Below are 57,671 nucleotides of genomic sequence, written 5' to 3'. Positions count from 1 at the left end.
GTCGTCCACGGCTGCGGGATCCACCCCGCTGCGCGACATCAGCCCGGAGATTACGCGGGCGCCCAGATCCGCGGGATGCACCCCGGCGAGGGCGCCGCGGCGTCGGGTCACCGGCGTCCGAACCGCCTCGACGATGTAGGCCTCCGCCATGCTGCCTCTCCTCCGGTCCGTGGCCGTACGGTGGGGTGGGTGTCTCACCCCGGCCCCGCCAGGGTGAGCTTACCAAGCGCTTGGTTGGTTGCGGGTGGGCGGGCGGTGATGTACCTCACCACTGACCCGGAGGCGGGGCGGGGGACTCGCCGACTGTCGACGCGGCCCATCGTGGTGCCCGCTTCTCGGCGAAGGCCGCCATCCCCTCGGCCGCGTCGGGGCCGGCGAGCAGGGCGACGGTCGCGGCCCGGTTCCGGGCCCGCAGGTGGGCCGGGTCCGCCGAGAGGGACCGGTACATCAGCTCCTTGGTGGTGCGGACGGCGGCCGGCGAGTGGGCGGCGATCCGCCCGGCCAGGGCCAGCGCCGCCGACCGCACTTCGGCCGCCGGGACCACCCGGTTGAGCAGACCCAACTCGTACGCCCGTGCCGCGCTGAGCGGCTCGCAGCCCAATCCGATCTCCAGCGCCACGGCCAACGGGATGCGCTGGGGAAGCTCCGTCCCGCCCTCGGTGGCGGCGATGCCGAGCGAGACCTCCGGCAGGGCGAAGTACGCGTGCTCGGCGGCGACCCGGAGGTCACAGGCGAGTGCCAGTTCGAAGCCACCGCCGACCGCCGCCCCGTTGACCGCGGCGATCACCGGGAGCGGGTACCCGTCGCGGAGCAGGTGCAGCGGGCTGGTCGTGGGATCGGGCATCCCGGCCGCGGCCACCGCCTTCAGATCCAGACCGGCGCTGAACGCACGCTCGCCGGTGGCGGTCAGTACGACGGCCCGTACCTGCGGGTCGGTGGCCGCCTCGGTCAGTCCGGCGGTCAACGCTGACAGGGTGGCGTGGTCGAGGCAGTTCCGCACCCCCGGCCGGTCGATGGTGAGGACCGTGACATCGTCGTGCCGGTCACGCCGAACGCTCATGCGACCGCCTTCCCGTCCCGGTCGACGCCGGTCCACTCCGCCTCCGGGAACAGGTCCCGGAAGGCCGTCAACTGCTCGACGCAGTGCTCGGCGTCGCGGTGGCGCAGGACGATGTTCATCATCGTGGCGCCGCCCGCCGCCACCGCCTCGACCTGGCGGCGGGCCTCGTGCGGGTCGCCGAGCGGGTCCAACGGCGGGGGCGACACGACCACCTCGAAGCCCGCGGGCGGAGCCGCCGCCGCGATCATCGCGCCGATCTGCTCCGGCGTCAGCCCGAACGGAACCCACCCGTCGCCGAGTTCCACCGCCCGTCGCAGCGAGCGCCGGGTGTACCCGCCGATCCACAGGGGCACGGTACGGCGGGGCGAGTGCGGGTCGATGACGAAGTCCTGGAAGCGGTAGTGCGTTCCCTCGTACGCGGGTACCGGCTCTCCCCAGGCCGCGCGCAGCGCCCGGATCGCATCGTCGGCGGCCGCACCGCGCCCCTCGAAGTCCGCACCGAGCAGCGCGAACTCCTCCTTCAGGCTGCCCACGCCGAGCCCGAGGATGACCCGTCCGCCGCTGAGCCGATCGAGAGTGCCGTAGCTCTTCGCGATGTCGAGCGGGTGATGGTAGCCGAGGACCAGGACGTGGGTGGCCAGGCCGATCCGCGTCGTCTGCGCGGCCAGGAAGCTGAGGGTGGCGAGTGGGTCCCAGTAGGTGCCGCCGCCCCGGGCGGCGATGCGGGTCGGTACGCCGACGTGCTCGCTGCAGGTGAGGTGGTGATAGCCGAGGCGGTCCGCCGCCCGCGCGACGGTGACCAGCTCCTCGGTACCGGCCCCGATCTCCCAGGGGCTGAACTGCCCCGGTGGCCGGAACACCACGGGACTGAGAATGCCGAATCGCATGCCGAAGGGTACCAAGCGCTTGCTCGGTAGGCGAGTGGGGTCAGGGCGGCCCGGCACTCGTCCGTCGCCGCCCTGCGCCGGGTGGCCTGCCAGCCGGTGGGGCTCGGTCCGGCAACAAGCCGGGGAGCTGCGTGCCGTAGGGAGGTCGGACGCGCTCAGCTGACCGGCGTCGGCGGTAAGTACTGTCCGTGCTCACCCCTTAGGTTAACTCCCGTTGGCCTCAATCCCTTGACACGTTCCGTCGCGGACCCAAAAGCCAGATCCGCGATACTCCATGTATGAGCTGCTCACAGGGGCAGTAAATCACTCTGTGCGCAGCAGGGCATGCCTTGCTCGAGCAACATCGAACTCGCTCACGTGCGCACCAGCAATCGAGAGCGGATCTTTGAGGAATTCTGGAGTCCGGGGCGGGGGGCCGCGAGGTCTTCAGATCCTGGCTGAGCACCTCGCTGCGGCCTGGCCTGTCAGATATTGCAATGCTTCGTCATGTAATGAGTAGTCCGGAGTCCTGCTCACTCCGACCACCGGCTAATTCTCCACAGTGCCCACTGGCTGCTATAGGATTACGGCATGAGCACCCATGCTGCGCATGGGTGCCGCGAACATGTGTACGAATCCCCCCTCGGACACAGATCTTCCGCATTGGTGCGCTGTTTCACGTGTTCGTGTTCAAGCATCCTTGAACACCTCATCTACCCTCTACCGTCACTGCGGGTGAACGCCAGGCGGGGGTGGTCCTCGTGACTGCCTCGTTCGTACCGGCGGTGATCCCTAAGTTGACACCTGGCGGTGTCAGCGCCGGCCTGGTGGGTCGGGGCCGACTTCCGCTTCCCGTACCGGCATTGGATGCCGGATCCTCACGCGTGGCGGACACCGTCTACGCGTTGAGCGCGGTGGACAAGAGTGGCCGGGTTGCCGATCGCAGTATCCTCCGGGTGCTGGGCTGGGTCCCGGGCACACGGCTGGACATCCGCGAGCACGCGGGAATCATCGTGGCCAGCGCGACTACCATGGTGTCCACTGCATCGGTGATCGTGGTCATCTGCATCTGCCGTTGGCGGTGCGTCGGTGGTGCCGCCTGGCGGCCGGGGACCGCGTCTTGCTCGCCGCCGACCGTGGCAGTGGTCCTGGTGGCGCATCCCCTTGCAGTGCTCGACCGGCTGCTTGCTGGTGTACACGTTGCCATGGCGGGCGGTGAGGCACCGTGAGCCAGAACGCCGCTGGTCGGCCGGAGTTGGAGGCGGCCCGGCTGTTGCTGGAGCGGACGTGACCTCGCTACGCGATCGGCTTCGCCGACCCTTGACCCTGCCCACCCGATCGCAGAACCCGGGCACCTGTCGGGTCGGAAGGACGAGTCCGTGCGTCCATCCACAAGCCGGGAATACCAACAAACTACCAACATTCGCACCCTTGCCGCTGAGGGCCGAAGCAGGTAAGCCCTCCGCCTGGACAACCGCAATCCGGACCGAGCCCTACAAATCCTAAAGATCACCTGAAACGATCATATCCCGACCATGCAAAAGCCCTGGTGTCAGGGGCTCGATCTGCCGTTTCGGCAGGTTTGCCATGGCTTTGCGAGATACGTCGTTGATTTTGCTGCCGAGAAGGTGAACTCGCGGGTGCGCTGATACGTCGACGGGGATGACGACAGCTCACGCTGCAGGCATGACGGGTGCACGCCTCGCTGGTGTCGGGCTGGCCAGGGGTGGGCGGACCTCGTCGGCCTGGTGCGAGCGATGGTGGGGAGCGAGATGACTGACCTGTCGAGAGTTGGCTCATTCACCTATCACGGAACCTGGAATATCCGTGTGGTGCAGAAGATCTCGGATTGGCCTCAGCGAATCATCATCGAGGGTGCCGTGAATCTGGTGATCGACGCAGTGCTGGGCGTCTCCCGGAAGATCTCCGGTGACACCTGGCGGCTTCGTATCGAGCACAATGCCGGGGGGCTGTGGCGGCCGAACACGTTGTTCGTGCCTGGCCCTCTCGTCACCCGGCGCGGGGTGAAGAAGCAGACAATATTCAGTAAGGACCGTTACTGGCCGGGTGACGCCACCCCGAATGATCTCGTGGTCGAACTGCGACCCGCTGGTACCGGCATGACAGTCTTCCGGTGGCGAGCGGTGAAAAAGGACCTTACGCCGTGCAAGGACGGACTCCGCGGGCCGGAACCCCGCTATCTCGCGGTGGATCTCCGGAACACCGGACACCGACCCTTTGATTACGACACCCTACTCAACATCACTACGGCAGGGCGAAACGCGCTCGCTGACCACGGTGTCCACATTCTCGACACATGGTCCGACCAGGACCGGCGGCGCGTTCGGCAAGAGGTGCATGGCGGAGCGGTCAGCGTGCCGCCAATCCCGACCGGGGAACACGCCACCGCCCACTTCCTCATCGACGCGAGCAGCTCACGCGCTGGCCAGCCCGAGGTCGAGTTCGAACTTCTGAACGCCGAGGACCTTTCCGACTACGGGCCTTCCGGGCATCGAGCCTCCCTACCCGTTGAGGTTGGCGACGCGGCACCGACCATTGCCAGCATCTCCGAACGGCACGGCCTGGGTGTCAGTACCGGTCGCCTCACCGCTGCCCCAGCCGATCCGACGTGGGTCAGCCCTGAAGTCATCTCCCCGTCTGGCCAGGCGCGTATCGGTCGATTGTCCTGACCGGCGCAAGCGCCTTCCCCGAACCCCCACTCAACTGGCAGCGGATCTCCGACCGGCTGACGGCCTCCATCTATCTGCCCCGGCCCCAAGCGGTAGCCATGTTGGTCACGGAGACCGCACCCGGGTAGCCGGGCAACAGCTCCGCTACCTCGGACCAAGACCATTGGCCCGGTAACCGAGGCCCGGACCTGACTTGCCGTCCCGGCTCAGTCGTGCCGGTCATGTGCCGGGCCACTTGACCATCAGCCGTGCCAAAGCCCGGCGGTTGACAAACCCAAGGAGGAAGAGTGGAACTCTGCAGCGGAATGTTCGCACCCGCATCGGCGAGCCGTGCCGCATCGCCGATCCCCAACCGCGTCGCGCGGATCGTCGCGGCGGTAGTGGCCGCGGCGGCCGTCGCGGTAGCCGCAGACCCGGCCGCCGCCACTGGGCCGCGTACGGCACAGCTCTCCGCGACCCACTGCTCGACACACGTTGTCCCGGTTCGGACCGCCGATCCCGGGCCGTACGACCAACTCGTCTGGGGCGAGCTGTGCTACCGCGGCGAGGACCCGCCGGAGACCGTCCAGTTGCTCGTCCACGGTGCGTCCTACAGCCATCTGTACTGGGACTCGCCGGTGCAGAACAACCAGTACTCGTACGTTCGCGCAGCGACGCTCGCCGGCTATGCAACCTTCAACGTCGATGCGCTCGGAGTTGGCAACAGCTCTGTGCCGCCGTCGAGCGTACTGACGATAACGGCCGAAGCCGTCGCGCTGCACGATGTGATTACCGCGCTCCGGTCTGGTAAGGCCGGGCCGGCGTTCCGTCACGTCATCTGGGTAGGACACTCGCTGGGTTCGATGGACGGCATAGCCGTAGCGGCCCGTTACCGCGATATCGACGCATTGGTCGTGACGGGTCTGCTTCATGGTCAAAGCGCCGAACAATCGGCGGCATTGGCGGCTCAGGTATATCCGGCGACCGACGACCCCAAGTTCGCCGCGTCCGGGTTGGACTCCGGATACCAGACGTTCCGCCCTGGCGGCCGGGCGCAGCTGTTCTACGATCCGAGCACGGCAGATCCGGAGATACTGCAGATGGACGAGCAGACCAAGGACGTCATGGCGTTCACCACGAAGCTGGCAGAGGCCGCCGCCCTGCTGTTCCCGATCCGTCCGGAGGACGGCCTGACTCATGAGGTCAACGTGCCGGTGCTCGTCGTGGCGGGCCAGCGCGATGCGATGTTCTGCGGGGCAGATTGGATCGACTGCAACTCGGCGACCGCGGTACGCAACTACGAAGCCGAGTACTACGGACCGGATGCCCACCTTCAGGCCGTGGTCATTCCCGCTACCGGACACTGCCTGACATTGTCGACCACTGCGCCGCTCACCTACGCCGCGATGTTGGCTTGGACATACTCGGCGGTCCGGCCGTGACTCCCATCATCGCCTGCGAGCATGCCTTGTCCCCGTAGCGGACGGGTTGGCCGCCCCGCAGACGAAGGCGTCAGGATTGTTCCCTCGTACCATTCAGCGCACAGGGGCTTCCAACAACGACGCGAAGAGGTTGCCGCCGTACGCGATGCCGACCAGCCACGAACTGGATGCGCAACTCCGCGCAGACCTTGATGGCAGTGCGTACGGACGCGGCCTGCCCGCCCAGCGTGCGAGGCGTAGCCGGCCGGAAGAACCCGCCGTCACTCAGCGCCGAAAGCTGTCGTCCGCCAACTCACGGTCAGCTTCGGTTCCCGCAGAGTGCGTTCGGAGTTGCGGGACCAGAGCACGTGCGGCCGCCGGCCAAGCCTTGCCGTGATCGTCGCTGGTGCTCCGCTGTTCGGCGCTGCGCTCACCTGGGCTCAGGACACTCCGCATTTCCACACTCCGATCCAGCTCTTCTCACGGCAACGCAGCGGCGGCTCGGCGTGCGCGTCGAGCGGTCAGGCTGGCGCCGCCGGACGGGAGGTTGTTTGGCGAAACTGCCGGTCGGCGGGCTGACCGCGCGCACCCGCGGACGGTCGTTCTGAAGTGGGTCGAGTGCGGCCTGGTGCCGGCCGGGCCGGCGTGTGGACGGGCCGACCGGCAGCCACCTGATGCAGTCGGCAGGACACCGGCGTGATCAGGGCGCCAGTCCCTGGTCACGTACCGGCCCGCGCGGGCGCCACCGTTTGCCGTCGAGCCGTAGGTGTAGACCTTGTAGCCCGGATCATCGTTGGGAGTGGCGTTGAAGCGCCCCATTTCCCACGTGGACTCCGAGGTGTTCCACTTGCCGTTCACGATGATCTGGTAGGTGCCGAAAGGAATGTCCGTCTTCAGGCAGGTTCCCGGGGCGACAAGTCCGGTTGTCGCGCCGTTGCCCGCGAAGCTCAGGAAGGACCAGTAGTTCCCCTGCGAGCAGAGCTGCACTCGCCCGTTGCCCATCGCCGCAGCTGCCGGCCTGGTCGTCGCGGCCAGGCTCGCCGCGATGGTCGTCGCCACCATGGCGGCACCGATGGCCGTCTTGTTGAGGATGGTCTTGATACGCATGGATTTCTTTCCCGCCGGAACCACCTCTTGGCCGTTCAGGGCTCTCGCTGGTGGGGTACGTCGCGCGGCCAGTTCCTCAGATCGGACTCCATGGCGTCCGACGCAGAAGGGACGGTGTGTGGCCCGGCGACTACACCTGACGACGTGCGGGGAGGTCCGCTGGTTCACCTCGTGCCGGGTCGATCCGTCAGATGGGGTCGGCAATCGCCGGCATGTAGGTGGGCGACCGGACCCGTCGGCCCACGCTGCCGCGCTTCCCAGCGATGCACTCGGCCGGGGACGCTGATCAGAGCCGAGTTCCTGTGCGGAGGTCGCCTGATCACGCCTGCTGGTCTCCACCGTTGGTGGAGAATTCTGTCTGGGCGCCGGTTGCTCGGACCGCAGGACAACTGCTCGCCTCGGTCGCCTGGGCGGCCCGCGGACGAGAGCGGGAGATGGCCGCTGGTGAGATCGCGGTGCGGGTCGGCGACCGAGGTCACTGCGTAGCATCGGCGTGTTGTCGCGTGTCCCTCGGTCGCCGAGCGCTTACGCATCCGCTCTTCAAGCCGGCTCGACGGTTGCCTTCGACGTCGTGGCGGATGCGATCGGCTGGCTGTGGCGACAACAGCCAGCTCTGCCTTGGACGAGCGCGGGAACGGCTAATTCATGCAGGTCAGCGGCGATGCACACGTGGGCGTGCAGCGGGTCTGGTCCGGGCTTGGCCGCGTACCGCATGCCAGCTGAAGACGCCGACCGGGTGGCCCCGCCGAGATCGGGCCGGCCTGCATCCGGCTGATCGGCGAGCTGCCGGACGTCAACGCCCTGTTCCGGCTGCGCGGCGCGCAGGGCGTGCTAGGCCTGGCCGACAAGCACGGCCCCGGCCGGCTCGAGGCCGCCTGCGCCAGGGCGACCGCCGTCGCTGATTACAGCTACCGCACCGTCAAGGGCATCCTCGCAGTCGGCTTCAGTCACCCCGGGCGGGGCAGGGCAGTTGGTTGGTGGTGAAATCGAGGGTGAAGTCGGTTCTGGTGTGGCGGCCGGTGGTGTTGCGCACCCGCCATCCCGTGGAGTAGATGGTGACCCTCGTCGCCACGGTCGTGGACCATGGTCGAGGCCAGGTAGGCCCGGTCGATGTGTAGTTCGGTCGGGGCCAAGCTGGACGGCCAGGTCAGCGGCGATGTCGTTGGTGACTGTCCACGGATCGCGGCTAGGACAACAAGAGCGGCAACCTGTCCAGCCGGTGTATGAACGGCGCCTGACTCCAGGTTAGTTCGGCGGCGGGAACCGCGAGCCGCAGATCCGGGAAGCGCTTGAGCAGGGCCCCGATAGCCAGCTCGCCTTCCAGCCGAGCCAGCGGAGCTCCCAGGCAGTAGTGGGTCCCATGGCCGAAGGCAAGATGCCGGCCTTTCCTTCGGGCCGGGTCGAATCGGGAGGGGTCCGCGAACTGGGAATCGTCCCGGTTGGCTGCCTGGAGACTGATGGCGACGAGGTCGCCTGCCGAGATGTGCGTCCCGCCAATGTCAAACGAGCCGACTGCGGCCCGGAAGTTGGCCACCGGAACCGGGCTTTCCAGGCGCAAGAACTCCTCGATCGCTGCCGGGAGCAGGCTGGGGTCCTCGCGCAGCCGCGCGGCCCGATCTGGCTTCTTCATGAGCAGGTGTACGCCGTTACCGATCAAGCTCAGGGTTGTGTCGTGTCCAGCGACGATCATCAGAAAGATCGTCGCGGTGAGCTCGTTCGCGCTGAGGGCGTCGCTTTCGTCCCTGGCCCGTATCAGGGCGGAGATCAGGGCCACGTCGGGATCGTCGCGCCGCTGCGCGATCAGGCCGCGCAGGTACTCCACAAACGCCGTGGCATCCTGCACCGCGAAGTCGGGCGAGCCGAAGCCGGAGATGATCGTCCGGGACCAGGCTCGGACCCGCGGCCGGTCGGCTTCGGGGATGCCCAGCAGTTCGCTGATGACCAGGATCGGCAACGGCGCGGCGAACTCGGCCATCAGATCGACCTGGTCGTGCTGCGCGAAGCCGTCGATCAGCTCGTCAATCATTTGGCTGATCCACGGTCGCATAGCTTCGACGCGACGGGCGGTGAAGGCCTTGGACACCAGGCGACGGAGGCGCGTGTGGTCCGGCGGATCGGAATTGGTCAGACTCTTCAGCAGCGCGTCCCGCATGTCCGGGTTGAGCTTCCCGCCGTCGAGGCCCCCGCTCGCCAACATGGCAGCCGCCGAGAGCCTGTCGTCGTTCAGGGCGGCGATGGCTTCGTCGTAGCCAACCACCAACCAGACCGGCACTCCGTTGGGCAGTGTCGCCCGGTGGACCGGACCTTGCTTCTGAAGGTCGGTCGCTGTGTCCGGGCTTGTGAGCACGTCGTTCAATGCGATGAAATCACCGTTTTGATGCACAGTAGATCCTCCGAGGCGGATTGGCGCTGGACGCTGACGGCCGGCCGGCGATCCGTGTTGATGGGTGTGGCGGTGCCGGGGCACGTGTCCCGGGGCCAGTGCCCCGGAACACGACGCGGTCGCTTGCTCAGGCGGATGCCTGGATGGCCTTCTTGATCAGGTCGGCCACGGCGGCCGGCTGGGAGACGTACACCGCGTGGCTGCCGGGGGTTTCGACGGTGGTCGCCCCGGCCCGCTCGGCCATGGCGCGCTGCGCGGGCGGGGGGATCATGCGGTCGTCCGTGGCGACCAGGTACCAGCTCGGCTTGGCGCGCCACGCGGGCTTGGAGACGGCCCCGGCCAGCGCGTCCACGCCCCACGGCACCTGGGAGTCGGCCATGAACGCCGCCTGCGGCGCCGGCAGGTCACCGGCGAACGACGCGGCGAACTTCTCCCGGTCCAGCAGCAGGAAGCCGTCGCGCGGCGGCAGGATCGGCGGCACCGGCGCCCCGGGCGGCGGGTCGGCGATGAGGGTGTTGACCGACTCGCCCTCGTCAGGGGCGAAGGCGGCGATGTACACCAGCGCCGCCACCTGGTCGTGGTTGCCGGCTTCGGAGATGACGGCGCCGCCGTACGAGTGGCCGACGAGCACCACCGGACCGTCCTGAGCGTCGAGGACCTGCCGTGTGGCTTCGACGTCGCCGGCGAGGGAGAACGTCGGGTTTTGCACGATGCTGACCTGGTGCCCGTCCTGGGTGAGCAGGTCGTAGACCTGATGCCAGCCGGAACCGTCGACGAAACCGCCGTGCACGAGCACGACGTTGTTCGCATTCTGGTTCAAAAGAACCTCCCTCGGTGTGCGCGGATGTGGATGTCACGGACGCTAGGGCGATGCCGTGTGCAAGTAGTGCACATCGAGTGGCCGGCCCGAGCCGGGCGATGCACAACTCGCCACGCGGCGGGGAATCCTGCGGGCCGCGACACCGCTACAACGGGGCGGCGACCACATCTCCGACTCCTGCAAGATGTAGTGGTGACCAGTACTCCATCGCCGCAGCCGACGCTGCGGTTCGGCCTGTTCGGCGGCGTCCGGGTGTGGCGCGGCGACGTAGAGCTGGCGCTGGGGCCGCCGAAGCAGCGCGCTACGCTTGGTCTGCTGCTCGCCGCAGGTGGACAGCCGGTGACCATCGGGCAGCTCCTGAGCGTGCTGTGGGAGGACGAGCCGGCCGCGACGGCCCTCAATCAGATTCACCGCTACATCGGCGTGCTACGGCGGATCTTCGAGCCGGACATCGAGCGCCGGGCTGTCGGGCGGTGGTTGCTGCCGACCGGGTCCGGCTACCGGTTGGCCGTCGATGAGGCGTCCTGTGACCTGCTTCAGTTTCGCAGCCTCGTCGCGGCCGCGGGCTCGGCGCAGCGGACCGGCTCGGCTGATGAGGCGACCAGACTGCTCGTGCAGGCGATGGGCGTCGCCGCCGCGCCGCCCGCCGACGAGCTGTTTCGCGACTTGCCCATGGTCGTGGCGATCGAGGACGAGCGGGTCCGGGTCGCGGTGACCGCCGCGGAACAGGCGCTGCTGTGCGGCATGGCGGCCGACGTCCTGCCGGGCCTGCGCGGCATCGCCGCAGAGCATGCCCTGGACGAGACCGTACAGGCGTCGGTCATGCGATGCCTGAATGCCGTCGGACGGCCGTGGGAGGCCCTGGCGACGTACGACCGCATTCGTGAGCGATTGCGCCAGGAGTTGGGTGCGGACCCGGGGCGCGCGCTCGTCGATGCCCAACGGGCGATCCTCGCCCAGCAACCGGCTCCCGACATCGCAATGACTCCCAGCAGTACCCGGCCGGCGCCACTGCCCAGCTTGGGCGGCCTGGCGGCTCATGACGGTGGGATGAGCGGCGAGGGTTCGTTCGCGGTGGCGCTTCGGGTGGCGCGCCATGGCACTGGGCTCACGCTGGAGGAGTTGGCTGAGGCATCTGGTGTGAGCGTGCGGGCGCTGAGCAACATGGAACGCGGACGGGCGCTTGGACCACAACGGCGGACGGTGGCGCTGATCGCCGACGCGCTCAAGCTTGTAGGCGTTCACCGGGACGAGTTCGTCGCGCTCGCCAAGGCCGGGCGTACGCGGCCCACGTACACGGCCGCCGCGCCGGGCCTGTGCGAGTTGCCGGGATCCATTGGAGACTTCACTGGCCGGGCGGCCGAGCTGGCATGGATCTTCCGGTTGGTGGATGCGGTGGACGAGCCGGCCGACCGGTCCAATGCGGCGGTGATCTCCGGTGGTGCCGGGCTGGGTAAGACGACCCTGGTGGTACGGGCTGCGCACCGCCTGCGCGACCGGTTCCCGGGCGGGGTGCACTTCCTCGACGCGCTGGGGATGAGTGCGCGCCCGGTCGGCAGTGACGAGATCCTGGCACGTGCGCTGCGGGCGCTGGGCGTACGGGACCACAAAATTCCGGAGGACGCTGCCGAGCGTGCTGGGCATTACCGGCAGTTGCTACGGGAAAAGCGTGTGCTCGTGATTGTGGACGATGTGGCGTCAGAGGCACAGGTACGCCCGCTGATTCCCGGGGGTGGGCACAGCCAGCTACTGGTAACCAGCCGGCGCCTGCTGGCCGGGCTGGAAGGCGTACAGCGGCTTCACCTGGATCCGATGCCGGTGGCCGACACGTCCGACCTGCTCAGGCGGATCCTCGCCGAGCGGGCGGACGTGCCGGATGACCGCGACTTGCAGAGCTTGGTGGATTTGCTGGGCGGGCTGCCCTTGGCGGTACGCATCGTGGGAAACCGGCTCGTTTCGCGGCCGATCTGGAGCGCTGCCGATCTGACCGCGCGGTTGTCGGTCGCCGGGCGCCGGCTGGATCAGCTCAGCGCGGGCGATCTGAAGGTCGCGGCGGCCTTCGGGATGTCGTACGAGCAGCTGCCCGATCTGACCCGGCAGGTGTTCCGGCGGACGGCGCTGGCACCGGGCCCGGACTTCAGCGCCTCGCTGGCGGCCGTGACCGGTGAGGTGACGGTGCCGGACGCTGAAGATCACCTCGACGACCTTGTGGATCTCGGGCTCGTGGAGACGGCTCAGGGAGGCCGGTACCGGTTGCATGACCTGGTCCGGCTCTACGCGCAGCAGCGCCTCGAGCAGGACGACGAGGCCGCCACCGTTACGGCCAGCCGCCGCCGGATGGTCGCTTGGCTGCTGGCAACACTTACCGACGCCGGCCGGTGGTTCGAACCGAAATCTCCCGGTACGGCCGGCTCCGCTTTCGGCTCCGTCGAAGAGGCGGATGCCTGGATCCGGGCCGAGGCCGAGCACTGGTTTCCCGCGCTCGGCGACGCTGCGACCGCCGGCGACCACCACGCCGTCGTCAACGCCGTCAGCCCGTTGCACTGGTTTGCTGACCGCTGGGTGCATTGGCCCCGCTGGACCGATCTGTTCATGCTCGCCGTCGACTCGGCGGTCGCGCTCGGCGACGCCACACGGCAGGCCGAATTCCTCACCGCCGTCGCGTGGACCTACACGTATCCGGGGCGAGACTTTCGGCCGGCACTGTCGTATGCCGAGCGTGCGCTGGCCGCGGCTCGAGCCGCCGGCGACGTCCTGCAGGAGGGGCGGGCATGGCTGGTCACCGCTCGTGCCCGGAAAATGCTCGGCGATCCGCACGGTGCCCTGGAGGCGGTGCGCGCGGCGTCCGAGCGGTCCGAGCAGGCCGGAGACGCCGACAATTTCTGCCTGACCCTGACCGGGCGCGGCGACATCGCGCTTGCCCTCGGAGAGGTGGACGAGGCGCTGGCCAGCCTCCAGCGCGCCGTGGAGATGGCGGATGATCCGGCTTCCGGCATGACACCGTCGGTCGCGGCGGGGACGCTGCCGTTTGTGTTGGGCCACGCCGCTCGGGCCTTCGGCCGGGCGGGGCGCGCTGCCGAAGGCATACCCCTGGCACTGCGGGCGGTGGATCTGTCGGCAGAGATGCAGAACATCGTTGCTCAGGCGGCGATCCTGCTCATCCTCGCAGAGGACCTGTATGGCGACGACCAGGTTGCCGAGGCGCAAGAGTGCCTGCTGCGAGCCGCAGAGATATACGAGTCGGCCGGACTCCTCGATGATGCGTCCAGCTGCCGGGAAAAGGCTGCCGCGAAAGGCAATGGTGTGGGCATCTCCTAATTAGTTCTGCATACTGTTCTGCCTGGGCCGGCGCGGGTGCGGCGGCTTGCATGGAATGCGAAGCGGCGGGCGATCCGCCCGCCGCCTGGAACTCCAGGAGCATTCCATGAGCACACCAACAACCCGCAACGTCGTGCTGGTCCATGGCGGCTTCGTCGACGGATCAGGCTGGCAGGCCGTGCACCGCCTGCTGACCCGCGACGGCTTCACGGTGACTGTCGTACAGAACCCGACGCTGTCGCTGGAGGGCGACGTCGCCGCGACACGCTTCATCCTTGACGGGCTCGACGGCCCGGCCATCCTGGTCGGCCACTCCTACGGCGGCGCGGTCATCAGCGAAGCCGGCACCCACGACCGGGTCGCCGCGTTGGTGTACATCGCGGCGTTCGCCCCGGACAAGGGCGAGTCGGTCAACACCCTGATCGCCGACCCGCCGCCTGGCGCGCCCGTCCCGCCGATCCTGCCGCCCCGCGACGGGTTCCTGTTTCTCGACCGGGCCAAGTTCCACGCGTCGTTCGCCGCCGATCTGCCCGCAGACGAGGCGGCCTTCCTGGCCGACTCCCAGGTGCCGTGGGGCGTCGGGGCACTGGCCGGTGCGGTCACCGAGCCGGCGTGGCGGCACAAGCCCAGCTGGTATTTGGTCGCCACCGAGGACCGCATGATCCCGCCGGCCGCGCAGCGGGCGATGGCCACCCGCGCCGGCGCCGTTGTCGCCGAAGCGATCGGCAGCCACGCCATCTACGCCTCCCAGGCGGGCGCGGTCGCCGACCTCATCCGTGAAGCCGCCGCGTCGGCCACCCACTGACAATCACCACCACTTCAGGAGCTTTCATGCCTGCCAACGTCTCCCGGCGCACATTCGTCGCCGGCGTCAGCGCCGCAGTAGCCACCTCCGCGATGGCTATGGCGGCCAGTCCGGCCACGGCCGGCCGCACCCGTCCGGCAAAACCGACCGTCGTGCTCGTCCACGGCGGTTTCGCCGACGCCACCGCCAGCTGGAGCGGCGTCGTGGCACGGCTGCAAGAGCGTGACTATCCGGTGATCGCACCAGCGACGCCGCTGCGCAGCCTGCCCTCCGACGCCGCCTACATCGCCAGCCTGCTGCGCAGCATCAACGGTCCGGTCATCCTGGTCGGCCACTCCTACGGTGGCGCGGTCATCACCAACGCCGCCGCCAACGCCCCCAACGTCAGAGCCCTCGTCTACATTGCCGCGTTCGTCCCCGACACCGGCGAGGCCCTCGGCCAGCTCATCACCACGTACCCGGGCAGCGAGATCCAGGCCGCCCTCAACCCGGTCCCGTACCCGAACCCGGACGGCACCACCGGCACCGACCTGTACCTCCAGGCCGACAAGCTTCGCCAGGTCTTCGCCGCCGACCTGCCGGCATCGACCACGAAGATCATGGCGGCGACGCAGCGGCCGTTCAGCGCCGCCTGCTTCACCGACCTGACCCAGGCCGCCGCCTGGCACACCATCCCCTCGTGGGGCTTGATCGCCACCGACGACAAAGCCATCCCGCCCGCACTGCAGCGCTACGAATACCAGCGCGCCGACGCGCAGACCGTCGAGGTCGCCGCCTCCCACGTGGCCATGGTCAGCCACCCGGATGTCGTGACGCAGCTCATCGTCGACGCCGACCGAGGCACCCGCTGACATCCGTACAGAACCAGCCATGAGATGCGGGGCCCTGACCTCCTCAGGGCCCCGCACCGCAACGTCAACCGAGCGGTGCCAGCAGTGCTACCGCCGGGCGCCGAGCCGCTGCCGTCACTCGTCCGTCGCGCGTACCGTCTGGATCAGTCGTCCGCCACGTCGGGTGCACAACAGCGCTCGACCGGGAGGAAGGTGCCGCGGTTTGACGTTGCCGAGCATCGGCCCTTCGGTCGGCGGGCAGGACAGCACCACGTCCGGCGCGTTGGTCTCGGCCAGCCGCCGAATAAGCGGGTCCATCGACATGCGCATGACGTTGGCGGCGCCGCGGGTGAGCACCAGGTGCAGACCGATGTCAGCACCCTGGGCCAGGTACGGCACGAGCGGCGTCAGCGGACTGTCATGGCCGGCCAACATGTCGAAGTCGTCGACCAGCACGAAAAGTCGTGGCCCCTGCCACCAGTCGCCGCGCCGTAGTTGCTCGGCGCTCACGGAGCTGTCCGGCTCCCGCTGCCGCAGGCCGGCCACCGCGTCGGCCACCGCGGCGCGGGCTGTTTCGCCGGTGACGGCGTAGCCGAGGCGGTAGGGCTCCGGGACATCGTCCATGAGCGCGCGACGGTAATCGACAGCCAATATGCGAGCCTGCTCCGGCTGGAACCGGCCGATGATCCACTGGGCGACGTAGCGGAGGAGGTTGGTCTTGCCGCTGCCGCTGTCACCTACGACGGTCAGGTGCGCCAGCTGCCTGAAGTCGTGCCAGACCGGCTCCAGTCGTTCCTCGTCAATGCCGAGACCGAGCACCAGCTCGCCGTCGCCGGGTGGCAGTGCGCTGGCCGGCAGCTCCGCCGGCAACGTCCGCACCGGCGGTGCCGGGTCGCCCGGCCAGAACTCCCGGATCGTAGCGGCGAGCGTCCGGGCCGCCTCGGTTGCCGACTCACCGTCGGGCACACCGTCGATGCGCGGCAGCGCGCCGAGGAAATGCAGCTTGTCGGCGTTCAGGCCGCGGCCGGGTTGCTGCGGGACGGTCGCGGCGAGCCGCAGATCGACGGCGGAGTCGACCGGGTCTCCGAGGCGCAGCTCCAATCGCGTCCCGATCTGGTCCCGCATCGCATGGTGAACTTCGGACCATCGCGAGGTGGTCAGCACCAGATGAATTCCGAAGTTGAGGCCGCGGGCGACGATCTGCCGGATCACCGCCTCGCTCGCCTCGAAGTCCTGCCGCAGAGTGAACCAGCCGTCGACGACGAGGAACACGTCGCCGAACGGATCCTCTTGATGGTGACCTGCGGCCCGGCGGTCCCGGTACGCCTCGATGCTGTCGACACCCAACGCGGCGAAGGTCCGCTCCCGCTCGGTGAGCAGGTTGCTGATCTCGGCGATCGTCCGCGTGACCCGTTCGGCGTCGAGCCGACCGGCGATGCCACCGACGTGCGGCAACGCGGCGAGCGCGGCCAATCCGCCCCCGCCGAAGTCGATGAGGTACAGCTGCACCTCGCGTGGACTGTGGGTGAGCGCGAGGCTGCACAGCAGGGTGCGCAACAGCGTCGTCTTGCCGCTCCGTGGGCCGCCGGCGATGCCGACGTGCCCGCCGGTGCCCGCCAGGTCCGCCGTGAGCAGGTCACGCGCCTGGTCGAACGGCCGGTCGACGAAGCCGATCGGTACGGCGAGACGCCCCGCGCCCGGCCAGTCCATGGCCCGCAGACCGTGCTCGGGATCAGGTACCAACGGTGGTAGCAACTGGTCGAGGGTGGGCGGCTCGCCCAGCGGCGGGAGCCACACCTGGTGCGCGGGCGGGCCCTGGTCGACCATCTGGTCGACCATCAGCCGCATGATCGTGAGGTTGCGGCCCGGCTCGTCGACCGGTTCGTCCTCGTCGACTGTCGGGTTCGTCGGCTCGACCACCGCGACCGGCGCCAGAGAGTACGGCACGACCTGGCGGCGGACGGCCTCCTGGTGGACATGTTTGGCGTCGCCCCGGTGTACGCCGGAGACGTAGGCAGCCCGAAAGCGCACCAGGGTGGACACGTCGGTGCGCAGGTAGCCGTTGCCAGGAGCCGGCGGAAGGCTGTAGGCGTCCGGTACGCCGATCACCGACCGGGATTCGATGGCGGAGAAGGTCCGAAGCCCGATTCGGTAGGACAAGTGGGATTCGAGCTGGCCGATACGACCGTCGTCTAGGCGTTGGCTGGCCAACAGCAGGTGTACCGCCAGCGACCGGCCGAGGCGTCCGATCATGACGAACAGCTCGATGAAGTCGCGGTGGGCGTTCAGCAGCTCGCTGAACTCGTCAACCACGACGAAGAGGGTCGGCAGAGGATCCAACGGCGCACCCTGCGCTCGGGCTCGCTCGTATTCCACGGCAGAGGAGTAGCCACCGGCCTGTCGCAGCAACTCCTGGCGCCGGACAAGTTCGCCGTGCAGCGCGTCCCGCATTCGCGTGACGAGCGCAACCTCGTCCGCAAGGTTGGTGATCACTGCAGAGGTGTGTGGCAGATGGTCGAGGCCCAGGAACGTCGCGCCACCCTTGAAGTCCACGAGTACGAAGTTCAGGGTCTCGGATGAATGAGTGGCAGCCAGTGCGACCACCAACGTTCGCAAGAGTTCACTCTTGCCCGAGCCGGTGGCGCCGATGAGCATGCCGTGCGGGCCAGCCCCGCCCATCGCCGACTCTTTGATGTCGAGTTCGACCGGAGAACCGTCGGTATCCACCCCGATCGCCACGCGCAGCCGCTCGGACGGGTTTCGCGGAGCCCACAGCCGGGACACGTCCATCCGCGTCACATCCGCGATACCGAGCAGCCGGGCGAGGTCGATGTCTGTCCGCAGCGAATCGGCGGGGGCCTCGGTACTCAGGCTCAGCCGGTAGGGCGAAAGCACCCTGGCGAGGGCGGCGGCGGCCGCGGTGCTCGCCTGGTCGGACCGAGCCAGCCGGCTGCGCATGTCGACCCCGACGCGATCTTTGCGGACCACGAAAAGGTCATCGCCGTCCAAGTGCAGGCACAACAGGGTGCGGCCTTGCGTGGCGGCGGTCTCGTCGAGGTCGATGAGCACGGCGTTGCGGTAGCCGGAGGTGGCAAACCGGGCAGCGTTGCCGATCCGTCCGCCGTCACGGACGAGAATCACGAACGGCTCGTCACGCGACGGCGTGGCATCCGGCTCGTAGCGAGGGCGCTCGGGAAAGTCCTCGCCGAGCAGCGTCTCCACCGCCTCGGCGCTCTCACCGACCAATCTGGCCGCGCCTGCGCCGTCCTGGGCGCTGTGATGCTGCGCATGCGGCAACCACTTCGCCCACTCCCATGCGGCCCGGCCCTCCTCGTCGAGGCAGAAGGCGATGCGCACGTCCTCCGGGGCATGGAACGCCACCACCTGGCACAGCAGCGACCTCACGAACGCGCGGGCGTGCTCGCCCCCGACTCGTACCGTCGCGAACCCCCGAAGGAAGAGCGCGACCGGCTGATCCTCGATGGCCGTGTAGGCCCGGATGAAGCGGCGTAGGGACTTCGCGGACAGCGGCTCCAGATCCTCGATGGGTTTGGTCTGTATCGGCACCATGCGGGTGGCCAGACGCTGCTGGCCGGTGCCGACGCGAACTTCCAGGAAGTCAGGATGGGTTGGCCGGCGTTCCCACCGCCGCGTCGTCATGACCAGCGACCACAGCGAGGTGGGATCGGGGTGTCGCCAACTGTTCGCATCGCGTTGCCGCAAAATGCTCTGCCGTACCCGCTTGCGGTTCTGGCCGAGGTACCGCATGTAGTCGCGACGGTCGCCGCCCAGTCGCTTCTTACGGTCGGCCCCGCTGAACGCCATCGTCCCAGCCGCCATGCCGACCATGGCGACGCCCATCATGCCGGCCATGACAAAGGTGAGCGGCCCCCGCGAGCCATTCGTGAACATCATGACCATGACGCCCGACATGATGGCCATCGGCATCATGGTCATCATGGTTCTCGCTGCGTTGGACTGTGCCTCGGGCAGCTCCGGGGGCTCCTGCAGGTGCACCTCGCCGCTCGGTGTCTCCGGACCGGTACGGCGCGGAGGTCGCTGGAACAGCACGGTACCCACGTCATGCGCCCTCCCGGCCCACGACTTGTGGGCCTCCGAGGCTAACTACGTGACGAGTGGCCGATCGGGTCACTGAAGGCCGCCTCGTCGTGGACGAGACATCGGCCGTCCTGGTCATCACCCCGACCATCCCGCCACCGGCGCTGATCGCCGAAGAAACTGAACCGACCAGCCCCGGCGGTCGTAGTTCCACCGGACGACGACCGGGAGGAGAAAGTACGGTGTCTGCCGATCCTGCGGCGACGCGGACGCCGCGCGCCGCTTACCACCACCTGCTGTCGCGGCTCGCCGACAGCTTGCCCGACGAACTACTGCTCAACGCGCGGGACTGGGTTGCGCAGGGCAGGCTGGTCGACGTAGCGCAGGCGGTCGGGTTCGCCATCGCGACCGGGCTGTGTTTCCCCAGCGAGGAGGAGCTCGCGCTGCTGCGTGGGACGCTGCTCGATGCCGCGCTTGACCCCACCTGTCTCGATCAGGCCGTCGGCGGCAAGGGGAGTTGGTGGGCGCTGGCCCCGGTCGGCCCGGCGGTCCTCGCCGAGTGCCGTGACCGCCTCGCATACAGCCTGGACCTCACGGTGCCGCACGACCCTGACGTAGGTGTGGACGACCTCGACACGGCAGCCATCGTCGCCGCTCGTGGCCGGCACAACGTGGCCGGACTGTGGCGGGCGTGGCGATTCCCGGCGATCGACACGCCCTGGCCGCCACCACGGCGGATCTACCTGCTGTACATCGATGTTTCGACCGACGATCAACTCGCCCACATCGCGGCCTCGGTGGGGCGGTCGCTGGCCCCCGCGTCGACGGGCCCGGCGCCAATGGTGGAGGTCTTCACGGACGTCACGCAACTGCCAGGGTATCAACGCGTGGCCCTGTCGGCGGCCGCGCTGCTGTGGACCCGCGAGCCGTCGACGCCGCCGTTAGTCGCGGCGACAGCCAACACACCAGGTGACAGACCCCGGCAACTCGACCCGGCGCTCCGCGAAATGGTGCTGTCCTACCTTGACGGCGGCATTCCGCTCGCGCTGCCGGGAGCGGAAGCACCAGAGGGACAGTCACCCGCCGGGGGCCCGATGGGCGGATGGTTCACCGACGGCCACTGGATCTGGTCCACAGCCATATCCGACCGGTTGCGGGTGCACGACGAGGCACCCCAGGACGATCTCGTGCGGCATATCAGTGAGCGGGACGGCATTGTCCCCGAAGTCGACCCGATCAGCCTGCATCGTGCGCTGTCGACGCTGTACGGGCTGCCGTGGCTCAACCCAACCTGAACGCATGTGGCAAGCCACTGAGCACGGGACGGAGGTTCGATGGAAGACCCCTACGTGGTCTGCGAGTTCGTCGATGACGTCCTGGTGATTCGGCACGCCGACGACGATCCGCTGGCACTCGCCGCCGTTGCGGCGGCGCTACGCCCGTCGCCTGAGACGGTTCACGTCGTGCTCGGCGACATGTTGGGCACCCAGCCCGACCTGGCAGATCTCCTTTTGGAGGCGCTGGCGAAGTGGCTGGGCGGCGCGGCGGGCAACGTGCTGCTGCATCACGCCCCTGACTTCGCCGGCCCGGTGGGGCTGGCGGAGACGGCACGGTCCCTCGCCGCGCAGTTGGGGAACCGTGTCCGGCTGGAGCCACTGCCGAACGGCGGCTCGGCTCAACCCCCCGGAGCGGCGTCGCCGTCCCCGGCCGAACGTGACCCCCGGGATGTGCCGACCGCCGCCCCGACCCCCGTGACGCACTTTGCGGAGCTGGGAGATCTCCACGGTCAGCCAGCCGTGGTGCCCAGTGTCGCGGCGCCGGTAGCCAACGCTGGGGGGCCTCGCCTCGACCGCCTCGTCCCCGCGCGGTTCCCGATCGTGTGGCGGTCTCGATCCGACGCATCGCCGGACCGGCGCGACCATCCGCCGGGTGCCGGGACAACTGCCGTTCCTGGTCAGCGTTCACCTGCCGGCTGGTCCTTCTGCCCATCCCGAACACGCTGCCGAGCTCCCATCGGCGGTGCGTTCGTCGTTGAGCTGGAGTTGGGGTCGACCGGCCCGCTTGTCGAGGGTAGGCCGGCAACCGTCCGAGCCGTCGCCGCCGCCATCGACGCGGCACGGCACGGACAACCTGGCGTCCTGATACTGCTGCTACACGGCGGCGCGGCCCGCTCGGCGGAGATCTTCCTCAGCAGCCTGGCGCGGAACCTCGGTACACCGCTGCTGTCGTGCACCGGTCCCGTCTTCGTCACCGCGAATGGCGTGCTCGTCGCGCCGATGGGCTTCCGCCGCTGGGCGCCGTCTTCACCGGACATGCCGGGAGTCGCGAAGACTTCCCGGGCCGAGCTGATCGACCGGTATTTCCCCCCGCGTCCGCTGCCACGGCGAGCCGCCCCGAACCCGATGACAGATCACGCCTCGGGTGACATGACCACCGGGAAGGCGGTGGGCGCGGCCGCCGTGCCGGAAAGGGCGGCGCCCGAGACACCGGACGCCGCCACGCAGTTGCCGCCAGCACAGGACCCGGCGCCGGTCGACGCCGGCGTCAAAGCACTGGTGCTTGCCGAGCGCTTGCCGCTGTACGGGATCGTCTCCCGCCGTCCGTCCTCGGGCATCGGGCCGCTCGCCAGTGGAGGCGGCGACGCCACGCCCGGGGCGCCGCATCGGCGCCTCGAGATTCGACCCGCCGCCGACGGGCCGGAGCCGCCGCCGGCCGACGAGCCCGCGGTCATCGCAGCCGGATTGCTGATGGAGCAGCCACATTCGTCCCTGTCGGCCGATGACCAAACCGAGCTGCGCCGCATGCTGAACGGGCGGTACGACGCGCACGCGAGGGTTGTCACGAGGCTGCTCGCGGAGCAGCCGGGATTGCGCTCCGGCGGCACCTCCCACGTCGGCACCGTGGCGGGTCTGGTCGCCGTGCAGGCATATGTGCAGGACCTGCGCGGACCGGTGAACGAATATCTGCGGGGTGCACCGGACGGATCGACGTCCCCCAGTGCGACGGTCGCTCGATGCGCGGCTGCCGGCCTCCGGCGACTCCCCGCGGCGCACGGGCCGGTGTTCACCAGCGGCACCGGGGCGGCGGGTGCAACCGCGGCAAGCCGCTACCGCCCGGGAGACGAGCTCGTGGAGCCAGGCTTCATCGACGTCGGGCTCGACCCGGGAACGGCTCCTGGCGAGGTGCAGTATGTGATCTGGTCGGCCAGCGCCCGCCGCCTCGGACCGCTCGGTCGGGCGACCGAACGCCGGGCCCTCTTCCCTCCGGGCTCCCGGTTCACCGTGCTGGCGGTCGAGCCGCCGGTGACATCAGGACAGCCGGCCCGCGTCCTGCTGCGGGACCGCGTCTCGGCGGTTGGCCTGGCTGGCCGCTACGGCGGTCCGACCACTGACAACGAACAGGTTGTCGCGCGCCTGCAAGCGGCAAGCGACGGTACGGCCTCCGCGGCCGCCAACGCCTGCGTCGGGTTCGCCCTGGGGCTCGACACATCGGGTCGCCCATTTCGGCAGCGACCTGGCGACACGGTTACCCCGGCTGCGCAGCACGACCGCTCGCATCGACGGGATCGAGGAGAGGCTGGAGCGCGATGAGTCTGAACGTCATCTCTGTTTCCCAAACGGAGCCAGGGTGCCCTTCCTCGATCGCGGAGGCCATCGACATGGCTGGTCACGGAGGCACGGTCGTCGTCCAGCCGGGCCGCTACCGAGAGAACGTGCGATTGACGCGCGACGTGACGATCCTGGCCGAGGAGGGGCGAGGCACGGTCACCATCGACGGCGGTCAGAGCGTCGCAGTGTTCGGAGCTGGCGGTATGGCCACCTTGCGGGGCCTCCGGCTACGCGGTGGCGACGATCAGCTGCCCGCAGTGCAGCTGCGCGGCGGTCGGCTCGTTCTGACTGACTGCGACGTCGAGGGTTCGGCCGTCGTGGCCGTACACGTGGCGGGCGGTGAGGTGAGTGCCCGAGGTTGCGCGGTGAGCAACCCCGGCGGCGCGGGCTTGCTCATCGAGGGCGCTGCTGCGAAGGCGACCGTCGAGAGCACCACGATCACGGACACCGGCACGGCAGGCGTCGTGGTCCTGAACGGCGCCGATCCACTCCTGAGTGGCTGCACCCTCCGCGACGTGGGCGGCGCGGCTGTGCTGTTCGCCAAGGCAGCGCGCGGAACACTGGACAACTGCACGATCACGGCCACGACCGGCCCGGCGATCGCGGTGGAGAGCGGGGCGCGACCGCGCATCACGGGTGGTTCCGTCCGCGACACCGCCGGTGCGGCGGTCACGATCGTCGACGCGAAGCCGGTGATCACCAATCTCGAGATTCGGCAGGTAGCCACGCACGGCGTCGTCGTTTCCGGGGACGCCGACGCGGTGCTGACCGGATGCAGCATCGCCGCCACCGCAGGCCACGCCATCATCCTCGCCGGCTCCGCGCGCGGACGCCTGCGGGACTGCCAGCTTCATCCGGGCGACGCCGCCTTGGCCGCGCTTGTCGGGGACGCGTCGATCGATTTGCATGACTGTCAGCTGAGCGCCGGCGGCCGAACGGCGCTGCTGCTGCGCGAACGCAGCCGCGCCGCGCTGGTCGGCTGTAGCATCGACGAGGCTGACGTCGGCATCGCCGTTGACGACGACGCGCAGGCGGACGTCGGCAAGCTCACTCTCTCGGAATGCGGCGAGACCGGCGTGCACATGTCCGGGCAGAGCAGCGCCGCACTGCGTCACAGCCATCTCAGCGTGGACGGAGACGCGGTGGCGGTGGTCGTGGACGAGGACAGCCGGATCGACCTGGACGAGGTCACCCTCGCCGGCGCCGGCCCCGGCATGGTCATCAGATCAGCCGCCACCGCTGTCGTCTCATCCTGCGATATCAGTGGCTCGCGAACGGTCGGGGTGCAGGTGGACGGCCGAGGGACACTCCGGATGTTCCGAACCCGTGTTCATCGCTGCGTGCGCGGTATCCGCTTCGCCGAGGACTCGACGGGCGAGGTCACCGACTCCGAAGTCGTCGGCAATGGTGCCCGGGCGCTGCAGATCGACACCCGCCGTCCGGTCACCACCGACGGCAGCACCATCGTCGACGCCGCAGCGGCCCTCGGGCGCGACGAAACGACGAACGGCCATGGTCGCTCAGCACCGGCGACGCCCGACTGGGCCGGGGCGGACCCGGCCGCAGCGCCGGCTGCGAACCCGATCGGTAGCGCCGCGGCGAGCATCCCTCCGGAGGGACCGGAGTCGAACGGCGGCGACGACCCGGTCGGCAAGCTGCTCGAAGAACTGGACGCGCTGGTCGGCCTCGCCGGGGTGAAGCGCGAGGTCGCCACGCTTGTCGGGCTGCATCGGGTGGGCCAGAGCCGGCGTGCCGCCGGGCTTCCGGTGCCGCCGATCTCGAGGCACATGGTGTTCGCCGGAGCACCGGGTACGGGCAAGACCACCGTCGCGCGGCTCTACGGCCGGATCCTCGCCACGCTCGGGGTGCTGCCCGGCGGTCAGCTCGTCGAGGTGTCCCGAGCGGATCTCGTCGCCGAGCACATCGGCGGCACCGCCGTCAAGACGAAAGCCAAGTTCGACGAGGCGCTCGGCGGCGTCCTGTTCATCGACGAGGCCTACACCCTCTCCCCGGTCGACGGGGGCGGAAGCGGACACGACTTCGGTCGGGAGGCCGTCGACATGCTGGTGAAGCTGATGGAGGACCACCGGGACGAGATCGTCGTCATCGTCGCCGGCTATTCGCCGCAAATGCGCGCGTTCATGGACTCCAACCCGGGTCTCGCCTCCAGGTTCGCCAAGACGGTCGAGTTCGACAGCTACAGCACGGCAGAGCTGGTGAGTATCGTCGAGCAGCTGTGCCGCACACACCACTACTCGCTCGAGTACGACACCCGCGTCGTCCTGGCCCGAATGTTCGACGGCATGGCGCGAACCGAGTCGTTCGGCAACGCCCGCGTGGCGCGCAAGATCTTCGAGGAAATGCTCGGTCGACAGGCAGTGCGGCTCGCCGGCAGCGGCCAGCTCTCCGGCGTGGAACTCGCGCAGCTGCTGCCGGAGGACCTCGGCGAGGCCGCGGTGTCAGACGGCCCCGACGACGCGCGGGCCGCTGAACTGGGGGCGTTGCTGGCCAAGCTGCAGCAGATGATCGGGCTGGCGGAGGCGAAGCGCGAGGTGAAGGAGTTGATCGACCTTCTGTCGTCAACACGTGCGCGGGTTCGCGCCGGCCTGCCGGCACCGGTGGTATCCCGGCATCTGATCTTCTCCGGGCCTCCCGGCACCGGAAAGACCACCATGGCGCGGTTGTACGGCCAATTGCTCGCCGCGCTCGGCGTGCTGTCCTCCGGGCAGGTCGTCGAGGTCGCCAGGGCGGACCTGGTCGGCGAGTACATCGGTCAGACCGCGCACCGCACCACAGAGGTGTTTGAGCGGGCCCGGGGCGGTGTGCTGTTCATCGACGAGGCATACACGCTGGCGCCCTCCGAGTCACGCCAAGACTTCGGTCGTGAAGCTATTGACACGCTGGTCAAACTCATGGAGGACCATCGCGACGAAGTCGTCGTGATCGCAGCCGGATACGAACGGGAGATGGCCGCGTTCCTTGAGGCCAACACCGGTCTCGCGTCGCGGTTCACCCGGCGAATCCACTTCGCCAACTACGGACCAGACGAACTGGTGGCCATCTTCGACGGCTTTGCTCAGGCAAACGGCTACGACTGTCCCGGCAGCACACTCACCGCACTGCGAACGCACTTCGAACAGGTCCCGAAGGGCGCCGCCTTCGGCAACGCCCGCTACGCCCGTACTCTCTTCGACGACGCGGTCACCCGGCAGGCCGGTCGCCTACGGGCGATCGGCGCCCCGACCGTCGAGCAGATGCGCGTGCTGACCGTGGAGGACGTGACGCCCGGACACTGAGCATCACCCTCCCGGGACGTGGTTTGGGGCCGGCGATCCGCCGCATCGGCATGGCGGGTCATCGGTCTGGTCTGCCTGCCATGCCCACGCGACCTGACCCGCCTTGACTGGTCGACTTCGCGCGCTGTAGGGGCAACCGCTGCTCAGAGGTGAACTCTTATGAACGTCCATTGAACCGGAAGTCGGTTACGCCGTTGTTAAGTGCATGACGGTATCTCCCGCGGCGCCGAGCCGGCTGGTCATAAGCGGACCAGACCGCAGAATCGAACTGGCCGTACCGTCGGACGTGGTGGTCGCCGACCTGTTGCCGGCATTGCTGGACCACCTCGGATCGAACCTCGCCGACAGTGGCCTGGCCCATGGGGGCTGGGTGTTGCAGCGCGTGGGCGGACCGCCGCTGGACGCGGATGTGACCGTCGCCTCGCTGGACCTGCACGACGGCGAGACGCTGTTCCTGAGACCTCTGGCCGACCAGCTACCGCCAGTGCATTTCGACGATTTGATCGACGGCGTGGCAACCTCGGTAACCAAGAGGTCAGGATACTGGCGACCGGCGTTCACCCGGTATGCCATGGCGACGGTCGGCGCGGTCGCAGTGGCTGTCACCCTGGTCGCCGTCGCCACTGCCGGACCGGCGCTGCTGCGGGCCGTCGGCGCCGCGGGAATTGCCGTGCTGCTGTTCGGGATCGCGATTGGCGCGCGCGTCTTCGACGAACACATCTTCGGCCTGCTGTGCGCGGTGAGCGCCATCGCCGCACTCGCCGTGGCGGGTGTCATCGCCCCCGATGCCAGCAGTGGGCAAGCGGACGTAGGTCTCGGCGCACCGCACGTGCTGACCGGTGGGACGGCCATGTTGGCCGGCGCTGTCGTCGCCGCGTACGTGTACCCGAGTGCCCGCCCACTCTTCGCCGCCGTCGCATCGCTCGGGTGCTTCGTCGTGCTGGGCGGGGCCCTCGGCACCCTCGCCGACCTCTCGGTCACCCAGGCGGTAGCCGTGACAGTCGTCGCCGCCACCCTGTTCACGGTAGCTGTCCCGTTGCTAGCAGCACGAATGACCGGCATCCGACTGGCGCCGCTGCCCACGAAGTGGGAGCACCTGCAGGAGGACATCGACCCGGAGCCGAGCGAACGGGTTCTCGCCGACGGCCTGGCCGCCGACCGGCTCATGACCGCGCTCCACAGCGGGGCGGGGATCGTGAGCGGCATCGGCCTGGTTCTGCTTGCCCTGGCGGGGACCTGGGCGACGACGCTGCTGGTGCTACTGGCGGGCATCGCCCGGTTGCTCATGTCCAGGACGATGACAAGCGCATGGCATCGGGCTGCGCTCGGAGTTCCGGCGCTGTTGGGCCTCGCGGTGCTGGCGATCGACGGCCTCGGTCAGCTTGAGCCGGTCCTGCGGGTGAGCATTGTGCTGGTGGCGCTGCCGGTGTCGATCGTGCAACTGCTCGTGGCCGGGCGGGCTTTGTCGAAGCGCAGGTTGTCGCCCTACTGGGGGCGGGCCGGTGATGTGCTGGAGACGCTGTCCACGGTGGCGCTGGTGCCGGTGGCGCTTGCCGTGCTCGATGTGTACGCCATGGTCCGGGGCATCGGTGGGTGACCATGCAGTCCCGGCGTGATCAGGTGCAGGCCCACAGCTTCATGGTGGGCCGGTTGTCAGCCGCCCTCGTCGCGGGCGATCCCGACGGGCTCGAGAGCCCGCACCGCCGCTTGGCCGTCGGCTCCCTTGTCGGTGTGCTGCTGGCCGTACTGCTGGTCGCCGGCTTTGCCGTCTTCGGCCTGATCCGGCCTGGGGGCGCCACGTCCTGGCGCGAACCCGGCGTGGTGATCGTGGAAAAAGAGACCGGAACCCGCTTCTTCCTCGTGCGAGGTCGGCTGCGGCCGGCGCTCAACTACGCGTCGATCCTGCTGCTGTCGGCGGAGACGCCGAAGGTGGTGCGGGTATCGGCCGCGTCGCTGCGTGGTGTGCCGCACGGACAGCCGATCGGCATCCCTGGTGCCCCGGACGCCATCCCACCCGCCGGCGACGGTGTGAACCTGGTCTGGAACTCGTGCGCGCAGGTCGCACGCGACCAGTCGGGCAGTGCTCTCACCGCCACCACCCTCGCCATCGGCCGGCCGTCCGCCCTCAACAGCGCGCCGGCGCCAGCTGACCGGGCCGTCGTGGTCAGGGTCGCCGGTGGCGACACGTTCCTGTTGTGGCAGGGCAGAAGGCACCGGGTGGCCGAAAGCTGGATCCCCCGCGTCCTGCGTCAGGACACCCCCATCGTCGTCGACACCCGCTGGCTCGACAACTTCCCGGTCGGACCCGACGTCGCCGCAGTCGCGGTGCCGCGACGAGGCGAGCGTGGGCCGCGCGTCGACGGCCGGGAGACGCGCATCGGCGAGCTGTTCGCCGATCCGGCCGAGGCGGGTACCGGCCGGATGTTCGTTCTGCAGGCGGACGGCCTCAGCCCGCTGTCGCCGTTCGCCGAGACCCTCCTCGCCGGCGACCCGGCGACAGCGGCGCTCTACCAGGGCCGGCCCGTGGCGCCGTCGACGCTCAGCCCGGCCGCCCTCAGCCAGCTGGGCCAATCCCGGATAGCCGCGGTGGTCGATGGACTGCCCGAAGCGGTGCCGTTACCCGCGCAGACCGCGCCCGGTCGTACCTGGTGCGTTCAGCACGGCGCCCGCGACCGGGATGCGCGGCTCGTGGCGGCCGAGGGGTTGGGCGACGGCGACATGGTAACCGACACCGCCAGCCTCACCCGGACCTCCTCGACTGCCATGGCCGTCCGGGTCGAGCCGGGAAGAGGTGGTCTGTTTCGGGTGGGACGCCCAGACCAGGCGCCGGGAGCTGACCTGTTCCTGGTGACCGACGCGGGACTGAAGTTCCCGGTCGCCGACGGCGATGCCGCCGCGCGACTCGGCCATCCGGCGACGACCGCCGTCGCCGTCCCGCGGACCTTTCTCGAGCTGTTGCCGACCGGCCGGACATTGAGTCGGTCGGCCGCGGGGAGGTGATCGAGAGACCGACGACCAGGACCAAAACCGGTTCTAGACGGCTACGAAAGGACGATTGTGCCCAGACCACTCATCATCGATGAGGCGAGCACGGTAGCGCTGGTCAACCAGTTCAACGACACGGTTGAAGACCAGCAGACCGCGCGGCAGAACCTCAACAACATCTCCACCAACCTCGCGGCGAACTGGAAGAGCGACTCGGCCGCGCCGGTCTTCCAGCAGGGCCTGGACGCGGCGAACCGGGCGCTCAACCGCATCGCCGTCGCGCTCAGGGGGATCTCCGACGAGATGGTCGCGTTCGCCCAGGACACCCGGACCACCGAGGACGACAACGCGGTCAACTCCCAGCAGGTGCTGGCGAGCTTCGGCAACGGCAGCTGGGCGGGGTGACACCATGACCAACTACATGGCCAACCTCGATGGCATGCACGACGTGATCGCGCAGCTCCGCCAGCTCTACAACTCGGAGGTGAACTCGCTGCAAGCCCTGGACCAGGCGAAGAACAACTACGCCGCGAACAACCAGGGCTCCGCGATCGACGGGTACGAGGCGGCGCAGAACGAGTGGAACGCGGCGCTGAACGAGTTCAACACCGCGCTCACGATCGCCGAGCGGGCCCTCGGCGAGATCGGCAACGGCTACAACATGACGGACCAGCGGGGCGCGAACCGCTTCGCGTGAGAGAACGCCGCTGGAACCGGCGCAGGTCTAGAGCGCCGGTTCCAGCGGCCGACCTAGAGAGGTGAATACGTGCCGACGCTGGTCGTCAACGAGGATTACATCACGCAGGTGAACAACCTGCTGGCCCGCTTCGTGCCGGAACTCGGCGAGCTGCGCAGCGGACAAAACGTGTCCGGCCAAGGCCCTAACAAGACGCCCTCGCAGATCCTGGACAACATCCTGCTCAAAAACGGCAGTGACGGTTATGCGCTGGGAAACCAGTTGAAGCAACGGCTGGGCACACAACTGAAGTCGTTGTCGGAGCAATTGGCCAACCGTTCCGTCTACCTCAGCCAGCTCAACTCGAATGTGAACGTATTTCTCAGCGAGACCGACAACACCGAGAACTACAACACGGTGAAAGCCGGGGAGTTCACCCCGTATCTGCCCAAGTAGCTGACGCCGTCGTCGACGCTCGTCCGGAAAGGCCACCATGACTCAGCCCAACCCAGTCCGATGGGAACAAATCCTGCAGCAGGTGCTCGGGTCCAAGGCGGTCGACCGGACGAGCATCGCCGACAAGCCGTGGCTGCGGCTGGTCAACATGGTCGGCCGGCGGGGCGCGAATGACGACCCGTGGAACGACCCGATCCCGGACAACGGCGGGGACGGCAAGTTCACGGTGTACCGCAAGGCGAGTTGGCCGGACGGCCGGATGGAGTTCCAGATGCTGGAATTCTCGGTCGACTTCTTCGTCAAGAACGGCGACCGGTCGCCGCACGAGCTGTACCAGCAGGACTTCGTCACCAACTTCACCGACACCGTCGCGGGCGCCAACAACGTGCTCGACGAGTCGACCTTCTACAGCGCCGCCAACGCGATCGACAACGCGACCACATGGTTCCGGTCGACCACGGATCGGCTCACGCCCTGGGTGGACAACGTCAACACCGAGGAGTCAGGGTTCCAGGGATCCGCCGCGGAGGCGTTCCGCTACCAGATCCTCAATCTGCGGCACCAGATGGAGATGTACCGCCGACAGTTGACCACACCGCAGGACTGGTCCTCGCAGCTGCGCCTGAGCGGCGACCAGGCGGTCTCCTTCAAGCAGTCGATCGCCAATGCCTGGAAAACGTATCTCACGCTGCCCACACCCCGCGACGTCATCCTCAGCGTCCTGCGGCAGTTGGAGACCCAGGCCGACCAATTGGACGTTATCACGAGCTTCGGCTGGTACAGGGACCATAAGTACAACGACAATAACCGCCCTCACGTGATTCCCGCTGATTGGTCGTGGGACTTCAACATCACGCTCGGCAACAACACCTCTGTCTACAACCTGGCCGACCCGAGTCAGGCCGCCGCACTCGACTTCGCCATGCGGTGGGCGTGGGCCAACAACGTCGTGCAGTACCTCGACCGCCCGGCGCTGGACGTGTTCACGCAGCTGAACACCGCGTACCAGGCGGCGTACTCCACCATGTCGTTGCCGATCACGCTCCAGCAGTACCCGATCGCCCTGAACGACCCGAACAACCCGAACCTGCCGGACAAGGACGACCCGAACGGGCCTCCGGACCTGGACAGCGGTGGCGGCGGTGGTGGGGGCAACGAGAACATCGACCTCGGCGGTGGCGGTGGCGGCGGCGACGGGAACCTCAACCTCGACGGCGGTGGCGGCGGTGGTGGGGGCAACGAGAACATCGACCTCGGCGGTGGCGGTGGCGGCGGCGACGGGAACCTCAACCTCGACGGCGGCGGTGGCGGTGGTGGGGGCAACGAGAACCTCACCTTCGACGGCGGTGGCGGTGGTGGTGGTGGTCTTCCGCTGGACGGCGGTGGCGGTCCGGGTGGCAACGAGAACCTCACCTTCGACGGCGGTGGCGGCGGTGGTGGTGGCGGCCTTCCGCTGGACGGCGGTGGCGGTCCCGGTGGCGGCAACAACCTGCTCGGCGTGCCGGGCTCGGACGGTGGCTCGTCCGGACTGCCGGACACGAGCGGCGGCGGCTCGGGATTGCCCGGCGGAGTGTTCGGCCCACTCGGCGCCCCCGGTAGCCCCGGAGGCAGCCCGCAGAGGATCGGCCGGTTGAACGGTTCCCCCTCCTCCGAGGGAGGCGCGAACGACTTCACCGAACCGGGCAGCGGCAATCGCGACGACCCCACATTCGGCGGTGGGAGCACCCTGCTGAACGGGCTCGGCGACGAGACGTCGGTGAACGGGCTTGGTGGTCCTACGCCGATCGGTGGGGTGCCCGGCAGCGATCCGGGTGGCTCGGGTGGGAGCACGTTGCTGAACGGGCTCGGCGACGAGACGCGGGTGGGTGCGTTCGGTGGTGGCTCGCCGCTGGGTGGGGTGCCGGGCAACGATCCGGGCGTCTCCGGCGGTGTGTTCGGCGGCGGCGGCGACGTCCGCTCCGGCATTGTGGACACCGGCATTCCGTCGCTGGACAATTCGGACCTGCCACCCGTCACCTCCTCCGGGTCGCAATCGATCGGCGGCCTGACGGAGGGCACCAACAACGGCCTCAACGATTTCGGCGACGACCTCCCGACCGGCCGACCCGACGAGTTCGGTGGCGGCTCCAGCGGCCTCGACGACCTGCCCGACACTTCCGGGGTGCGCCTCGGCGACGGCAGCGGGAACTTCTCCGGTTCGGGCGGTCCGGGTTCCGACGGCGGCAACAGCTTCGGCTCGACGCCCTACCAGCCGCCGTCCGATGTGAACTCGTCGCTGGCGACCTCCATGTTCCCCACCGCCGGCGGTCAGGGCACCCCGGGGACGAACGGCATGAACAGCGGGATGCCCTTCATGCCGCCCATGGGCGGCATGGGCCAGCCGAACGCCAACCAGGACAAGGATCGTGAGCGGTCCACCTGGCTCGTCGAGGACGAGGACGTCTGGGGCACCGACCCGACGTGCGCCCCGGCCGTCATCGGCCGCGGCGACAACACCGACTTCGACGCGATCGAACGCGGCGAATGGGAACCCGCGCCGGCCGCTTCGCCGGCGACGACGACGGAGCGCAGCACCCCGAACGCCGAGCGGGCGCGCGGGTGACGGATGAGGAGGTAACAGATGTCTGACTCGGGCCAGCCGCGATCGGACGAGACGTTCGCGGAGGTGGAGGGCCAGATCAAGGCGCTGAAGGCGGCCGGCGATCGACTGGCCGGCGGCTCCTTCGAGGCCCTCGGCAAGAAGCGCGCCTTCAAGGTGACGGTCAACGGCAGCGGCGAGTTGGTGGGCATCAAGTTCCTGACCCGGTCGTATCGCACGATGCCGGGCGAGGAACTCGCCGATCAGCTCGTCGAGGCGATCGGCGAGGCACGGCGCAAGGCGATCGACGCGGGGCTGGCCAACCTCGTCGGGATCATGCCGAGCGGGTCCCCCGCCGAGGAGTTGCTGTCCGGCAAGACGGACATGGCCGAGATCTTCGGAGACGCGATGCGCTGGCTCGGCGTCGGCCCGGTGGCGGAGCCGGCACCGGGCCCGCGAGGGGAGGTGCGTGGTGGCTGAGCAGGTCGGTCTCGATACCGAGTATCTCAAGAGCGACGCCTTCAAGCAGTTCCGCGCCCACCTGGACCAGATTCAGAACCGGCTCGACGACATGTGGACCCCGGGGCAGATGGTGCCGTTCGTCCAATGCGATATGGACGAGATCGCCCTGAAACTCGCGACGACCGCCATCGACGCCGTCAACGGGCTCAAGGACGGCCTGGACCAACTGGTCGACAGCGACGGCGAGAACGTGGACATCCTCGCGCGCCTCGCCAGCCTGCAAGAGGACAACGCGACCGACGAAAGTCAGAAGTTCAACAACAGCCTCGGCGGTCACTGACGGAGTGCACGATCGCCCGACCGCGCGATGCCCGTAGGGCCGCGGCCGGGCGTGGGCCGCGAGACCTGCGGCCGTTCAGGTAGAAGGAGGCGACCACGTGCCGTACGAGTACAATTCGATCGAATATTCCCGGCAGGCACGATGGTTGCTGCAGATCATCACCGGTGAGGATCAGCCGGGGGCGATGGAAGGCCGGCTGCGGGCCTCCGGCGACGTGTTGCAGTCGACCGCCGATGACATGCGTGAGCTGTCGCGTCTGCTGGCGGGCGGGGTCGACCGGATCCGGCGCGGGATGGAAGGCGACGTCGAGCAGGCTTTCACGGACCGGATGCGGAAGCTGCTCGCCGAGGGCGGCACGTTGGACAATGTGTCGCTGTTTTTCGGCGGCATGGGAGAGCGTTTGCGCACCGCCGCCGGGCAGGTGCAGTACATGAAGATGTCGACGGCGCAGATGCTGGCCGAGATGCTGTTTCAGATCGCGCTGCTGATCTACCTGTCGAACTTCTTCCCGGGGTGGGCGCAGGCCATGTTGCTCCAGCGGCTCCTGGCGGCGCGGATCTTCTACTACGCGTTGCAGACGCGGGTCGGCCAGGGGTTGACGGCGTTGCTGATCAGCACCGCTCAGGAGTTCGGCCAGGACCTGCTGCTCCAGGTGATCCAGAAGAACTCGGGGTGGCGGCGGAATTTCAGCGTCCAGGACCTCGGCCAGTCGGCGGTGGGGGGTGTGTTCGGCGGTGTGGCCGCGCTGGCGCTCGCGCCGGCGGTGCAGGGCCTGCTCGGCAAGATGATGCGGGACCCGACCGCATGGCGTGGTCAGCTGTCGCGGGAGTCGCTCGAAGGAGTGGGGGTGGAGGTCCTCGCGGAAGGGGCGACGAGCGCCGCCTACGGCCAGGGGTTCGTGGTGACCCCGTTCTCGGTGACCTCGGGTCTGGCGGACTCGGTGGCGCCGTTCGCGGTGGAGAAGCTGGCCGAGGAAGTGCGCGAGCGGCTCGGTGGCTCCTCGGACGACGACGACCGCGACGACACCCGCGACGACAACCCGAGGTCGCAGGGGTCGCCGGGGAACAACGGCACGCCCCCGCTCGGGAGTGACGGCTCGGCCGACCGACCGTTGCCGAGGGAGGGCACGACCGGCCCGACACGTGACGACGCGGGGGACCGCGACCCGCGGCCGGCGGTGGTGCCATCGCGGGACGACGGTGATGACACCGGGGGTGGAGATTCGCCTCCGGTGGTGGTGCCGTCACGGAATAACGGTGCCGGTCCGGTCCGTGACGATCCCGGGGGTGGGGACCCGCCTCCGGTGCTGGTGCCGTCGTGGGACGACGGTGTCGGGCCGGTGCGTGTCGATGCCTTGGGCGACGGTCCTGGTCCGGTGGTGCCGGGGCTCGGTGACTGGGCGCTCGACGGTGGGGGACCGACGACGGTGGGGTCGTGGCCCGCCGATCCCGGTCCGGTGCTGGTGTCCGATCCCGGGTCGAACGGTGGTTGGCAGGCGTCGGGGCCGATGCTGCCCGATCGGGTGGTCGTCCCGTCGTTGGAGCAGGCGGCACTGTTCGCGTTGCCCGACCCGGCGGGTGTGCCGCCGGTGGCCGTCGGCGGTGTGACGAACGGCGTGGGGGCACCGGTGCCGCGGGTCGTCCATCTGGTCTGGGCCGACCCCGGTGTGGCGGGGCCGCTGGTGCAGGCGAACGTGCGCGATTGGGCGCAGTACGCCGGCGAGCGGGGCTGGACCGTCCGCTTGTGGGTGGGCGGGGACCCGGCCGTTCAGGGTTGGTGGAGGGACACCGGGGTGGAGGTGTCCCGGCTCGATTCGGTGACCGTGCAGTGGACGGGGGGCACGACGGGCCCGACGCCGGCGCGGTGGGAGGGGCCGGGGTGGGTGGACGCGGCGCGGTTGGCGGTGCTGCACCACGACGGCGGCGTGTCGGTGGATGTGCACACCCCGCCGGGGTCGGTGTCGCTGCCGGTCACTCCGGTGCGGCTGGGCGATCAACCGGGCAGCGTCGCGTATGTCAGTCCCGCCCCGATACAGCCCTCGGCCGGGTGGGACGCGTTGCGGCATGACCCGGTTGGTTTGCGGCCGGTGCTGCGGGAGGCGCTGACCGGACCGGCTACCGCCACCGTGCTCGCCGCCCCACCACAGCACGGTTTCGTCCGTGACGTCCTCGAACGGGTCCTGTCCAGCCAGCCCCAGCCGGTCGGCCAGCCACTCACACCCACAGCCCTCGATCCCACACCGCTGGCATCCACCCCGCACCGCGTCGACACCACCCCCGGCCAACCCCAACCCATACCCCAAGCCGCGGCCGAACCTGGGCTGGTGATGCCGACCGGTCCGCAAGGCCTGGACACCGCGATCGATGGGGTGCTGCACGACTACGCCGGCCCCGCCGGGCACGTGTTCGACCCTCGGCTGGTCGCCCAGTTCGAACCGGCCAACCCGCTGGTACGCATGGCCTCACTGACACCCCCACCCACCGTGACCGGCGGACACGACCTGCAAACCGCCGCGTTCGACGCACACGTCGTGCAGCAGGAGGTTCGCCCGCAGGAGGAGTCTGCGGTTTATGACGTGGATGCGGTGTGGGTGCATCCGTTCACGGGTGTGCGTACCCGGGCGGCGTTCGATGCCCGGTTCCGCACGGAGGATGGCAAACCGGTCACCGAGTTGACGGTGAGGGTCCGGATTGTGCCGGATGGGACCGTCACGGAGACGGAGCTCGCCGAGACTTGGGACTCGCTGCACGGTGGGGTGGAGGAGTATTTCAACCGGCCGGGGCATCAGTTCCGTAAGTACGGCACGTTGAAGGTCGCGGTGGAGCCGGTGACCGATGGGCCGGCGCACCTGCGGGTTGAGTTGTCGCACCTGCATTCGGAGATTACGCAGCGCAGGTGGCGTCCTGGTATGAGCGGTCAGGAGTCTGCTCACGAGTTCGGGCATCAGTTGGGTTTGCGGGAGGAGAACCGTCATCCCGGCGAGTCCGAGGGGTTGTTGCACGTTCCGGGTTCGTTGATGGGGAAGTTCGACGATCCGGTACCGGGGGAGGTGTTGGATGAGGCCGGGCCGGAAGGGTTGGCGGGGGGAGGGGTGCGTCAGCGGTATCTGGATCTGGTGGAGCGGCTGATCGACGCGCGTCGTGACGGTGGCCGGGTGCCCCGGTCGTCCCCGCACACCGTCGATGACCTGCCCGAGCCTCGCATGCCGAGCCTGGATGCGGTCAACCGGCGGGTCGCCCGTATGGAAGACCAGCGGTTGATCGGGCCGCTGCGTGACCTTGTCAGGGACCAGCCTCGTCCGCTGACCCCGGCGGAGGCGCGTTTGTGGGTCGACAGCACCGCCGCGTTGCCGGGCATTCCCAACCCGAGCACGGCGCAGAAGTGGGAGTATCTGCGTCAGCTGGAGCAGCTCAACCGGGCGATCCCGACACCCGCGGAACAGCAGGCTGGGATGCAGACGCCGGTGCGTCAGTCGGTGCTGGCTACCCGGGACCGCCGCCCGTGGCTGGAGGAGGGCACACCGCAACCACCCATCCCGACCGGCATCATCACGTTCGCGGACTCTCACGTCCTGCCGGCGGCGGTGCCGTCTACGCCGGGGCGCGAGCGGCCCTCGTTCAAGCTGGTCGACGAGATCGCCCAGCACATCGGCGAGCACGACGACCTTCCCGGGTCGGCCACGGACACGATCGCCGAGGAGTTGCGGGAGCATCCGGAGCAGTTCTTCGGCGAGGGGTACCGGCTGCAGTTCACCCGGGACGGCAAGGAGCGCGAGATCGTCGTGCGTGCCGCCAACTACGGCGATTGGAGCCGTTACTCGGGTGAACCGACCCTGGAACCTGAGTTCAAGACCGTTGTCAGCGCCGTTGCCGAGCGGGCGTTGACCTTGAATCGGCAGGTGGACGAGAAGGTACGGCACATCGACGACGTCCACTTCTTGGTCACCGATGTCACCGATGTGCACGATCCGGCCGGGGGAACCGTTGGTGCCAGCTTCACCGTGCGCAATGGACTGCACTGGCATCTGTCCAGGGATTACACGGCTCCGCTGGATCCGCAGGGTCTGCCGCTGGACATCGTGTTCACCGAGGAACAGCCGGTCGGGGAGGTGGAGGTCGAGGGTGTCGGTGCCCCGCTGCGTGGGGCGCCTGAGCTTGCCAGGTCGCTCTTCCCGGATCTCACCTCGAAGAACGACGCCTACCGGCAACTGCACGACTTCCTCGCGCACAAGCTGACCGACCACATGCCAGAGATGCTGAAGGGCTGGACGGACGTGCCGGGAGCCAACCCACCCGGCGTCCGGATCCGCGCGATACCGCAGGACGGCCGGCTCGCCCACACCAGCCAACAGCCCCCGGTACGGCCGCGGGCCCGTACGACCTCCCACGGCCTGGGCAACCTCGCGAGCTCGGTCGTCCACAACCTGTCAGGGTCCGGCGAGACGTTGATGCGCGACGACTCCGGCCGGTACGGCATCTACGACACCCGGGTACGGCTGGAGATCCAGCGACTCGACGGGGAGCACCAGCCCCTCGGAACCAGCGGCCGCAGCACGTACGGCATGGCATCCCCGGTAACGGTCCGGATGCGGATGGGCACCGGCGAGGCGACCCGGCATGCCGCCGCACCGACGCAGACCCCGGCACCGCAGCCGGTGCCGCCTGCGGGGGCCACGCAGCCGGTATCGCAGCAGCATCAGCCCGCACCACAGCCGGAGCCGGTGCCGGACCCGGCACGTGTCGCCGCGATTCTTGTTCATGGCGGCGACCGGGTCATGGTGGGCTTGTCCGAGCCGGTCGACCCGCATCCCGCGGTCCGCGGTGTGGGCGTGCCGAAGGCCGTCCTTCCGCACATGGTGCAGGTCCTCGCGAAGGTCAAGGGCCTGGGCGAGGCCGCGGGCGTCCCGGTTCCGCGGGAGAGGCTGCGTACCCTGTCGAAGGAGTTGCTCGACAACTATCCGCAGTTGGTGGGTGGGGCGCTGGTCGACCTGGGGAAGGTCGAGGCGCTGATCACGATCGACCCGACGCATCCGTGGAAGGTGGCCAACCCCTCCGGCTCCTTCGACCGCCCCTCGGAGCAGAGTGGTGCCTTCCTTGAAGGTGGCGACGGCCAGCCTGACGGTGGCAAGCCCGACGGTGGCTTCCACAGCAACGAGACGATCAACGGTCGGTTCCTGACCGGTACCCACAACACCACCCACTCCGGCACGATGGGTGTCACCAACGCCAACGCGGCGGTCAGCGTCGGCTTTGGCGTCGGACCCGGCCCCGTGCAGGTGGCCAGGGGTAGCGTGGCCCTCAACGCCACGATGGACAAGGTGTCGAAGTCCCTCACCGTCTCGGAGGATGCCGAGACCGGCATGGTGGAGGACACCCGCGACACCTCGACGCTGCTGGCGTACGTGCCGAACTGGCGGGTGCAGTTGCGCACCGACGTCGACATTCGCTGGGAGAACGTGCCCTACCACGCCGTGGACGGGCCGCTGGAAGAAAAGCTGCTGCTGTGGGTGAACGATCACTACCTGCGGGATGCGCCGGCCCAGACAGTGACCCTACAGAAGACGTCCGCACCAACCTTGCCGGAGAAGCCCACGGATCCGAAGCCGCGGCCGCCCGCGGAGCGGACGCTGGAGGCGGTGCAGCAGTATGAAACTGATCTGCGGGCATGGAAGGACCAGCAGCGGGACTACCTTGTCAAGCTCGGCGAGCACTACGCGGTCGAGACACCGGACCGGCCGCAGAAGCCCACGGATCCGAAGCCGCAACCGCCTGCGCAGCAGACCCCGGAGGCGACCCGGCAGTACGAGGCTGATCTGCGGGCGTGGGAGGACCAGCAGCGGGAGTACTTCGACGAGTTCGGCCAGTACTACTCGGACTGGAATCGGTATCTGGAGCATATCGACACGCTGGCCAACCATGACGAGAACCAGAGGTCGCTGCCGGACATCTTGTACGCCGCCGGGCTCACGGGGCTGCCGAGGTTGTTCGACAACATCGTCGCGGAGTTGAAGGAAGCCGGACTCTCGCTGCCGATCGGCAGCCCGCAACGTACCCAGTTGTGGCAGAAGCTGTCGAACCTCGACACGAACCTGAAGAAGGCGGTGAACCAGGAGGAGGGCTACCACTTCACCATCGCCGACAACGGACACGAGATCGCGGAAATCACCATCCGCACCACCCGGGACGTCTCGGGTGAGCAGGTCGGCGACACGACCGACAAAGCCCACATCGAGGAGGTCCGCACCGCCATCGAGGGGGTCAGCGGCAACCAGTCGATCTCCCAGGAGACGAAGGTCACCGTCAGCGGTGGCGCTGACGTGGTGCCGACGGACCTGATGAAGGTGACCGCCATGGGCTCCGTGTCGATGAGTTGGTCCAACTCGACCAACTTCGGATCCGGGCGGACCGGCCTCTGGGTGCTCGTCAGCCGGTACACCGGGTACACCAGCGGGTACCAGGTGAAACTAACGCACAACGCGACGGTCAGTGTCGCCAAGAACGCGAACGCCGACCCGAGGTCCGTACGGGAGGTGAGCGGTAGCGGGCTGTTGCGCATCCCCGAACCGGACGCCTTCAAGCACGGCTTCCCGGTGGCGGAGGAGGCGCTGACCGATCCATCTGACCCGACGGCGCCCGGAGCCATCCGGAACACCGGGCCGAAACCGGAGGACCCGAAGGCGGCGCCGCTGCCGCTGCACGTGCTGGAAGGCAAGGGCGTGGGCCACGGCCTGACCAAGGTGGACAGGGCCGTGATCAGGCAGATCAAGGAGGGGCTTGAGGGGGAACTGCGGCGTGCCGGGTTCCTGCCGGCGGACAGGAATCGTCCGTTCGCGTCGGGGAAGGGTAAGCGGGACAGCCGGATCGACAACGCGAACCTGCTGGACAAGTTGGTCTCGGAGGCCGGCTTCGATTCCCACTACGACCCGATGCACCAGGACGGCATGACCTTCACCCTGACGCTGCGTCACAAGGGCGGCTTCAAGACGTACGCCCGGGTCACGGTCAAAGCCGAACAGCATCTCGAGGGGTACGAGGACCACGAGGGCAACCGGCATTCGGAGTATCACGTGCGCCGCAGCGACGAGTACCACACGGTGAACCTGGCCATGGGGATGGATTCGGCCGCGCCTGGTGCCGGAGGCGGGAAGAGAGCCGCCATCGGCCTCAGGGCTACGCTCGGGTACAGCGGCGACCAGCCGAAGTACAAATGGTTCCGTGGCTACACCGCTGGCGCGGAGTATTCCCGCGGCGTCAACACCAGCGAGGGTCTGTTCCTCATGGTGAACCGGCCTGAGCTGCTGGAATACCCCGGTGCCGTGGACATGTTCCGGCTGCCCAGCGACTACACGGTCACCATCGAATACAGCGACAGCAAACTCGGTGTCCCCCGGCCCATCGAGGTCAAGGACGCGTTGGCCACCGTCCACCTCCTGCCCTCCTTCAACAACCCTGCGGTGGCGGGCCAGTCCACCTTCTTCCAGCCGACACCCAGAGAGGTCATCGACCAGGCGGTCATCCTCTACGTGGACAGCTCAGGCGTGACCGAAGCGATCCGCACACTCCTGCCGGACCTGGCGGGACCGGGAAAGATCAACGATGACGCGATGAGCAAGTTCGGCGGCAACGTCCTCGTCCGGTCACACCTCAAAGAGATCATCTACCACGAATACAACACCAGCCATTTCTTCGATCCCGGATTCTGGCGCGACGGCACCGCGTCGGTGGCGCTGAGCGCCGACATGCGGCCCAGCCGGTTCGCCGGCTTCACCGCCGACAAGTTCGTGATCGGCAAGATCAAGCTGTGGCTCTCCCAGGCGACCCAGACGGAGAGCAAGTCCCACGGGCTCAGTGTCACCCCGCTGTCGGTGAGCGCGGGCGGCTCGTTCCCCGAACACGGCAACCTCGACCTGACCGGGTCGGCCAACAGCAACCTGTCGTGGGGCCGGGCCACGTCCGAGTCGACCGCCCGGACCGGAGCGAAAGAGTTCCTGGAACTCGACTTCCACCGTGTCTACGCGTTCGCCACCAAGCTGGACTTCAAGCTGGACGCCGTGCACGAGAAGCACGGCAAACTGGCATGGTCGTCGATCCGTACACCGAACCAGGACACCCTCGCCGACAAGGAGATGCTCTATCTGCTCTCCGAGCACGACGCCCTGACCGAGTACGCCAAGGACAAGGTCCCCGTCCCCGATGAACTGGTGCACGACGCCCTGACGCGCTGGCACGACGGTGAACTGCAACTCAGCGGCAACACCGTCGCGGGCATCCTGGCTCGCCGGGCCAGCGACCTGGCCTTGCGCCCTGAGCTCGGAGGATGGAGCGGGGCAGACCGGTTGCCGTTGGCCGAATGGGCTCGCATCGTGCGAGAGAAGCACAACAACGGTGAGCTGTACGTCACCGGTGCCACCGCGGAACGCTTCAACCAGGCATTCCCGCGGTTCGCCATCGACAACGGCACCAACCCGTTCGCCGACCGGTGGATACCGCCGTACCTGACCCGCACCGGTCCGAAGGCGTTGGGGCACAGCGGTATCCATGAACTGACCTTCGACGCTGACCCGGCCCGGGGCATCCCGGAGAACCCGACTCCGTTCACTCTGGTGCGCGGCATGGTGGAGCGGGCCGCACCCGGCCTGCTGGGCAAACGGCCGGAGGTGTGGCTGACCGACAACGGCAGAATCATCGGCCGGCTCCAGGGCGGCGTTGACGGCCTGCAGGGGCTGCTGTCCGGCAAGCGGGAGCAGCCGCTCGTCGAGGACATGCTGCACAAGGACGGCTTCACGCTCGTGTTCACCAACCAGGTCGGCCCGGTCCTGCACGACGTCGTCGAGGTCAACATGAAGTACCAGATAACCAGCATGCCGGAGGTGAACGACCTCGTACCCGAGACCGGTCTGGAGAACTACACACACGGATACGACATCCGGGCAAAGACCGAGGCGAGCGACTTCACCTACTCCGCGGGTGCCTCGCTCACCGGCGGAGGCCCGGTCGGTCACCAAGACGCGGGCGACCCCAAGGGCCGCCTGTCCGCCACGCCAGGGTTGAAGGTGGGGGCGGGCAGCCACAAGAGTGTGACCCGCGCGCAGACGGAGACCACCGAACAGACCATCTACGACTGGACCGGGCACTACCGCGCCGACGTCCGCCACAATCTGCACGTCGAGGTCCGCCGGGTCGACATGGCGGGGCGGCCGCTGAACAACCTGCTCACCGGCATCTATCGGGACTGGGCCGGCCATGCGCAGCCGGTGGTGGAGGATTTCGCCGGTACCACGGTGCTGAAGATCCCGAAGAGCACCGGTGACGCCAAGCCGATGGTGGGTCCGCAGCCGCCGGACTACCGCGCACTGGTGGCCTGGCCGGGCGACGGGTACGTGACCGCGGTGCTGGTCGACGACGCGCCGGCCATGGCGCGCGAGCTCCTCGCCGACCTGGCCGGGAAGAAGGCCAACGATCCCGATTTCCTGTCCAGCCTGTCGCTGCCGATCGAGCTGTCCCGTACGCACATGCAGGGTCACCTGCACGAGGCGATCGGCGGAAAGGAGTACCTGCTCAGCGACAAGATCTTCCTGCCTGGCCACAGCAGTGACCGGGTGCGCATGTCGCTCGTCGGCGACCTCTACAACCCCGAGATCATCGCATTGATGAACGGTACCGGTCCGGGTGCCTACCGGAAGACCCAGGACGGGACGACATTCAGCTACTCCTCCGACTCGCCGAGGGCCGGGTGGTCCGTCGGGGCGAGCGGCAGCGGCGACCCGGCGAACGGCGGCGGCGACACGGTGGGCGGCTCGGCGGGGACCGGCGCAGACCACACCCACAACCAGGGCACCTCGCACACCGAGAACTACCGCCGCGAACAGCACGTCAAGCAGCAGGGCCCGACCTACCTGGTGCGGTTGCGTGGGAAGTTCCGGTTGGTGGCCCAACGCCACACCGTCAACCTCGTGCTTCCCGACAGCAAGAGCGGCTGGAAGTGGAGCGATCCGTTCAGTGGGGACGTGTACGCGTTGCTGACCGCCGGTGAACTGCACGAGTTGCAGCAGCGCATGGAAAACCTGCCGTCGTTGGCGGAGACCGGCGCCGACCCGACCACCTGGCCGCGACCAGGCGCGGACGCCCCGCGGCGCAACCTCGTCGAGCTGCTCGCCAGGGTCGGAAGGGAGGGGTACGACGTGTCCCAGGCGGCGGGGGAGGTGGCCCAGTCACTCCGCGCCGACGTCGGTGGCGGACCCAGGCGCTCGTCCGGCCGCCCGCGCTCCGGCCTGGTACTGACCAGTCGGGACGGGCAAGCGATCGTTCACACCTACGAAGCCACCCTCACGTGGGCGGAAAGAGAGCTGGACAGCCTCGGTAACAGCGCCCGCAGTCAGCTCGACGAAGTCCGGGGCAGACTGGCCGGGGTGGCTGGCCTGTGGAGGCTGGCCAAGGCTCGGGCGAGCGCCGACGCGGCGGCCCAGTTGACGGACGCCAAGAATTACACGACCCAGATCACCAACGAGATCACCGCGCTGCAGGGGGACTCCTGGAACGAGTCCCTCGGGCGGAGGACTCCGTCCCCGGTCGGCCTGCACCCGGTAGACGTGGGCCGCCAGGTCGCCCACGAACTCGAAACGTATGTGGACGTCCACCACACCGACGTCAACGGCGTGACCGCCAAGTACCGGATCGACCCCGATGGGCGTGTGGCCCGTCTCGGCCCCGATGGGCACGTAGCCCAGCTCGGCACCGAAGAAACGGCGGACGCCGGCGGCTCACGAAGCCTCACCGTGCCCGAAGGTCTGGCGTCTGCCCCTCCGCCGAACGCGCCCCTCCAGCAGCCGCCGGTCACCAGGGCAAGCACCACGCCACCACAGATCCCGCAGCCCACTGTTCCGTCTCCGCAACTCGTGCCGGACGTCGAGGAGATGATTGACGACCCGGCAGCGATCCCGATGACCCCCCTGGAGCCGGGCGCGGATTCGGGCGCGACGCCGGCTGCTGTAGAGGAGTCGTCGCTGCCGCTGTCGCAAGGGTCGGTGACGGTGCCGCAGGAGCCCCTCCCGGATCTGACCGAAGCCGACACCACCGTCACGCACCCGTCGAATCAGCAGTCCCCGGCGTCAACCGCGCCGCCCGAGGACGAGGGGACCGTTCGGGAGATCAGCTACGAGACCGGCCTGGGCCCCAATCCGAACCTGTACTCCGACCACGATGGCCGGTTTCGGGTCAGCAACACGACCCCGGGGGCGGAGTGGTACCCGGCGGGCCAGTTCTGCGCCTACTTGGCCACGCACTGGCTGGTCAACGGGGCTCCGCCCGGCGGACTACGCTTCGGCGACCTGAGCGAAGTCGACCGGGAGGCGGCTGTCCTCAGCCACATCGATTGGGCTGAGCGCGGCGGACTTGACGCACAGGTCGACCAGGCAAGGAACACGTTGTCCGGGCGGCGCCTAGGAACGGACCGGGTGCTCGTCGCGATCACCAACGAGACGTGGCCCCCGGGTACCCAGATCTGGCTCGGCAACGAGATCCACACAGTCGCCGCAGTCGTGGCACCCGACAACCGGTTCCAGGTCTACGACCCGAATACCGGCCGCGTGACCACGATGGCGGTGCGGGATTTCCGGGCGTACGTCAAGACGATGGGGGCGAGCGCGTTCGTCGTGGCGGAACCGGAACTCGTACCGGCGACCGCTGGCGGCGCAGAACCTCCTAGCCCGTCGCCGGAGCAGGATCGGGCGCCCGTGGACGAGGTGTCCGACCTCCTGGGCCATCCGCCTGAGGAATCACCCGTCCCTGAGCAGTCGGAGGCGGACAACCGGTTCGCGGGCCAAGCCGCAGCGTTCGCCCGTGGCGAGCCCCGCGCGTTGCCCTTCGGGATGGTGCGATACGCCGCGTCCCCCGCTCTCGACGACGCCCTGCGTGCTGTCGAACCGATGCCCGAGGACGTCGAGCAGCGGCTCCAAGACCAACAGAACCAGGAAATCGTCGGAGCCACCCGCGTCGCGCGGGTGCTGGCCGCCCTACGCGGAGTGCGACCGGGTTCGGAGCGGAGCGACGAGGCATCCGCGTGGATCGAGGAGAGCCTCGGCGGCCGGTTCCACCCGGCTGACGTGTCCGCCCTGCACACGCTGCCGAACGGATCCGTGACCGTGGTCCAGCTACGCCACGCGGTATCCGGTGCAAACCCGCCACTCCACACCCTGCTGATCGAGCGGGCGGCGGACGGCAGGCTGTACCTGATCAACGCGCTCGGAAGTACCCCGGTCGCGATGGCGCTGAACCCGGACCCCGACGATCCCCTGCTACTCGGCCAATTGCAGCTGGTGATGGACCCCGAAGGCAGGCTGTGCTGGGCGTTGCTACCCGACCGGCTGCCCATGCCGTCCGACCACAACGACCGGTGAACCGCCCGTCGTTTCGGACGTTGTGTCTTGTGGAACAGGGCGCACCTGAAGGAGACGTCGATGACCGATGCACGGCGCCGATCGTGCCCCGCCACGATCGCTGCCCTCCTGGTCGTGATCGCCGTGGCATTCACGGTGCCCGTCGGCGCGGCCTGGGGCGCACCGACTCCGCCGCCGCACGGCGCCGGCGGCAGGTTCTATGTGGTGCGGCCCGCCGACAGCCTGTATCAGATCGCCCTGGATACCCTCGGCGACGGCCGGCGGTACCGCGAAATCGTGGCGTTGAACAAGACGCGGACCCAGGCAGACGGCGGCGCGCTGACCGACCCCATGGTGGTGCGCCCGGGCTGGGTGTTGCTTCTGCCATCCGACGCGGCCGGTGTCGGTGTCCGGGACAGGGAACCCCCCGCCGCGTCGCCACCACCGCCGGTGGCGGTCGGTCGGCCGGCCGGTTGGCTGCTGTGGGGTGCGCTGGCGACGCTCGCCACGCTCACCGCGATGCTGCTGCTCGTCCCTCGCGTACGAGCGGTATGCCGACGCACGATCGGCGGCGTCGCACGCAGAACAGCGAATTGTGGGCGCGCGATTCGCCGCGTCGTGCGTAGAACCGTGGACCTGGTGGCAGCGGCGGCGCGGCAGCTGGGCGCACGTCGGCCTGCTTGGCGGAGACCGACCAGCAGCGCTGGCAGCGCCGCGGCCGTCGGGTCGACCACCGAACCGCAACCCGCGCCGACGCCCCCGTTGTCGGTCGAACTCCTCACTGGACACGGGCGGATCGACGTACGGCTGAGCGCGGTCGCCCGGGACGGTGGACCGGCCTACCGCTGGCTCGGCTTCTTCGACACTCCGACTGTCTCCACCCTGCCCGTCGTGCTCGGCGTTCACGACGACGCTCTCCTGCTCATCGATCTGGCGATGTGCCCGGACGTGTTCACCGTGACAGGCAAGGCCGAGGACCTCCGGCCGTACGTGGCGGGCCTGACCCGCCAACTGCTGGCCTACCGGCATCCCGTTCATGTCGTCGGCGACCTGCTGGGCAGTGACCTGCCCGACGGCTGCGTCATCGTCGACGAGATGCCGGAGCTGGGTGAAGGTGAAGGTCGGACCGAGGTCGTCATCAGCGGTGCGCTGCCAGCTCGGGGGCTGGCCGCCGCCCGCACGGCCATCCGGTCAGGCAGCCGAACCGCGCTGGTTGTCGTCGGTGACGTTCTGCCGTCGCGTTGGTCGGTGGCGGTACGGCCGGTCGGGCCGGAGGCGGCAGCGCCAGAGACCGCATCGGCAGGTACGCAATGACGACTTTCTCATCGCTGCGCGGACTCCTGACGGCGCTGGCCCTGGCCGCCGTTGTGATGATGACCCTGGCAGTGGGTACGTCGGCCAGCGCCGAGCCGCCCGGCGACTACGTCAAATTCACCGTGGTCCGGGAAGCCGCCGCTGGGCGGGCGGAGACCCTGTCAGAGATCGCGACGAGCCTGCTGTCGAATCCGGGACGGGCCGACGAGCTGTTCCGGTTGAACGCGGGGCGGGTGCAGAGCGACGGTGGTGTCCTGAGGGACGCCGATACCCTGCACGTCGGTTGGACGCTGGTGCTGCCCTGGGACGCCTCCGGCGACCGGGTGCGGTACGGGATGATCCTGCCGTCCGGTCCGCCGGTCGCAGCCGCCTCGCGCAGCCCAGCTCCGGCCGTGCCGCCAAGCACGGTCACCGGTGCGCCCGCCTCGTCCAGGGCGGGTAGGGTCACGGACGTCGCGACGGGGGACGACAACCCGGGACGGTGCGCAGCCACCCGGGCCGGCGTCCAGGCCAGGTCCGTCGACGAGTGGGGTCACATCCGACTGGCCCCCGAGAAGGCGTGGCGCACGACGCGGGGTACGGGCGTGCTGGTCGCAGTGGTCGATTCCGGTGTCGATCCGGGTCGGCCCGAACTGTCCGGCCGGGTCCTCCACGGCGCGGACGTACCGCAAGGCAACGCCCTCGGTAGCCGCGACTGCACGGGGTCCGGGACTGCCATGGCCGTCCTCGTCGCCGGCGAGTCGGTTGTCGGCCGGCCGGCCGGCGGCGTCGCCCCGCAGGCGGGGATCCTGCCCGTACGGGTGGTGCATGAGGCGGAGCCGACGGCTGCGGATGACGTGGTGAGCGGTATCGTCCTCGCGGTTGCGGCCGGGGTGAAGGTCATCGCCATCGGCGCCGCCGTGGATGTGTCGATTCCCGCGGTGGTCGAGGCGCTCAATGCCGCAGTGGCCCACGGCGTGCTCGTCGTGCTGCCCGCCCGCACGGCTACCGGCCACGGCCCGGCTGCCGGAACCGCGGGGCCGTCCGCCACCGCCCGCCCCGGCATCCTGCGGGTCGGGGCCGTCGGGCGGGACAACCGACCTGTTGCGCCGTACGTTCCCAACGGCGTCGATCTCGTCGCTCCCGGCGTCGACGTCTCGGGACCAGATCTGACCGGCTCAGGGCCGCGTTCATTCAGCGGCAGCGAATACGCCGTCGCGTTCGTCGCCGGGGCCGCAGCGCTGGTCCGCTCCGCGCACCCCGGGCTCGGCCCGGCTGAGGTCGCGCAGCGCCTCACCGCGTCCGCGGACCCGCAGAGCACCGCCCTGCCTGATCCGGGCAGTGGCTGGGGGATGGTGGACCCGGCCTCGGCCGTCGGCGATGTCGCCGAGATCCAGTTGATGCCGTCGACGGGGCCATCCAGGCCCGATGACTTCGGGCCGCTGATCTGGACTGCCGTACTCGGCGGGCTTGGGCTCGCCGCCGTGGGCTTGCTGACCGTGACCCGGCTTCGCCACCGTCGACGCGGCAGGGTCGCGGCCGGGAGCGAGCCACCGCAAGGAGCAGGGCCGGAACCATCGACGCAGGGCATCACCGCCGGCGGTGACCCGCCGTGACCCGCAATGGAGGTATCGCGCTCACCGCCGCGATCCTGCTCGGTGTACTTACGTGCGGGCTGTTGGGCGTGTCGCCGGCCCGAGCCGACGGCGTTGCCGAACTGCCCGAGTTGCCGGTGCCGCGGGACCGGTGCGTCGAGGAATCGGCCAGAGTGCTCACGCAGCGGTCGTGGGCGCAGGACCGGGTGGCGTCGCGACAGGTCATGCCACTGACCCGCGGTCAGGGCGTGGTGGTGGCCGTCCTCGACACCGGCGTGAGTGCCATCGCGCCTGCTCTGCGCGGCGCGGTCCTGCCCGGGATCGACGTGGTCGGCGGTGGCTCCGCCAACCGGGACTGCTTGGGGCGGGGGACCGCCCTCGCCGGACTCGTCGCGGCCAGGCCGGTCGACGGCACGTCGTTCGTCGGGGTGGCGCCCGCCGCCACCATCCTTCCGATCCGCATCGTCGACGGCCGGGGCGAGATGCCATCCGGCAGCATCGCCCGGGGGATCAACGCCGCCGTCTCCGGCGGTGCCGACGTCATCCTCCTCGGCACCGGCACACCCGGCGCCACCCCGGACCTCCAGCGCGCGGTCGGCGCCGCCGTCACCCACGGCGCCGTCATCGTCGCGGCCGTGGCCACCGCCGCCGACCGTGCCGACGCCCCTGTGGTCTGGTACCCCGCCGCGTATCCGCAGGTCATCGCGGTCGGCGCACTGGACCCGCAGGGCCGGATCGTCGGCCGACCAGCGGAGAACTCGGGCGTCGACCTTGCCGGCCCGGGTGGCGGCGCGGCCAGTATCGGACCCACTGGTCGGGGCCACTACCGCGTCGGTGGCAGCGGGGTAGCCGCCGCCTACGTCGCTGGCGTGGCCGCGCTGCTGCGGTCCTACCAACCCGACCTCGACCCGAATCAGGTGCGCGAGCGGCTGGTCCGAACCGCTGAACCGGCGAGCAACAACAGCATGCGCCGATGGGTCGGCGCGGGAATGGCCGACCCGCTCGACGCGCTCGCCGCCACCCGAGTCGGCGCGACGCCGTTCCGTGAACTGCCGGCGCAGCCCGTTGTGGTGCCCCAACCGCCGCCCCGCCCGCGATCGGTGGCGCTCGGCCTGACCCTCAGTGCCGCGACGGCGCTGGCCGCAGCGTTGGCGTTGGCGGCCATCGCGACAACCCGGCAGTGGCACCGCAGGCGAGCCCAGAGCCGGCCACGGTGACCGCCAGAACACGCTGCCCCTGAGCCCGCTGTGGCCGTAGCCGAGAACCCGCGCGACGACCCCCTGCGGTAGCTGGCCCGATCCTATCCGCTCGCAGTGTCAGTCGACGTCGCGGCGATACAGCGCCGACAGCGCCCGATGCACCGCCACGAAATCCACCGCCGGCAGCTCGTACTCGCGCCGGCGAATGGTGTCGAGCAGATCGCCATGCGGTGGCAGCCCATACCACTCCAGGTAGTAGGCCGCCGCGTCACCCCAGATCCATTCGCCGTCGGTTCGGTAGGCGACCGGAACCTGCGCCTCCTGCCGCGGGTCCAGAACGTCGGCGGCGGTGTGGTGGGCAATGAGTAGTGGGACGCCGGCGTCGAGGTACGCCAGAACCGCAGAGCGTTCGGGCCCGTCCAGCCCGGCGCCATCGCCTGCGGACGCGGCACGGTGAGCGCCAACGAAGTCGTCGGGCAGCGGTGCCATGCGCGGAGGTGGCGCCGTCGACGCGGTCCACAGCAGAGCCGCGCACTCGAGCGAGTTGCGGTGATACGCCGGCAAGCCGCCGTCCGGATCGTCGAAGACCTCGACCTGCGGGCTGGACTCCCCACCGTCGGCGAGCGCCCGCCGTACGTGTTCGGTCACCTGGACGAGCGCGGTGTCGGCGAGGATGAGGTAGAGCCGCCGTGGCTGTGCCGGAGTGGTGCCGGGCGGCGGGTACCGCCAGCAGCGCCACAATGCCTGCGGACGGCCGGGCGCGGCGGCGACGGCCGCGACGGCCGTCCGGTCCAGCGCGTCCGTCTCCGCATAGTCGCGGGGAGGAACGTCCGGCGGCCGGGTCAGGTCCAGCGTGAAGGGGATCGTGCCGCCGTGCTGGGCAAGGACATCCGGCCCCACCGGCGCCGCGCCGTATGCCGGCGCGCGCGGCTCACGCGCGGTGGCGAGCACGAGGGCGTCGACGTCTTCGCCCGCGTCGACGAGCACCTGCGTGAGCAGCGCGGCGTCGGGCTCGCGAAGGACAAGATCGTGAACGATGGCGGCGTAACTCACGGCCTGTGCCACCTCGGCGCACAAACCGTCGGCGAGCCAGGTTCGGCAGTCCGTGACAACCACATCCGGGAGGCGCCCCGCCAGCCGAAGCAGCATGCGGTGTAGTTGGTCCTGCGGGTCGGTCATGATGGCCATCGCGTGGGGTGATCGGGCCGGCGTCGGGCTCAGACGGGACACAGCCAAACCTCCATGGATTACCGCACGCGTTGCTGGCGCAGCTGTCGCTTGAGCACCTTGCCCGCCGCGGAAACCGGCAGCTCCGTAACGAACTCGATGTCGCGGGGAATCTTGTACCGGGCGAGGTGCTCCAGGCAGTGCTCGCGTAGTTTGCCTGCGTCTGTCCTGCCTGTGTCGCTCGGCACGACGACGGCGTGCACGCGTTCTCCCCACCGGTCGTCCGGGAGGCCGATGACGGCACTCATGGCAACCCCGGGGTGCTGTGCCAGTACGGCTTCGACTTCGGCCGGGAACGCGTTCTCGCCGCCTGAGATGGTCATGTCTTTGATGCGGTCGACGATGAAGAGGTAACCACGGCCATCCAGATACCCGGCGTCACCGGTGTGCATCCACCCGTCGCGAACCGCGGCCGCCGTCTCCTCCGGTCGCCCCCAGTAGCCGGACATTACGTGCCCACCCCGCACGATGACCTCGCCGACCGCCCCGGTGGAAAGCTCCGTGCCGCCAGGACCGACCACGCGAACTTCCGCGTGTGGCGCGGCTCGGCCGGCCGACCCAGCGATACCCGGATCATCGTGGTCGGTTGGCAGCAGCAACGTCGCGACTGGAGCCAGCTCGGTCATTCCGTACGCCTGGACGAAGCCGGTGTCACGGAGCGCATCGCGGGTCCGCGCCAGGAGGCTGACCGGCATGGGGGCGCCGCCATACACCAGATGCCGCAAGCTGGACACGTCGTACTCCCCCCTGCGCAGCGCGTCGACGAGCAACTGGATCATCGTTGGCACGAGGAGGATATCGGTGATGCCGTGGTCCTCGATCGCCGTCAGCACGTCGGTGGGCGTGAACGCCGGCAGGATCACGTGGGTTCCTCCGGTGATCAGGGCGGCCGTCCACACCGCGAGGCCGGCGAGGTGGAACATGGGCGCGGTGTGGAGGATGCGGCCTCCCGGCGTGACGAACTGTCCGGTCGCCAGGCTGCCGAAGGCGGAGGTGAGCATGTTGGCGTGGGTCAGCATGACCCCCTTGGGGCGCGCTGTGGTGCCGCCCGTGTAAAAGATGCCGAACAGGGCGTCGCCGCCCCGACAGCTGTCCGGCATCGCCGCGCTACCCTCGATCAGCTCCTCGTAGCACACGGTGCCAGCAGATGCCGCTGTGTCGCCCATGACCACGGTACGCAGGTTCACCAACTCGGGCCGGGAGTCAACGACGGGGAGGAAAGCCGCGTCCGCAACGAGGACCGACGCGTCGCAGTCCCGGAGCGCGTACGAGATCTCCGACGGACTCCACCGGTAATCGATCGGCATGACGACGGCGTCCGCCCACGCCGCAGCCAGCAGACTCTCGTGGTACTGGTCGGAGTTCGGCCCGAGCACCGCGACCCGGTCACCCCGGCGGACACCGAGCCCGCGTAGCCCCGCGGCCAGCCTGGCCACCCGGTCGGCAGACTCGCCTACCGAACGCACCCGCCCACCACAGATCGTCATGGGTCGGTGCGGATCCTGCTGGACGAGCCGATGGAGCGCCTGTGTCACGTACATTCGACCCACCCGTTCACGCCGAGCGGTTGCTGGTCCAGCTGCTGCCGCTGGGGGTACCGCGGCGCGACCAGTATGTGTCATAGCCACCGCATCTCTTGCTCCGCCGCGCGCCTCGAACGTGCGCCCGAAGGGCCGAGGACGTCGCTTCGCCGGGCACGGCATGTGCGGCCCTCGCGTCCCATCCGTCTCCACCTCCGTAGCCTGCCGTCGAACATTCACGACGTACGGGAGGCCGCGGCGGTTCTCCCACGCAGTCAGTGACATCCGTCGCCGGGCAGGTGGCGCGTCCGTGTTGTTACGTGCCGTTGCAATGCGGTCGCTACAGATAGGGATCCCTGCCGAGCGCAGGCCCCGCGGCTGCCTCTGGCGGAGACTCGTACGCCATACGGACGGCCGCGACCGCCCACTGCATCCGCGCTACCGCCGTCGTCGGATCCGCCCCGTATGCCCAGGCGGTCCGCTCGAGACATCCTCGTGGGCCGACGCGCGCCAGCGTTGTGTCGACTGCCTGCCGGATGCTTGCCGGGGCATGCCGTTCTGAGGGCTGCGTGAGGGAAGCGAACAGTGCCTCGGCGCGAAGGTGAGTGATGTCCGCTGTGGGCATCCCCGTCTCCTTTCCTGTGGTGGCCGGCGATTCCCGGCGACCTACGTCACACGACGACGACGGGGGAGGGGCGGTTTATGATCTGCTCCTTTCTGTCTTTCTGTGCGTATCGGCGCAGGCCCCTGCGCCGCTGGGAGCCGTCAGAGGCCGGCAGCCGCGCGCCGAGCGAACCGTCGCGGCCCATCTGTCCTGCCTGCCTGCCACAGACGTTTGAACCCCCGGCAGGAGTGCCGCGTAGTCGGACCGGACAGACGCCTTGGTCCGAGGTGCAACCTGAAGGAGGAAACCGGTGGCGGTCAACGCTCGCGTCTGGGCGGTCGTTGTGTTATGTCTGACCCTTGCCGGCGGCGGGCCGATGCTGGTCGCCGCCAAGCCTGCGGAGGCGAGCCCACGCCTCCAGGCCCGGGTCGGCGAGTACGTCAAGTACTACGTCGTGCGGCAGGCATACCAGGCGAAGCCGGAGAACCTGGCCGAGATAGCCGAGCGGTTTCTCGGTACGGCCGACCGAGACACCGACATCTACCACCTCAACGCTGGGCGCAAGCAGCCAGACGGGGGTGCTCTGAGCGCCGACCACAAGCTGCGGGCCGGTTGGTCGCTTGTCCTTCCCTGGGACGCGAAGGGCGACGGAGTACGGTACGGCCTGCTGCCCACGATCACCCCGACGCCGAAACCGTCCGCCAGCCGCCCGCCGCATTCGCCCACGACACCCCCGGTCGGGCCCGAGCTACCCGTTGCCGCTCCAACACGTTCGTCCGCGAGGTCGCTCGCTGGGCGAGGCACCTGCACAGCCACCCAACCGCAGAAGCTGCGTTCGGACTGGGCCCGCCGGCGGCTCGCGGTGGACCAGGCTTGGGAACGCACCCAGGGGGAGGGAATCCTGGTTGCGATCGTTGACTCAGGTGTGGACGCCGGGCTGCCCCAGTTGGCCGGTCGGGTGACGCCCGGTGCCGGCATCCCGTCGGGCAGCGGTCGAGGGGACATCGACTGCTTGGGATCCGGCACAGCGATGGCAAGCATCATCGCGGCCCAGATGCGGACCGACAAGTCCACCCCGGCGCCCGGTCAGGTGGTCGGGGTCGCCCCGGCGGCGAGCATTCTGCCGATCCGGGTGGTGACCGAGGTGCCCAGGTCCCAGCCTGCGGACGCCGCCACTGCCATCCAGGTCGCCGTCTCCGCGGGAGCAAAGGTGATCGCACTCGGCTCCTACGTCGACGTCTCCGATCCCAGCGTCGTCCGGGAGCTGACCCAGGCGCAGGAACAGGACGCAGTGGTAGTGGCCGCAGCGATCACCGAGCAGCGGGGCACTTCCTCCAACCCGGCCACGCCAGCATTGCCAGGCGTGCTGTGGGTGGGCGGCGTCGATCCCGAGGGGCAGGCGGTAGCCCGCTACCGGCCGGGCCGGGTGGACGTCACCGCCCCCGGGATCGATGTGGCCAGTCTCGGTGCCGGCGACCCGACAATACGGGCGAGCAGCGGCAGCCAGTACGCTGTCGCCTCCGTCGCCGGTGTGGTGGCCCTGGTCAGGTCAGCGATGCCGCAGCTCGACGCTGCCCAGGTCGTGTTTCGGGTCAAGGCCACCGCGGACGGTGTGACCGATGTGCCGGACTCGGCCCGGGGGTTCGGCATGGTCAACCCGAAGGCGGCCGTCACCGTACAACTGGCCGAGGAGGGGGCTGCAGCGCCAGCCGCGCCTGGAAAGACCAGCTCCGGCACGGTGCGGCTGATCGCGATTGCCTTGGTTGTCCTGCTCGGCGCGTTGGCGCTCATGCTGATGGTCCGCGGTACCCGCCTTCACGTCAGAAGGGGCCGGTCATCCCAACTGGTGCCGCCGGTGATGGGCGCATTCCGGATGCCGACGCTGGCCCAGGCGAAGGGGAGGAGGCCTCTGGGACCAGACGAGGCGACGCGTGTCGCGGCCGACGACGCGACGGTCGGGGGGCAGGGCGGGCGTCCACCGAAGGGCGCGTGACTGGGCGGCAGGCAGCGACGCCCGCCCCGGCGCCGGCGACTTCGATGCCCAGGAATCGGAGTGGCCCAACCGCCCTCCATGACGCATGTCGACTTCCGGGTCCCGCCGGATGTCCCATGGGCCGGCGCCGGGATCCCGGGTCGCGAGCCAGGCCGGCCTTGGTGGCCTCGGATCGCGTGAGCTCGGCCTGCCCTCTATCCACCCGCCGCCGACTGTGGTAGGTGGACGCAACAGGTGAACCGGCGGTTTGGTCTGGCCGTTGTGCAGGCAGGAGCCCTCGTCGACGCGTTGCCAGTGGGCCGCGGCGGCGGGCGGACGGCGGGTTGTGCCGGTGGCGGCCGGCACATCCTGCTCTCTCCGCAGGCGCCATCCCTCATGGCGTTCTCGGCATTGGCATGCCGGCCAGCGGTGCGCGGACGCCGAGATCAGCGCGGGGTGGACAGCATCGTCCGCAGCCACACGGGCGGACGCCGAGAGCGGCGACCAATCCGCAGCAGCAACGCCAGCGTGCACAAGGCGGCTACGAGGACTGGAGCGTGGCTGGAACCCGACCCGTTCTGGAGCTGACCCTGCTGCCTGCCGGTTTCCGACCGAGAGTCGACGCCGAGCGCGGCGCCAGGGTCGATCAACCCCCAGCCTTGGCGCAGGTCTGGGCCGTCATCTCGGCGACCGGCTGTCCGCATGATCCGGTTCGCAGCTGCGGGTGCTGACAGCCCGGGCTCGCTGGCCCGTAGCACCGCTACCAGGCCGGCGACGAACGGCACCGCGAAGTCTGCCCCGGTGCCTTCGACAAATCCCTTGCCGCCCAAACCCAGGCTGAGGACACGTACGCCGGGGGCCAAGACATCGACGGATCCGGGTGGGTGCTCGCCGACCGGCTGGTCGTCCGCGCCGGCGGCGCCGACCTGCAGCACTCCCACCGGCGACTTGGCACCTGGCGAACCGCTCGGCGGTGCCGGCGTCACCACCACCGCGTCGTGCAGGGTCGCGAGCCGGACCGCATCCTGGATCCGTGCATCGGTCAGGTCAGCAGGCACTCCGATGACGACGACCTTGGCTCCGTCCGCAGAGGCGCGTCGGAGGCCTTCCACGATCTCGGCCGGATTCGCTGTCCCCCCGCGGGTGTTGAGCCGGATCGGCAGGATATTCGCCTCCGGAGCGATACCCACCAGTCCGCGCCCTGAGGACGGCCGCGCCGCGATGATCGCTGCAAGGGCGGTCCCATGTCCCTGACAATCCTGGTCCCCTCGCCGGCCATTACCGGTCACGTCGAAACCGGCCAGGACCCGCCCGGACAATGCCGGCGCGCTGGCGTCAACCCCGGAATCGAGAACCGCCACGCTGACGCCGCGGCCTCGGCTGCGAGCCCAGGCGCTGTCCGGCGCGAGGCGGAGTTGTGCCCACGAGAGGTCAGGCCCGGCCCAGGAACTGCGGGCACCGCAGCGCTCCTGCGTCCTGTCGATCGGAGGAGGCGATGGAGTCCGCGCTGCCGTACCTGGGCGGGAGAGAGCAGCGACGGGTGGTACGCCGTACCGGACGCCGTCGCCTGTGGCGTCCCAAGGCAGCAGTAGGACCCAGCCCGAACGCACCAGGTTCGGGCTGCTCAACCGACCGCCGTCGGGCTGACTGCGGCCCTGATTGAGATCGAGTAGCTCGCGGTACCGCTCTCCGTCGCCGAGGAGCCGCGCCGCGATGTGCCACAACAGCTCAGGCCGTCCGTCGCTGTCGGTCCCGACCACGTAGTACTTGACAAACATCAGGCCCGGCGACTGGCGCACGTTCGAGCCCAGCCCTGTCGGCGTGGGCGAGGGCGCGGCGGCGGCCGGGCCGCCCATCGCGGTGACCAGCAAAGCACAGGCACAGGCCGCAGCGAGCCGGCGCGCAACTGCGACTGGTGACTGCGTTGTCGCTCGCTTTCTGAAGGACACAATCCCCATCGCCTAGTGAGATCCCAGCCACACGACTACGGATCATCCGACCCTACATCCACGGCCCCGGCGTTGTTCCGGCTTGAGGTGTTCTGTCCAGGTTGAGGACCGGGCAGGGCTGGAGTTGTGGGACGAGCGCGACTCTGATGATCTTTCGGGTGTCTAGACCTAAAGATCGTTCCAGGAGTCGCGCTCGTGTC

At 69.1% G+C, this 57,671-nt stretch carries 33 protein-coding genes and 1 pseudogene (1 of these 34 running past the window's edge); 23 read left to right on the top strand and 11 right to left on the bottom strand.

Annotation, left to right across the window (positions count from 1 at the left end; all coding sequences use genetic code 11):
* From AB0I41_RS24210 to AB0I41_RS24200, 3 genes are all read right to left on the bottom strand, one after another.
* Window positions 1-150, bottom strand: the beginning of a protein-coding gene (locus AB0I41_RS24210) for an acetyl-CoA C-acetyltransferase (protein ID WP_357111657.1). The gene continues 1,002 nt to the left of window position 1, outside the view; 150 of the gene's 1,152 nt are visible here — the first part of the coding sequence; its start codon is at window positions 148-150; its stop codon lies beyond the left edge, outside the window.
* 115 nt (window positions 151-265) lie between these two features.
* Complete coding sequence (locus AB0I41_RS24205) at window positions 266-1,060, bottom strand: enoyl-CoA hydratase-related protein (protein ID WP_357111654.1); 795 nt, start codon at window positions 1,058-1,060, stop codon at window positions 266-268.
* The gene (locus AB0I41_RS24200) at window positions 1,057-1,947 is read right to left on the bottom strand and encodes an LLM class F420-dependent oxidoreductase (protein ID WP_357111651.1); all 891 of its coding nucleotides are present in this window, start codon (window positions 1,945-1,947) and stop codon (window positions 1,057-1,059) included. Before AB0I41_RS24200 ends, AB0I41_RS24205 begins: the two co-directional genes overlap by 4 nt.
* An 863-nt stretch (window positions 1,948-2,810) precedes the next feature.
* On the opposite strand from AB0I41_RS24200, the gene AB0I41_RS24195 reads away from it, so the two are divergent.
* The 3 genes from AB0I41_RS24195 (at window position 2,811) to AB0I41_RS24185 (ending at window position 6,037) form a co-directional block, all read left to right on the top strand.
* The gene (locus AB0I41_RS24195) at window positions 2,811-3,155 is read left to right on the top strand and encodes a hypothetical protein (RefSeq protein WP_357111648.1); all 345 of its coding nucleotides are present in this window, start codon (window positions 2,811-2,813) and stop codon (window positions 3,153-3,155) included.
* Window positions 3,156-3,698: 543 nt separating this feature from the next.
* A complete protein-coding gene (locus tag AB0I41_RS24190; RefSeq protein ID WP_357111645.1) occupies window positions 3,699-4,616 on the top strand; it encodes a hypothetical protein in 918 nt (305 codons plus the stop codon).
* Between the two features lie 287 nt (window positions 4,617-4,903).
* Window positions 4,904-6,037 (top strand): alpha/beta hydrolase, encoded by a 1,134-nt coding sequence (locus tag AB0I41_RS24185; protein WP_357111643.1) that lies wholly within the window; start codon window positions 4,904-4,906, stop codon window positions 6,035-6,037.
* A gap of 459 nt (window positions 6,038-6,496) precedes the next feature.
* Here AB0I41_RS24185 and AB0I41_RS24180 read toward each other — a convergent pair whose 3' ends face one another.
* Entirely contained in the window at window positions 6,497-7,123 is a 627-nt protein-coding gene (locus tag AB0I41_RS24180) for a hypothetical protein (protein WP_357111640.1), read from the bottom strand.
* A 719-nt stretch (window positions 7,124-7,842) separates the two neighbouring features.
* Between AB0I41_RS24180 and AB0I41_RS24175 the strand changes: the two are divergent.
* Window positions 7,843-8,056, top strand: a pseudogene (locus tag AB0I41_RS24175) (hypothetical protein); the annotation flags it as partial.
* Window positions 8,057-8,066: 10 nt separating this feature from the next.
* On the opposite strand, the gene AB0I41_RS24170 reads toward AB0I41_RS24175, so the two are convergent.
* From AB0I41_RS24170 to AB0I41_RS24160, 3 genes are all read right to left on the bottom strand, one after another.
* On the bottom strand, window positions 8,067-8,195 hold the full coding sequence (locus AB0I41_RS24170) for a hypothetical protein (RefSeq protein WP_357111637.1): 129 nt from the start codon (window positions 8,193-8,195) through the stop codon (window positions 8,067-8,069).
* Window positions 8,196-8,309: 114 nt separating this feature from the next.
* Window positions 8,310-9,506 carry a cytochrome P450 gene (locus AB0I41_RS24165; RefSeq protein ID WP_357111634.1) on the bottom strand — a complete coding sequence of 399 codons (1,197 nt, stop codon included), beginning with the start codon at window positions 9,504-9,506 and terminating at the stop codon, window positions 8,310-8,312.
* Window positions 9,507-9,633: 127 nt separating this feature from the next.
* Window positions 9,634-10,326: an alpha/beta hydrolase gene (locus AB0I41_RS24160; RefSeq protein ID WP_357111632.1), complete on the bottom strand. Its 693-nt coding sequence runs from the start codon at window positions 10,324-10,326 to the stop codon at window positions 9,634-9,636.
* A 192-nt stretch (window positions 10,327-10,518) separates the two neighbouring features.
* On the opposite strand from AB0I41_RS24160, the gene AB0I41_RS24155 reads away from it, so the two are divergent.
* From AB0I41_RS24155 to AB0I41_RS24145, 3 genes are all read left to right on the top strand, one after another.
* Entirely contained in the window at window positions 10,519-13,644 is a 3,126-nt protein-coding gene (locus tag AB0I41_RS24155; protein ID WP_357111629.1) for a BTAD domain-containing putative transcriptional regulator, read from the top strand.
* Between the two features lie 106 nt (window positions 13,645-13,750).
* Entirely contained in the window at window positions 13,751-14,449 is a 699-nt protein-coding gene (locus AB0I41_RS24150) for an alpha/beta hydrolase (protein WP_357111626.1), read from the top strand.
* Window positions 14,450-14,475: 26 nt separating this feature from the next.
* Complete coding sequence (locus AB0I41_RS24145) at window positions 14,476-15,300, top strand: alpha/beta hydrolase (RefSeq protein ID WP_357111623.1); 825 nt, start codon at window positions 14,476-14,478, stop codon at window positions 15,298-15,300.
* Between the two features lie 114 nt (window positions 15,301-15,414).
* Here the strand turns inward: AB0I41_RS24145 and eccCa are convergent, their stop codons facing one another.
* Window positions 15,415-19,359, bottom strand: a complete 3,945-nt coding sequence (gene eccCa, locus AB0I41_RS24140; protein ID WP_357111620.1) for a type VII secretion protein EccCa — start codon at window positions 19,357-19,359, stop codon at window positions 15,415-15,417.
* A 56-nt stretch (window positions 19,360-19,415) separates the two neighbouring features.
* On the opposite strand from eccCa, the gene AB0I41_RS24135 reads away from it, so the two are divergent.
* The 15 genes from AB0I41_RS24135 (at window position 19,416) to AB0I41_RS24065 (ending at window position 50,217) form a co-directional block, all read left to right on the top strand.
* Entirely contained in the window at window positions 19,416-20,633 is a 1,218-nt protein-coding gene (locus tag AB0I41_RS24135) for a hypothetical protein (RefSeq protein ID WP_357111618.1), read from the top strand.
* A 39-nt stretch (window positions 20,634-20,672) separates the two neighbouring features.
* Window positions 20,673-22,928, top strand: coding sequence for a hypothetical protein (locus AB0I41_RS24130; RefSeq protein ID WP_357111616.1), 2,256 nt, complete (start codon window positions 20,673-20,675; stop codon window positions 22,926-22,928).
* Window positions 22,925-26,242, top strand: coding sequence for an AAA family ATPase (locus tag AB0I41_RS24125; RefSeq protein WP_357111614.1), 3,318 nt, complete (start codon window positions 22,925-22,927; stop codon window positions 26,240-26,242). Before AB0I41_RS24130 ends, AB0I41_RS24125 begins: the two co-directional genes overlap by 4 nt.
* 205 nt (window positions 26,243-26,447) lie before the next feature.
* The gene (eccD, locus tag AB0I41_RS24120) at window positions 26,448-27,839 is read left to right on the top strand and encodes a type VII secretion integral membrane protein EccD (RefSeq protein WP_357111611.1); all 1,392 of its coding nucleotides are present in this window, start codon (window positions 26,448-26,450) and stop codon (window positions 27,837-27,839) included.
* Between the two features lie 2 nt (window positions 27,840-27,841).
* Window positions 27,842-29,242, top strand: a complete 1,401-nt coding sequence (gene eccB / locus AB0I41_RS24115; protein WP_357111670.1) for a type VII secretion protein EccB — start codon at window positions 27,842-27,844, stop codon at window positions 29,240-29,242.
* A gap of 57 nt (window positions 29,243-29,299) precedes the next feature.
* Entirely contained in the window at window positions 29,300-29,632 is a 333-nt protein-coding gene (locus AB0I41_RS24110) for a hypothetical protein (protein ID WP_357111608.1), read from the top strand.
* A 4-nt stretch (window positions 29,633-29,636) separates the two neighbouring features.
* Entirely contained in the window at window positions 29,637-29,924 is a 288-nt protein-coding gene (locus AB0I41_RS24105; protein ID WP_357111606.1) for a WXG100 family type VII secretion target, read from the top strand.
* Between the two features lie 69 nt (window positions 29,925-29,993).
* Complete coding sequence (locus AB0I41_RS24100; RefSeq protein ID WP_357111603.1) at window positions 29,994-30,359, top strand: hypothetical protein; 366 nt, start codon at window positions 29,994-29,996, stop codon at window positions 30,357-30,359.
* An 82-nt stretch (window positions 30,360-30,441) separates the two neighbouring features.
* Entirely contained in the window at window positions 30,442-32,961 is a 2,520-nt protein-coding gene (locus AB0I41_RS24095) for a hypothetical protein (protein WP_357111600.1), read from the top strand.
* An 18-nt stretch (window positions 32,962-32,979) separates the two neighbouring features.
* Window positions 32,980-33,417: a YbaB/EbfC family nucleoid-associated protein gene (locus tag AB0I41_RS24090; RefSeq protein WP_357111597.1), complete on the top strand. Its 438-nt coding sequence runs from the start codon at window positions 32,980-32,982 to the stop codon at window positions 33,415-33,417.
* On the top strand, window positions 33,410-33,739 hold the full coding sequence (locus AB0I41_RS24085; protein ID WP_357111594.1) for a hypothetical protein: 330 nt from the start codon (window positions 33,410-33,412) through the stop codon (window positions 33,737-33,739). Before AB0I41_RS24090 ends, AB0I41_RS24085 begins: the two co-directional genes overlap by 8 nt.
* Before the next feature lie 97 nt (window positions 33,740-33,836).
* Window positions 33,837-46,133 (top strand): hypothetical protein, encoded by a 12,297-nt coding sequence (locus AB0I41_RS24080; protein WP_357111591.1) that lies wholly within the window; start codon window positions 33,837-33,839, stop codon window positions 46,131-46,133.
* 60 nt (window positions 46,134-46,193) lie between these two features.
* Window positions 46,194-47,426 carry a hypothetical protein gene (locus tag AB0I41_RS24075; protein WP_357111588.1) on the top strand — a complete coding sequence of 411 codons (1,233 nt, stop codon included), beginning with the start codon at window positions 46,194-46,196 and terminating at the stop codon, window positions 47,424-47,426.
* Window positions 47,427-48,010: 584 nt separating this feature from the next.
* Window positions 48,011-49,021, top strand: a complete 1,011-nt coding sequence (locus AB0I41_RS24070; RefSeq protein ID WP_357111585.1) for a S8 family serine peptidase — start codon at window positions 48,011-48,013, stop codon at window positions 49,019-49,021.
* The gene (locus AB0I41_RS24065) at window positions 49,018-50,217 is read left to right on the top strand and encodes a S8 family serine peptidase (RefSeq protein WP_357111582.1); all 1,200 of its coding nucleotides are present in this window, start codon (window positions 49,018-49,020) and stop codon (window positions 50,215-50,217) included. The genes AB0I41_RS24070 and AB0I41_RS24065 overlap by 4 nt, the downstream gene beginning before the upstream one ends.
* 99 nt (window positions 50,218-50,316) lie before the next feature.
* Here AB0I41_RS24065 and AB0I41_RS24060 read toward each other — a convergent pair whose 3' ends face one another.
* The gene (locus AB0I41_RS24060) at window positions 50,317-51,387 is read right to left on the bottom strand and encodes a hypothetical protein (protein WP_357111580.1); all 1,071 of its coding nucleotides are present in this window, start codon (window positions 51,385-51,387) and stop codon (window positions 50,317-50,319) included.
* A gap of 59 nt (window positions 51,388-51,446) precedes the next feature.
* Entirely contained in the window at window positions 51,447-52,967 is a 1,521-nt protein-coding gene (locus tag AB0I41_RS24055; protein WP_357111577.1) for a long-chain fatty acid--CoA ligase, read from the bottom strand.
* Between the two features lie 893 nt (window positions 52,968-53,860).
* Here AB0I41_RS24055 and AB0I41_RS24050 point away from each other — a divergent pair.
* A complete protein-coding gene (locus AB0I41_RS24050) occupies window positions 53,861-55,543 on the top strand; it encodes a S8 family serine peptidase (RefSeq protein WP_357111575.1) in 1,683 nt (560 codons plus the stop codon).
* Window positions 55,544-55,968: 425 nt separating this feature from the next.
* Here the strand turns inward: AB0I41_RS24050 and AB0I41_RS24045 are convergent, their stop codons facing one another.
* Window positions 55,969-57,393, bottom strand: coding sequence for a S8 family serine peptidase (locus tag AB0I41_RS24045; RefSeq protein WP_357111573.1), 1,425 nt, complete (start codon window positions 57,391-57,393; stop codon window positions 55,969-55,971).
* Between the last annotated feature and the right edge of the window lie 278 nt (window positions 57,394-57,671).

This window comes from Micromonospora sp. NPDC050200, from assembly GCF_040656135.1.
Classification (GTDB): domain Bacteria; phylum Actinomycetota; class Actinomycetes; order Mycobacteriales; family Micromonosporaceae; genus Micromonospora.
The sequence above is the reverse complement of the archived record's forward strand: the minus strand, read 5'-3'. Positions and strand labels throughout refer to the sequence as shown.

Excerpts from the sequence above, each read along its gene's own strand:
- AB0I41_RS24105 (WP_357111606.1), top strand. The coding sequence starts at position 29,637 with ATGACCAACTACATGGCCAACCTCGATGGCATGCACGACGTGATCGCG.
- eccB (WP_357111670.1), top strand. The coding sequence starts at position 27,842 with ATGCAGTCCCGGCGTGATCAGGTGCAGGCCCACAGCTTCATGGTGGGC.
- AB0I41_RS24150 (WP_357111626.1), top strand. The coding sequence starts at position 13,751 with ATGAGCACACCAACAACCCGCAACGTCGTGCTGGTCCATGGCGGCTTC.
- AB0I41_RS24055 (WP_357111577.1), bottom strand. The coding sequence starts at position 52,967 with ATGTACGTGACACAGGCGCTCCATCGGCTCGTCCAGCAGGATCCGCAC.
- AB0I41_RS24090 (WP_357111597.1), top strand. The coding sequence starts at position 32,980 with ATGTCTGACTCGGGCCAGCCGCGATCGGACGAGACGTTCGCGGAGGTG.
- AB0I41_RS24190 (WP_357111645.1), top strand. The coding sequence starts at position 3,699 with ATGACTGACCTGTCGAGAGTTGGCTCATTCACCTATCACGGAACCTGG.
- AB0I41_RS24145 (WP_357111623.1), top strand. The coding sequence starts at position 14,476 with ATGCCTGCCAACGTCTCCCGGCGCACATTCGTCGCCGGCGTCAGCGCC.
- AB0I41_RS24130 (WP_357111616.1), top strand. The coding sequence starts at position 20,673 with ATGGAAGACCCCTACGTGGTCTGCGAGTTCGTCGATGACGTCCTGGTG.
- AB0I41_RS24180 (WP_357111640.1), bottom strand. The coding sequence starts at position 7,123 with ATGCGTATCAAGACCATCCTCAACAAGACGGCCATCGGTGCCGCCATG.
- eccD (WP_357111611.1), top strand. The coding sequence starts at position 26,448 with ATGACGGTATCTCCCGCGGCGCCGAGCCGGCTGGTCATAAGCGGACCA.
- AB0I41_RS24125 (WP_357111614.1), top strand. The coding sequence starts at position 22,925 with ATGAGTCTGAACGTCATCTCTGTTTCCCAAACGGAGCCAGGGTGCCCT.
- AB0I41_RS24200 (WP_357111651.1), bottom strand. The coding sequence starts at position 1,947 with ATGCGATTCGGCATTCTCAGTCCCGTGGTGTTCCGGCCACCGGGGCAG.
- AB0I41_RS24205 (WP_357111654.1), bottom strand. The coding sequence starts at position 1,060 with ATGAGCGTTCGGCGTGACCGGCACGACGATGTCACGGTCCTCACCATC.
- AB0I41_RS24075 (WP_357111588.1), top strand. The coding sequence starts at position 46,194 with ATGACCGATGCACGGCGCCGATCGTGCCCCGCCACGATCGCTGCCCTC.
- AB0I41_RS24060 (WP_357111580.1), bottom strand. The coding sequence starts at position 51,387 with ATGGCCATCATGACCGACCCGCAGGACCAACTACACCGCATGCTGCTT.